Below are 44,170 nucleotides of genomic sequence, written 5' to 3'. Positions count from 1 at the left end.
TGTGTTGAACAGTGCACCCTGCGCTGTGGTAACGTCGTCCATTGGAAGGCCTTCTTTGTGTCCGAAAGTGCTGTGTCGTAACACCTTTCTAACACATCGAGGGCCTTCTTCTCTTTTGGCTCATGAATAATCCAGGCTAGGTTGCCCCCGGGGAGTCTGACGCGACTCCCGATGGCGCTCCGGGCCTTACGCGCGGAGCGCTCTTTTTTTCTGTGGCTTCTTCGGCGCGTAACGCATTTCCCGTTGGCGTCAACTCAGAAGCCAAGCCGGCGCTGCTCCCAGGCGCCCGAACGTAAGGATCGACACGCATGCACAAACTGACGACTGGCTTCAGCGCCCTGATCGCGCTCCTGTCTCTACTCGGCGGCTTTGTCGCCCCCACGGTGGCAGCTGCCGCCGATGACACCCTGCTTTACAGCGGCTCCTTCAAAGGTCGGTCGCGGCACAGCACGAGCGGCGAAGTGAGGGTGGTAGAGCGCGACGGGCGCACCCTCGTGATCTTGCAGCAGGACTTCCGCTTCGACGGTGCACCGGACCCGAAGCTCGGCTTCAGCCGTGATCGGCGCAAGCCCAAGCGCCTGTTCTCGCCCCTGTCCTCCAACCGTGGTGAGCAGGTCTACGAGCTGCCCGCAGGCATCGACACTGCTGATCTGCAGGGCTTGAACCTCTGGTGCGAGCGGTTTGGAGTGCAGTTGGGCTACGCGAAGTTCAACTGACTCGAGTGCTCAAGGCGCCGTCGTCCGATCAGCCTCGGGCGGCGGCTTCGTCACATCTACCCAACGGAATCCATCGCGGTTGGGCATGCGCAGGGTGATGAGTACTTGCCGGGTGAGCGGCGCGTCGCGTTCATGTAGACCGTTTAGGTGCAGAAGATAGGCCGTGAGGTGATAGGTCTGCTCGTCGCTGAGGGATCCCGGGGCCTCCATCGGCATGGCGCGGCGTACGAAGTCGAATACGGTGGTGGCGTAGGGCCAGTAGCTGCCAATCGTCTGATCCGGCCATTCGCTATCGAGGGGCATCTGGGCGTAGGCCAGCTCCGGCGCGGTGCCGCCGGCACCGGCCTCACCGTGGCAGTGGGCGCAGCGTTCCGCGAACAGTGCCTCGCCTAGGCTGACATCGCCGCTCCCCTGCGGTAGGCCCGTGCCGTCGGGGAACACGGTGCGATCGAGCGCGAGAAGGGTGCGTTCATCGAGCGGTTGGCCAAGGCCCGGGCCGAGCGGCGGCCCTTCTTGTGCCTGCACTACTGCGGTTAAGAGCAGCCCCACCATCCACGCGCGGGCTCGCCTAGGTGTACACATGGCTGACGAACCCGTCCTCGTCGACGGCGTAGGAGACCACCGCGTTGTAGTGGAAGTAGCCGTGCTTGCCGCGCTTGGCGATCAGCACGTCCCGTTCCGGTTGGACCTCGCCCGTTTCGTCCGTTGCTCGGCTCTTTAGCACCGCCGCCTGTCCTTGCCAATGCCAAGGTAGGCGGAAGCGAGTGAAACACTTAGGTTGAACGGGGCCGTCTAGGGCGGCCTCGGCCCAGCTCTTTCCGCCGTCGGCCGACACCTCCACCCGCACGATCCTGCCTCGCCCGCTCCAAGCCAAGCCCTTCACTTCGTAGAGCCCTCGCTCGTCGAGTACCATGCCCGTCGACGGGGAGGTGATGAGGGATTTCACCTCCATCTCTAGGGTGAACTGGCGCGCCGTGCCGTCTGCCTGCAGCTCCGTATAGCGGGAGGTCTCGTTGCGGGCCATGGCGGGCTGGTCCGCGAGCTGCAGGCGGTGCAGCCACTTTACCTGGGTGACGCCTTCGTAGCCGGGCAGGAGCAGGCGCATGGGATAGCCGTTCTCCGGTCGGATGCGTTCGCCGTTCTGATACAGCGCGATCATGGCGTCGTCGCTGAGCTTGGCCACGGGCACGCTCATGGCAAGGGCAAAGGCGTCGCGACCCTCAGCGACGGCCCAGGTAGCCGCGGGATCCACGCCTACCTCATCCAGGAGGATCGCGACGGGCACGCCGGTCCATTCGCTGTTCGCCACCATGCCGTGGATGTTGCTGGTAGCGGTTTGCAGGGGCTCGTCGTTCCAACCCGCATTGCTGTTGCCGCCGCATTCCACGAAGCACTGCCGAGAGTGCATCGGGTAGCGCAGGAGGGCGTCTATGCTGAAGGCGAGAGGGCGCTTTACCTTGCCGTGGATCGTCAGGCGGTGGCTGGCTGGGTCGATGTTGGGGACACCGTTATGGTGGCGCTCGAAGTGCAGGCCGTTCGGCACGATCGTGCCTTCCAAACGGTGCAGCGGCGTGTAGGAGATGCCGTTACCCGGCGCCATGGGATTGGTCGATGAGTAGCGAATCGTGCGCTTCTCGTGCACCGAAGGGTGGCCGTAGGTCACGAAGCCGCTGCCGGGCACCTGCATGGGATCGGGCTTCTGCGCCATGGGGGTCCGCGGCAAGCAAAAGGCAGCCCCGAGGGCAACGCTCCCCGTGAGTAGCGTGCGCCGGTCGATCAGACCGTTGCCGGCTCCAGGCGGCAACGTCGTGTCGTTCTCATCCCCCATGACGTAACGCTGGCACAGGGGGTGAGGGTGGATCAAGCGGGCGGATCAGCGAGATCGCGCAGGAGCGTGTGCAGGCGAGCGAGGCAACGCGGAGCTTCTTGCGGATCGATCAGGGTGGGGCGCTCTTCGCGCAGGGTGATCTCACCGCGTACCCACGCACGGCACAGCTGCTCGAGGGCGCTCGCCAGCTCGTCGTCCTGGTAGCGCAAGGCCGCTGGGTAGAGTTCGCGATAGGCCAGACGATCGGGCACCAGGGGGCGCGCGCCGTGGGCCACGGCCTCCAATGTGGACACGCCGAAGAACTCCTGCCGCGCAGTAGAGACGGCCAGGTGGCTGCGTCGCAGGAGGGCTTCGTAGGCCTCGCGGGAGGGCAGGTAGCCCCAGTGCACCACGCGACTCCCAAGGCTCTTGTGGGCTTGCTCGAAGATGGCAGGAGAGGTGCGAAAGCGCTCGCCGGCGACAGCGACGCGAAAGGGCACGCCGCGCGCTTGGAGGCGGGCGAGGGCCGAGAAGAACACCTCCGGAGCCTTGTCGTGTTCCCAGCGGTGGTTCCACAGTAGCACGGGACCTAGGGCGCGCGGCTCGCCGGGCAGATCGTCGGTCACTTCGCCGGATGCTCCTAGGCGCAGGGGATAGCCCGTCACTACGCTGCGGGTTTCCAAGCGCTCGATCCAGTTCTGCGGTACGGCGTCGGGCATGCGCTGGAGGAGCGTGCGGCCGGCATCGAGGAATGACTGCCTATTGTACTCACTGTTGAAGGCGCAACGATCTGCTGCCAGGGCCGAAACCAGCTGGGTGAAACCGTAGTGATGGTCCCGTCCATCGGCCGCCTCGTGCTGCACGGGGTAGGCGAGCTGATTCTCGTGAAAGTAGAGCACGGTTGGGATGGTGCTCAAGGCGGGCACCAGGCCGCGCAGTTCGGCGAGGGGGAGAAAGGCGCTCGCCAGCACCACGTCGTAGGGCTTGCTTAGCGTATCCGCATGCGAGAGCGAGAAGTGCACGGCAGCCCCGCGCATGCGCCATTTCCAATGGCGGCCCGGTAGGGATAGGACAGTCCAGCGCGCCTCGATGCCGGTGGTCACCGCGCGCGTGAATTCCGCGTGGGAGCCGGCGTCGAAGGGTTCGATGTAGAGCACGCGAAGCACAGGTTGGGATCACCGTTTGAGCGCAAGACCGTGCCTATGGTACTCGGTGAGCGGGATCGGGCGACGCGCTCGACTTCACTCGCGCCGTGCCGTCTAATGCGGCCACGCCCACCCCCCGCGATGAGAACCTACCCGCCAGTGACGCGCGAACCCGGCTTCCTCGCCCACGACGTCCCTCTGCAGGCTGGGCGCTTAGTGGCGCGCTACGACCGCTTCATCGCCGATGTCGAGCTCGATGACGGCACGGTCGTCCTCGCTCACTGCGTAAACCCGGGGCGCATGGAGGGCCTGGTGGTGCCGGGGGCGCGGGCTTGGATCTCGCCGGTGCCGTCGGACTCGAAGCGCAAGCTCCGCTGGACCCTGGAGCTGCTCGAGCTCGAGGGTCGCTTGGTCGGCGCCAACACGCAGGTGCCGAACCATATCGCTGAAGGGCTGGTAAGCGATGGCCTGATCCCAGGCCTGCGGCGCTTCCGGAAGCTGCAGCGCGAGGTGCGTTACGGCGAGAACTCGCGCATCGACCTGATGCTGCGCGGCGCGACGGATCACCTAGTGGAAGTGAAGAACTGCCACCTCGTCTATCCGGACGGGTGCGCCTACTTTCCGGATTCGGTAAGTGCGCGAGCTGCGAAGCACCTCGATGAGCTCGCCGCCCAGGTGGCTGAGGGCTACCGCGCCAGCGTGCTCTTCATCGTGCAACGCACGGACGCGCAGCGCTTGCGCCCGAGCGCCTTGCACGATCCGGACTTCGCCGCGGCTGCGACGCGGGCGGCGCAGGCCGGAGTACAGTTCCGCGCCGCCATGATCGATCCGACCCTAGAGGGCTATCGCTTCGTGCGCACGATTCCCGTCGACCTCCGGCCCTATGATCCTGCGACCTTAGCGCCCTATCGCGAGGCGCTGAACGCAGCGTCGGGTTGGAAGCGACGGGGCCCCGTGCCGGCGACTGCCCCGTAGGCCGCCCTCACCGCCACCTCATCGCCGTCGAGGACGCCGTCCTCATCGCGGTCGATCCCCATTCGCACGCCGGCGCCCGGTGGTACGCAGGTGAAAGTGAGTACGTTGCCAGGCGCGCGAGACGCCTCCAGCACCTCGCGCAGGGAAAGCTCTTCGCCCGCCCGGTCCAAGCGGAAGCGAGCCGGTGGCATCACCATAGTCATGCCGCGAGCTTCTCCATCGATGATCCCCTGGCCGATCAGATCGCACTCGCCGAGGGCTGCACGCTCGCGCAGCAGGCCCCAGTCCGCGATCGCCTCGGCGAAGTTGTCCGCGCGCAGGGTGATCTGCTGACCGACGATGGGCGCTAGGTTGGAATCCACGGCGAGGAGGAACTCGGCGGTGGCCTCGCGTTCCAGGCGGGACTCGAATTGAGAGAAGCTGAGCAAGAAGTTGGGTAGCGTGTCGAAGGAGCCGTCAAAGATGTAGCCAAAGCCACGGATCTGCTCACCCACTGATGGCCGTGGCACGGAGAAGATACGACCGACGAAGCCCACCTTTGTGTAGAGATTGCGAAAATGAGCAACCTTCATCGGTTGTCCGGCCCGCAGGCCCCCCGTCAGGCGAGATGAACCGAATAGTCCCTGATCCGGATCCACCGTGTGGCAGTCGTTGCAGGGCACCCCTTGACCGCCGATGCGCGTGCGGAAGATCTCCTCGCCGAGCGCTTGCTCGGGCGTGAGGGAGTTGTCGAGGGCGCGGACCGGATTCGGTGGGTAAGCCAGTGCCAAGGCGAAGTCCGTGAAGGCCTCCATCTGCCCGGGGCTCAGCGGCGCGGTGGCGCCGAGCAGGCCCTCGAAGGCGCCGTTGAAGGCGCGGAAGGCCGCGCGCTCATCGAAGGGGTCGCCGCTGTCCGGATCGTTGCCTCCGGTGCGATCTCCGCGCCAATGCATGGGGCCGTGGTTGACCATGCCGCGCAGGGTCTGGGTGGTCAGAGGGCCCTTCATTGGGTGGAAGGGCAATACCTCGTCGTTGGTAGGCACGGGCGGATTGGGGTTCTCCTCGACCAGGCCGTCGGGGTTGCCGAGGTCCCACGCGAGCTGGTCCAGATCGCCGAAGATGTGGCAGCCGGCGCAGGAAGAGTCTCCGCGGCTGGAGCTCAGCCGCGCGTCGTAGAGAAAACGGCGGCCGTTGCGCACTTCGGTGGGCTCGGGGTTGAACATCGCCGCGGACTGGATTGCGCGTCGGCGCTCGAGGTCGATGGTGACCACGGCGTTGTTGAAGCGCGAGAGCACGTACAGGCGCTGTCGGTTCTCGTCGAGCACCAGTCCAGTCGGGCCGCCGCCGGGGACCTCGATGTGGTCGGCCTCGTCGGGCACGAAGGTGCCGTCTTCTAAGGCTTGAGTGTCGAGTGATGCCACCTTGTCCGAGCCCATGCCGGCGAGCCAGAGCGTGGTGCCGTCGTCGCTGATCGCCATGGCTAGGGGGGTCGCTAGGCTGCGTTCGCGCTCGCTCTCGGTGCCCGGGAATCGATCGTAGTCGATATGCCGATTGAGGTGGCGCGGTTGCACCGTGCGGTCGTCCAGGTCGATCACCGTGAGGCGGTTCTCGATGAAGTGACCGCGCACGGTCTCGCCGCCGGAGAGTACGCCGGGGCCCTCGAAGCGCACCTGATTGCGAGCCTCGAGGTTGGTCACGTACAGGCGCGCCTCGCCGGGTTGACCGCCATGTTGAACAAGGTCGTGCCGACCCCGGAGTAGCGCTCTACTTCAACGGGCACGGCGGCACTAGCGTCGATCGCGAAGACGTCGTAGTCGGGCAAGCTGACGCGCACCAGATCGCTCCAGTCGCGGCCGCCGGCGTCGAGCCATCGCTCGCCCACGCTGCTTACGATCAGTCCGACCTCCGGAGCCGCAAGTCCCTCCACGTTCGTGAGCGGTGCGAGCTGCCCCTCGCCACCGACGCGTTCGTGGCTGATGACGGTCGTGCGGTTGCCCGAGTGCAGCACGCCGGCGTAGACGCGCTCGCCATCCGCACTGACTGCCAGGGGGCGTGGGGTATCGCCGAACAGGGTGACGATGGTGAGGGGCTGATCGCGGTCGTCGTTTGCATCGAACACCCACACGTCGGCCCTGCCCTCGGTCTCGAAGGGGCGATAGGGCAGGGGCGAGTGCTGGCCGCGATGGGCGGTGGTGATGAACGCGCGGCGTCCGTCGGGGCCGGCGAAGACGATGTCGCGCGGCTCATCACCGAGGCGTAGGGTGCGCACCACTCGGGGAGGGTCTTCACCAAGCGACACCACTGACACGCTGTCCGATAGGTGGTTGACCACCCACACCTGGTCCAGATCCTCAAGGAGCGCGACGGCGATGGGCTCCATGCCCACGGGCACCGAGTGCAGGTGACGCAGCCCCGTCGCCTCTACGGCGAAGACTTCTAGACGGTTATCTGGCGTATTGGTGGCAAAGAGGCGCTCCCTGTCGGCCGATAGGGCTAGGGGTCTCACCTGACCGGACTCGAAGGCGGTGAACGCGCCCTGCGCGAGGGCGCCCCCCGCCCACCCCAGGCAAGCGGCGAGGCCTATCCAGGGCGCGGGTGTCGTCCAGGACCTGATCATGAGCGCACTCCTTATCCGATAGGAGGTAAAGAAACCCCTTCGGTGGAGCAGACGGACAGTCGGTCCAAATCGGACAGCTCACCTGGCTTGGACGGCGGACGGGTTTTGAGCCGGCGATAGTGGGGAGCCGACGACTGGGCCACCGCCCATCGGGGAGGGTCATCGCGGAGTCACGTTGCCGTGCACAGCGTGGGTCCTCGGCGAGTTTCGTGGCTCGTCAGGGCATGAGACGGCGTTGCCGCAACGCAGCGGACGCCCGGCGGCAGACCCGCCCCAACCCCCGCTCCCCGGCCACAGGGCCTGCTCCCAAGGTCGGCCTCGAAGACCGCCGAGGTGACCTTGGCGCAGGAGCCTGTCTTCTGCGAGGACAACCTGACTCTCTAGCAGGTGCGCTTTGGCGATCGCCTGCGAACGCGTTGGCAGATCGAGGTGGATACGGACTGCCGGGTGGCGGCTTTCGTCCTACAACCGGCGATCGAGAATGCTCTTCGCCACGCCGTGGCACACTCGGCGGCGGCGCTCGCCTCGAGGCGCGAGCGTTGCAGCCAGGCTACCGCGTACGGCTGACCCTGCCGCTTCGGCGCTGCGCCTCTGTGCCATGAGCCGTTGTGCATTACCCGCTTGAGCGTTCACCATCGTAGGGCTGAACGAGAGGTAGAGCACGAGGGCCTTGATCACGGTTGGCGCTAGCGTTCAATCAGTCTGAAGCTCGCGTCCGCCAGTCGCACGCCGTTGATCTGCACTTGCACTGGGTGGACGCCGGGTCTCAGTACCCGCGTCGTGGTGGGTTTCATGGAGAGGCTCCTGGTGAGCGTCAGGCTGCCGCCGGCCGGGATCTCCCTTTGGGTCCACTTGAACACCTTAGGTCCCCTCTCGCCGTTGGCGAGACGATAGTGGATCACGAAGTCGATCATCAGCGGCTGGGCCCTTCGGCTGCGGCTGGCTAGGCTCAACGTAAGTGTTGCCGCGCCGCCGATGGACACGCGCTTGGGGGCGATCGCAAGCTGCGCGTCGAGGGATTTCGGCTTGGAGAAGCCCAGCAGGGCCAAGGCGCGCGCATCGCCCTGCTTCACCAGTGAACGGGCAGCGTGCCTTATCACCCAGTCGCGCCCTGGCGTCGCATCGTGTCGCCAGGACTCGAGGACCTCAAGCACCCGATCGGGGTGATCCTTGGCGATGTCGTTGAGCGTATTGGCCACGGACCGTCGCACGTAGAGTTCCTCGTCGTCCTTAAGCGCTTCGAGGATGGGGAAGATAGGACTTGGATCTTCGATGAGGGCGTGCAGTCGAGCGCCCCAGGGCAGGCGTGGGCGCACCCCTTCGGAGCACCAGCGTCGCACATGCGGGCTCGCATCTCCTGTCCACCTGTCGAACTGCGCAAACACGCGCTGCGGGTAGCGCTCGACGAAGGGCCGCACTGCGAATTCCGAGGAGAAGCGTTGAGTCAACGCATACATGGCCTGCATCGCGGGCTCGAAATGCTCGACGCCGTAGGTGGCAATGAACTGACCTAAGGGTCACTGTAGCCAACCGTCGGTAACTGCGTCGCAGTTGGGCAGCGGCGGCGGCAGGCTTTGGGTGAGCGTGGCGAGGGCCTCCGGAATTTCTTCCGGGAGGTGGAGCCTAAGTGCCTGCGCAAATTGCCGAACGCGATCCATCATTTCGAGTGCGTCAAGTTGGCGCGCAGCATCGGCAACGAAGCGCTTGGTATCGAAGGTTGGCTGCACAGCCTGCACCTGAGCAGCCAGAGACCTCGCGGCAGCGCGGTCGAACCAGTCCTTGAACGCCTTGGATTGCGACATGGATTTCCTCCGGTGGCAGGGCTCCCAATCCGTTTCCAGCGGACGGCTGCCTTGCCGGATCTTACGGACAAAGGGGGGAGCGCTCGAGACTGGCCGGCTCAGGGCGGCATCGGGTCCATGGCGTGGTGCGTTCCGCTCAATGAGACCCTCCTTCCCCAAAGGCGCGGGACCGTTGTCAAGGAGATAGGGGCTGGCCCTCTCGGCGCTGCCTTTGCGTTTGCGGCCCCATGCCTCGGCCTACGCATGGACCGATCGGGCGGGGGAACTGAGAGCTCCGCAGCACGCAGGCATCAGCTACATGATGTCGGACTACAATTACAGCTGGAACGACCGCGCGGGCGAGCTGATGGGGGTACCAGCGCACGTCATGTTCTACGCACCGGGGTTTACCAACGAGGACATCGGCGGTTCGATGGAGGAGGGCATGCGCATCGATCGCGCCGTACCGTATATCGTGCAGCCGGGCATCCACGGCTACATCACCAGCATGGTGGAACGGTCGGCGGCTGCGTCGGCCGTTGTCGAAGCCTACGCCGGCGAGCTGCCGGCCGTGACCGCCGTGCTGAGCGAGCATTCAAATCAGAGCAGAGAGGATGACCATGGGTACCAGAGAGCTAAGGGGAATATTCGTAACAGCTGCAGGTCTGTTGGGGGCGCTATTGGCCGACGCCGAGGTGGTGACCTCCGGCGATACGCACTTTCGCTTGCACCAGGAGGGCGTATCGCCCTTGCCGCCCGCGCAGCTGTGGCAACGCCTGACCGACCCTGCGAGTTGGTGGCACCCGGACCATACCTACTCGGGTGTCGTCAGCAACCTCTCTCTCGATCTCACCGCCGGCGGCCTTTGGCGCGAGGACTGGGACGGCGGCTCGGTCGCCCACGGTGAGGTGTTGTTGGTGTACGCGGCGCGCGAGTTGCGCTTGAACGCGCCCTTTGGTCCACTCCAAGGAGTGGGCGCGCACGTGGTGTGGTCGATCACTTTGGCGCCAGAGGGTGAGGGCACGCGCGTCACCTTCGATGAGGTGGCAAGTGCAGCGCCAGGTGCCGCCCTAGATGAGCTGGCGGGCGCGGTCGACCTCGTAAAGGACGAGGCGATGCGTCGCCTCGTCGGCGAGTGAGAGAGATTACTTCTCGGCGCCCGGGACCGACGCCGCGGGGCACCGCGATCCTGCGCTCCGCATCGTTAGACCGCGAGCATCGCTAGCAGGCCATTGGCCTTCAGGAACAGCTCGGAGCGGTGGGCGAGGCCATTCTCACCACCGTTGACCTTCTTCGTCACCCGTCGCACATCGCCGCGGTCGGCGATGCTGTTGAGCTTGTTCGTGTCCCAGTAAAACACCGCGGACTGGACGGCGTACTCGCTGGCGACAAGGTCGGGGTACTCCACCACGCGCTCGTCCTCGGCCCACTCGGCGAAGGCCTCGTAGTTGCGCTTTCCCGTGAGTTGGATCAGGCCGCGTCCCCGGTAGCGCCAGCCGTCGCCACTCGTCTCGTTGCCATTGCCCATGCGGCCGCCGTACACGCGGTTGGCGATCTTTTCGGGCTGCCGATGATACTTCTGCGCCTCGCGCATCGTTTTGAAGTACTTCGGGAAGACCGCGCGCAGAGCCTTCGCGGAGTAGTTCAGGTTCTCCTCATCGAAGCGCATCATGCCCGACTCGTGGAGGACCTGGGAGAAGAAGTGCGCCAGACGATTTCGGCTGTCGGCGATGCCGTAGGCGGGAAGCGTGTCGACGAGATCGTCGATGTAGATGGCGGCGTGGTGTTCTGCCACGCCCATTTCTTGCAGCAGTTCTACGGGAGCTAGGGCCATCAGCTGGGTCTCCTTGGTGGGCGTAGGTGATCACTAGCGTAAGCGAGTTGTGAAGCAAAAAGGTCTCACGGATACCACCACGTGCTCGAAAGGGCCCTTGGCGAGGTGTAAAGGCGCCTACCCACGCGACCCGCGAGCACCGTAGAGCAGTGTGCCCGCAGCGCGCCACGACCTCTCGTCTATCCCCCCCCCCCCCGCGGTAGCTTCCCGTTGCAGTAGGGGCATCGAGGACTCCGATCGCGCCCTCGGGGCCGACGGCGCGTACAGCCCGAGAGCAGGGTTCGGTAGGCGGCTATTACGCCAGCTCCCGTGTCGCTTGACTTAGAATAGGGTTAGGTAGGACGAACTCTTTGGAAGATGCCTACCTAGCTCGGTTTGGGTGTGCATCATTGGAGGCGGTCCGCACTTGCGCGGCGTTGCTGGTGGCCGCAGCGGCCGCTAGCGTGAAGCGCTAGGGCGCGATGAGATCGCCTGGCGCCTGCCAGGCCCGCCGTTTGAGCGAGAGTTACTCCGTCACCGGAGGGGTCCCTACGTGGTCTGCGTCGAACAGGTGCGGGAGTCCTCGATGGGCTCGATCGCGTTGGCTCCCGCGAGGTCTGCGGCGTTGACTCGCGGATGGCGCTGGAGAAGGCGTCCTCGACGCTGCGTGAGGGCTAGCCATCGAGGCCCTCGAGGGTCGAGACATGGTCGGAAGTGACTTGAGGAGCCTTCGACTGCGCGCGAGACTAGGCGACGAAGGAATGGCGGCAGCAAAGGCCCAATGCTGCTCGAAGATCAGTGGCGTTAGGAACCAGAACCTTGTCATCCACGACCGAACCTCCAGCGAGCGTTGCGCGAGACATTCGCTACACGCGGGTCTACAGAGTGCGAGAGTCGTTCGCCCGCGATGCCCGCGTCGCGCAGAAGCAGTATCTGCGGCTTACCCGGGCCTTCATTGTCACCACAGCGCTCGCCGCCATCACTGGCGGATTGCTTCTCTACGGACTCGAGGCCGAGGAGGACCCTGGCCGGCCCGTGGTGTCGCTGCTGGCGGCGCAAGGCATCCAGCTCTCGCTTGTCGTGCTTGAGGCCTTGTGCTTAGCGGTCGCCGGCTACTGTGGCTACGTACTCGGTGAACTCGATCCGCGATCGCGCTGGAAGACGCGGCGACTCAAGACTGAGGAGTATCGATTGCTCCTTGCCAGTCGGGTCCTCGAGCTAGGTCACGCCGCAGGACCCGAAGACTTTTGCTCAGCGGGTGATTGGTTCTTGGCCTTCTTCGAGGGGCAGCTCGGATACCTTGAAGATAGTAAGGACCGACACCACCGCACGGTCAGCACGTTGATCATCTTTAGTGGATTGCTGGCCGGTCTCCTGGCACTCGCGACCGCTCTCACGGGATTCGACAACAGTGTCGTGGTCGTCGCCGTCGCCCTCCTTGGCGTGGTGGCGCCAGCGATTGCGTCGGCGTTGCGCAGCTGGGGAGAGGCGACGGCGAGCAAACGGCGTGCGAAGTTCCACGAGGAAAGCTGGCTGCAGCTGATGGAGCTTAGCGATCGAGTACCAGCGTTTGAGGCAGCGCTTGCAGGTCATGATCTTGACGGCGCCCAGCGCTTCGCCAACCAGGTCTTTCGCGTGCTGCGCCGCGATCATGAGGGATTCGCTTCGATGTTCGAGGACGGCAAGTTGGACGAGCTAGACAGTGAACGCGCGGACGAGGAGTGACACTCGCCGCGAGACGGCAACAACGCGATCGCCGATTGACGAACTCATGCAGCATGCGCTAGCGTCGTCGGGAAGAAAGCAACAGTCCTTCTTATTCTGTTGCGCCATCACGACTGAAAGGGGGTTGAGGCATGGACGCCAGGATCAGTCTTCGTAGTGCGGTGTGCTTGGCCAGCCGCTTCAGTGGCAGGCTGGGCCCTTGCGTTGTCCTCGGCGCCACAGTCTGTAGCTCCCCTTCTTTGGCCCTCGATCCGCTCCCCGCTGAAGTGCCCGTTGGGGCGTTGCGCCCCATGTTCGGCGGGGATGGCAGTGAGGGGGTGGTCTACGATGGGGACCGCGATGGCGATTTTCCTTTCGAGGATCCGTACGACGCCATCGGCCTTTCGGTCGCCGGCCTCGGCGACATCAACGGTGATGGGTTCGACGACGCGTTCATCGGCGACCCGGGTTTTGGCGGCTTTTACTTCGCTGGCTCTCCTGGTCGGTCCTACCTGATCTTTGGTCGAAGCGATGGCTTCCCCCCCGTCTCGCCTCTGCCCGAGCCTGGCACAGGTGTTTTGCTGCGCACCCTGGGGCGGGACAACTTCGCTGGCGTATCGCAGCGCGTGGGCGACGTGAACGGGGACGGCCTCGACGACATCCTGGTGGGCGCGTGGCGCAAGGCACGCGATGTCGACAACCAAACGACGGGCCAGGCATACCTCTTGTTCGGCCGTCCCGACTTCGGCACGCAGGTCTTGGTGCTAGACAACATTCAGAACCGTCCTGGCACGGGCACGCTTTTCACGGGGTTGAACAACGGCGACGGCACGGGCAGCGATGTCGTCGGCGCCTGTGACCTCAACGGCGACGGCATCGATGACATGCTCATCGGTGCCTACGGTGCCGACGCGGATGGCGTGAACTCCGCTGGCGTTACCTACGTGGTGTTCGGTCGAACCCGGTTCCCGCCAATAACCCCCCTCGGCATTCTCTCTCCGCAGGTCGGGGGCGATGGCAGCGTGGGATTCGTGGTCAAGGGATCCGAGGAGTTCGATCGGGTAGGCAACGACGTTGCCTGTGGCGATGTGAATGCTGACGGCCGGGCGGACCTGCTGCTGAGCCCGTACGTGCTCTTCGGGCGCAGCGACGGCTTCCCGGCAGTGGTCGATCTGGCCGACTTGCGTCCCGAGAACGGTGGGGATGGTAGTCAGGGGTTCCTCGTCAGCGTCGAGCAACCCCTATTGGTCAATCGAATTCAGGCCGCTGGCGACCTAAACGGCGATGGACACGACGACATGGTAGTGGACCTAGGCCGCAGCAACGTGGACTCATTCGGGCCGCGAGTGGCAGCCGTGCTTTACGGCACCGAGCAACCAACCCCGGCAGTGCTTGAACTGGATAGCCTAAGGCCCGGGGAAGGTGGCGATGGGGAGCGGGGGTTCTTCTTGAGTGCCGAGCCTGCTGATGAAGGGCTGGGTCTTCGGCGAGTGGCGAGTGCAGGAGACTTTGATGGCGATGGCATCGGTGACCTGCTCATAGGTCATCCCAACATCAACGCCGATGGCGTAGATCCGGTGAACGTGGAGACGGACGGTGTTACCTACTTGCTGTTCGGCACCACCGATCCCATCCCCGCTGAGGTGGATCTGACGGATTTGCGCGCCGCCAACGGCGGCGACGGAAGCGCCGGTATCGTCTTCCTCGGCGAGCCCGACGCGTTCACCGCCAACACGGCGGCCCTTGGCGCGGCCGTGTCCTCGGCCGGGGACCTAAACGGCGACGGCTACGACGACCTGGTGATCGGCGCGCCGGACTCACCCCAATTCTTGGGCCCGGAAGGGGGGGGTGCGTACGTGATCTTCGGCCGCCCGCGCCGGTAGTCATCTGCGCGAGCGATGCGGCGCTAGTCCGGCCTTTTCGTATGCGGAGCCAGGCTGCTCAGAAGCAACCAGTCGGGAAATGCTCGGATCTGCGCAGGCGTGCCGTGGACGACGACGCGGCCTGCAGCGATCTCCTCCCGCAGATCCCGAAAACCCCGCCAGGCCTCGACGAAGCGGCGAATGTCCGCCTTCACTAACACGTCGGTGTCATAGCCTGGATGCTTTAAGCACATATCCACCTTCTCGCTCTCGCACACCAACCAGAAGCGACCGTACTCGTGCTGACAGCCAGAGAACTCGAACTCGATAACGGTTCTTCCCGCGGGCATCGCGCTGATGTCCAGGCGCGTCGACATGCTCCAGGCGAGGAAGGCGGGGTCGAGGTCGTCGTCCACCATCTGGCGGGCCCAGCGCTGGCCCCATGCGGCCATGCCCATGATCACCTCGTTGAGCTCGAGGCCCGCCTGCGTGGGCTCGTAGCGCGCGCGGCGGCTGCCGTCGACGGCGATGCGCTCAATGATCCCAGCTCGCTCTAGTTCGCCCAAGCGCGTGGAGAGCAGTGTCGGTGAGATGCGCGGGACGCCCCGGTGGATCTCACTGAAGCTGCGACAGCCATCCAGTACTCGGCTGGCGACGAGCAGGGTCCACCGGCGGCACAGCAGCTCGGCAGCGAGGGCAAGGGGGCAGTACTGCCCGTACTCCGAGGTGTTGGGCGCACAGGCCGTGGCCGCGTCTGGCTCGTCCATCGATGGGCTCTCCCGTCGCCTTTTACTACAGAATCAAGAGTAGCCCCCTGCGTTCGCTAGCAGTAGCGTCTTGCGAGTGAAAGCGATGGAGAGTGCGATGGAACGCGTACGGCGGGCATTGGCCGTGCTGGGGGTGCTCTGGGCAGCGCTGGCGACGGCTGCCGACGGCACGTGGGTCGCCGCGTGGAATGAGCAGGTGTTGGAAGTGGCCGAGGCGGAGGATGGCCTGCTCACGCTCAAAGGCGTGCGCGCGGCGGCGATGACCCATCAGGCGATGGCGCGAACCCTGCGTTGCGCTGACACCTGCGCGGACTCCCTGTCGGCCTATGCAGCCGCCGTCGCGGCGCACGCGGTCGCACTCCACGAGTACCCGGCCGCGCGCAGCAGATGGGACTGTCTCCTCGCCAGGGCGCGGCCGGCCGACGCCAGAGCAGCCGCGCTGGAGCCCGTGGGTGCACGAGCCCGCCAGGTTGCCCAAGGCGTGCTCAGGTCGCGCCAGGACGATGGCTGGTCAGCCCCGGCGGAGTACCGTTGGCGCGACCCGGCCCCGGGAGTGTACGCAGCCTTTCCGGAACACTCTCGCACCCCTGCCGATTTCGTTTTCGGCGCCGGTTGGGCGAGGGCGCGACCCTTCGCTCTAAGTTCACCGCAGGAGTTCCGAGTGCCGCCACCGCCGGCTATCGACAGCCTTGCCTACGCCGAGGCCTACGAAGAGGTGCGTCGACTAGGTGCTCAAGACGCGCGCCATCGAACCGCAGATCAAACGCACCTCGCCCTGTGGTGGAAGGACTTCGTCGAGCGCTCGCACAACCGTTTGGCCCGCGAGCTCATCGCCCAGGAGGAGATGGATCTGCGCGAGGCATCCCAACTCCTCGCGTGGCTCAACGCGAGCATCTTCGACGCTTACGTGGCGAGCTTTGACAGCAAGTTTCATCACAATCACTGGCGACCTTACACCGCGATTCGCTGGCCCGACGATGGCAACCCTGCCACGGTGTCCGACGCCACCTGGACCAACACCCACGATCACACGTACGCTTTCCCCTCCTATCCGTCCGCGCACGGCACGGCGTGTGGGGCCGCCATGACCGTGCTAGCGCACGTGTTCGGTGATGATCGTCGGGTGGTCATGCGCACGCCCTTCGTGGATGGGCAGGGGCCGGGGTCGAGCAAGCGGCAGATGATCCCACCGACGCGCGAGTTCCGGGGTTTCTTGGCCGCCGCCGATCAGTGCGGCCGATCTCGCGTCTTTCTAGGCATCCACTTTACCTACGACGCCACCCAGGGCGTAGCCCTCGGCCATCGCGTGGGGCGCGCGGTGCTCGAACGCCTGGTGCTTGGGCCCTAGGGCGCCTCGCGATGCCGCTCGACGAGCGCGTCCGCTAGGAAGTCATACACGGGCCGCACCCGAGCGTTTGTGCGCAGCTCCTGGTGGGCGACGAGCCAGAGCGGTATCGGCAGCGGGGCCATCTGCGGCACCACGGGCACGACGTGCGGATCGCGATCGCCGATTGTGCTCGGCATCACCCCGATCCCCACTCCGCGCTTCACCATCTCCCAATGCACGATGTGATTTTCCGTGACCACGGGAAAGTTGCGCTGCGTGAGGTGAAAGCCGCGCTCGTTCAGCGCTTGCACGAAGCGCTCGCTGCGATCGAAGCCGATGAAGTGCGCGTGACTGAAGTCCTCGGCGCGCGTGGGTTCGCCTATGGCCTCGAGGTAGTGCGGCGCCGCGTAGAGCATGGCGCGAGCATCGGCGATATGCCTGGCGATCAGATCCGATTGCGTGGGCTTGAAAGCGCGTAGGGCGATGTCCGCCTCGCGCCGCTTTAGGTCGCTGGTCTCGTTGGTGGCGATGATCTCTAGGTGGATGCCGGGCTCGAGCCGACGCAAGCGGGCGATGAGCTCCGGCAGGATGTGCGTGGCCGCCGCCTCGGTGGCGCTAATGCATACGTTACCTTCGAGGGATGTGGCCTGGCCTGTTGCGGCGAGGGACAGCTGGTTCGCCGCCTCCGCCATCGACTGCACGTGCTCGAGCAAGGAGAGCCCGCTCGGGGTCGGTTCCAAGCCGCGCCCGCGGCGCTCGAAGAGCACCACGCCGAGCTCCTCCTCGAGCGCCGCCACCTGCCGGCCCAGCGTCGGTTGCGTGGTGCCCAGAGCGCGAGCGCCGGCGGAGAGGGAGCCTTCGGTCGCCGTCACGAGGAAGGCCCGGGCGCGATTCCAGTCGAAGCCTATCGATCGCCAATCCATGCGTTCTTGCCTATCAGATGTTCCGGTTTGGGCATTTTCTATCTAAAAACGTATAGATAAGCTACTTCTAACGTTGAGCGTTCCGCCGCTCACCCCATCGAGCCATCTACGCGGAAGGAGGTTTCTCATGGCATCGGCAATGGGATTTTGGGATCGCATCGCAGACAGCTACGCCGCCAAAGCGGTGCCCGACGAGGCGGCTTACGCGCACAAGCTCGCGGTGACGGCGCGCTATCTTCGCCCAGAGCACGAGGTGCTGGAGATTGGTTGCGGCACGGGCACCACGGCGTTGCATCACGCCCACCGCGTCGGCCACCTGCGGGCCGTCGATGGCTCGTCGAAGATGATCGAGATCGCTCGGGCCAAGGCGGACAAGGCAGGGGTCGAGAACGTGGACTTCGAGGTGAGCACCATCGAAGCACTCGATGTACCCGCCCAGAGCGTCGACGTGGTCATGGCCCACAGCATCCTCCACCTCTTGGATGACTTGCGCGGCACCTTGAAGCGACTGCACGACATGCTGCGTCCGGGCGGCGTGCTAGTGAGCAGCACCGCGTGCCTCGGCGACAAGATGTGGTGGTTCGGTCTCATCGGTCCTATCGGCCACGCCCTTGGCCTGCTGCCGCTAGTGCGCGTGTTCACGCGCAAGCAGTTCGAGCAAGCGGTCATCGAGGCGGGCTTTGAGTTGGAGGTGCAGTGGGTGGCTAACGAGGGCAAATCGCACTCGGTGTTCATCGTGGCGCGACGCCCCGAGTAAGACACCCCGCAACATGTCCCACGCGCTGGGACGCGGTAAGGTGGCGCTGTTCATACCCTGGGAGAGCCCCCATGCTGCGTCCCCTCTTCGTTTGCCTGAGCGCCACGCTGCTTGCGACTGCGGTCGCCGCGGCGGCGGAGACGGTCGTCGAGCACGATTTCCTCACGATCGGCGAACCTTCCGGCAGCCAGACCGTCACCTACGCAGATGACGGCTCGCTATCGGTCGAGTTTCACTTCAACGATCGCGGCCGCGGCCCTCAGACCAGGAGCATCGTGCGGCTAGATGCCAACGGTTTGCCCGTGTTGCTTCATACGACCGGGGTAAACTACTACAAGGCCCAGGTCGACGAGCAGTTCTCTCAGGTAGAGGGCACGGCGCGCTGGCGCTCCACCGTGGAGCAAGGCGAGCAGAAGGTGGCAGGCCCTGCGGTCTACGTGCCATCGAACAGCTTCCCCGAGTACACGGCTATCCTCGCCCGCGCGCTGCTTGCGCAACCGGAGCGTCGCCTAGCCCTGCTGCCAGCCGGTGAAGCCAACATTCGCGAGGTCGAGTCCATCACCCTCGACGACGTCGAGCGTTCGCAGATCACTCTCTACGCGATCACCGGACTCGGTTCGATGCCCGAGTACCTGTGGTTGAACCAGGCGGGGGAGCTGTACGGGGCCGACTACAACTGGTTCGGGGTCACGCCCAAAGGGCAGGGCGCCAGCATCGCCCAGCTGAAGGAGCGCCAACAGGCGGCCCAAGATCGCTACCTGACAGACGTTGCGCAGCGCCTGCGCGAGCCCCTGGAGGGCTTGGTGGCGATCGTCAACGCCAGGTTGTTCGACGCGCAGAACGCTCGGGTCTTGCCCCAAGCGAGCGTGTTTCTACAGGATGGCGTGATCAGTGCGGTTTACGAGCAGTCGGTGATGGCGCCGGAGGAGGCCACGGTGATCGATGCCGATGGCATGCTGCTCATGCCAGCTTTGTGGGACATGCATGGGCATATCGGCGCCTCGGACTACCTCAACTACCTAGCCGCGGGCGTCACCAACGTGCGCGATATGGCGAATGACCCAGACTACGTCCTGCGCACGCGCCGTGAAGCGGCGCACGGGCGCATCGCCGCACCAGACATCTACCCGATGGGCTTCATCGACCGTCGCGGCGAATTCGCCGCGCCGACGGGCATGCTAGCGGCTACGCTGGAAGAGGCGATCGAATTCGTTGACTACTACGCGAGGCGGGGCTTCCACGGGATCAAGCTCTACAGCTCGATAGACCCCGCATGGGTGGCGCCCATCGCCGAACGCGCGCACAGCCTAGACCTCACGGTGCTCGGGCACATTCCCTCGGGCATGACTGCGGCCGACGCAATCCGGGCGGGCTTCGACGAGGTTACCCACGTCAATATGATCCTGCTCAATTTTCTCAATGGCGCCCAGATCGACACGCGCACGCCCCAGCGCTTCATCGTGCCGACCCGCGAGGCGGGCGAGCTCGATCCCTGGTCGGCCGAGGTATCCGACTTTATCCAGCTCATGCGCACGCACGGGGTTGCGCACGATCCGACCTACTCCCTGTTCATGCAGATGTTCACCAACACGCCGGGGGAGGTCTCGAGCCTAGCGACTCCCTTCATCGATCACCTGCCTCCCACCTTGGCTCGGAGCATGGTGAGTGAACCCGGTTTCAACGAGGGTATCGAGGTCGAAGGGCGCGCGACGGCGCAGATGACCCGTGCTCTGATCCGACGCCTGCACGATGCCGGCATCCGCCTGTTGCCGGGCACGGATTGGGGGCCGGCGGGCTTCGCCGTGATCCGCGACATGATGTACCTGGCTGAAGCGGGCATTCCGCCGGCCGATGTGCTGCGTGCGGCCACCCTCGGCGCCGCCGAGCACATGGGCGTGGATCAACAGCTGGGCTCTGTGAGCAAAGGCAAGCGCGCACACCTGGTGCTCGTGCCCGGCGATCCCCTGAGCGATCTGTCGGCGCTCTACGGGGCCCGCTACGTGATCAAGGACCAAGCGATCTACCGTCCGGCCGATCTGCTGCGTGAGGCCGGCTTCTTGCCCTTCGGCGATGCTCGTTGATCACTGGCCTTGGGCGGCGGTAGCCGCTTCGCTGATCGGGCAATCACCGGCGTCGAAGTGCAACCGGGTAGTGAATCCCTCGCCGTGTAGGAAGGCCTGCTGAAGGCGGTAGGCTTCGAACTCGCGCGCCTGGCGCTGGTTGCAGTCGTCAGCATTCAGGCCCGCGTGATCCTGCAGGAAGTGCACCAGCTCGTGCAGCACGAGCGATCGTGTCACCGGATCGTGCTCTGCGGCTCGCAGGCGCTCGTCCAGGTAGATGACGTTGCCGTGATCGAGGTACAGACCGTGCACGTTGGTGCAGCGCGCGGCGCTGCCGCTGGGGCAGGTCCTCGCCTCCAACCATGCGGCCGATCGGTACTCGAGGGTCGGCATCTGCTGCGGCAACGGATAGCCGCTCAGTTGTGAGGCCAGCGCTAGCAGCAGTTCGAGCATCGTCGCAGTCCCTGGTGAGTAATCCGGTCAGGTCCTTCGACTCTGGCGTTCGCTGGGCGCGCCGGGAAGCAGACTGGTTCACACTGCTCGAAGTGCATGTAGGCGACATGAGCGCGAGCGCGGCGATGCTATCCTTCACCACCAGCCCACCCACCTGCGAAGGACATGCCGTGAATGTGCTGCTGCTCTCCCCTGGATACCCCGCCGACATGCCCGAGTTTGCCCGTGGCCTGGCCGAGAGCGGAGCGCGCGTTTTCGGCGTAGGCGATTCCCCTGTCCAGGGCTTGCCTGATCTCGTACGGCACGCTCTCAGCCACTACGTACAGGTGCGCTCGCTCTGGCGCACGGATGCCCTGATTCAGGAACTGGTGACCCAGCTGCGGGGCGTCGAGATAGACCGCATCGAGTGTCTTTGGGAGCCGGGCATCGAGTTGGCCGCGACCCTGCGCGAGCGCTTCGGCGTGCCCGGCATGGGCCTCGCCCAAGCCAAGCTGTTCCGCGACAAGGAAGCGATGAAGCACGCCCTCGACGAGGCGGGCATTCGCACACCACGCCACCAAAAGGTAGACAGCATCGCCGGCGCTTGGGAGGCGGCGGAGCGCATCGGCTACCCTCTCATCGTCAAGCCCATCGCCGGCGCCGGTTCCGCCGACACCTATAGAGTCGATTCGGCGGATGACCTGCGCCACGTGTTGCCCAAGCTCACCCATGTGCCGCAGATAAGCGTGGAGGAGTTCGTCGACGGCGAGGAGTACACCTACGATACGATCACCATCAGCGGCGAGATCGCCTACCACAACATCGCCTGGTACCGTCCGCGGCCGCTCATCGCGCGCAGCAACGAGTGGATCAGTCCCCAGGTAATCGCCCTGCGCGAGGTGGAGGATCCATCCCTCGCCGAGGGGGCTCGGATGGGCCGGGAGGTGATCGCCGCGCTTGGGGTTGATACGGCCTTCACGCACATGGAGTGGTACCGCAAGGCGGATGGCGAGGTGGTGTTCGGCGAGATCGGCGCCCGACCGCCCGGGGCCCATCAGGTCGACCAGATGAAGTGGGCCTGCGACTTCGACGTGTTTCGCGCCTGGGGCTCAGCAGTGGCTCGCGGGGAGCTGGGCGAGGCCTTCGAGCGTCGCTACAACGTGGCCACGATCTACAAGCGCGCGCGAGGCGTGGGCCGCATTCGAAAGATCGAGGGCACGGACGCCTTGCAGCGTCGCTTCGGGGAGCACGTGGTTTGGAACACGTTGCTCCCGGTGGGGTCGCAGCGACGGGACTGGCGCAAGACCCTAGTCTCCGACGGTTTCATCATGCTCCGCCATGAGCAACTCGACGCCACGCTGGAGATGGCTGACGCGGTGGGGGCAGATCTTCATCTAAACGCTCAGTAGGGGCGATCCATCCCTCAGGCGAGTTCGACCCGCACGAGCTTAACTATCTCGCTCAGTGCATCCTCCACGCGTGCCGTCTCCGGGTGGCGCACGATCACGTAGCCGTCTCCTTCGTAGGAGCTGGAGGGTACCTGCCCTTCGCGCGGCAGGCGCGTTTCCATCACCAGGTCCCCGAAGCGACGTTGGGCCTCGTCGAGGCCGTGGATGCGCCGGACGCGGCCGACGCCTTGGCCGCGAAAGTACGCGGCCCCGGCGGCGTAGCGGCGCTCGGGCGGTTCGAACTCGCCGAGGATCATCAGGCGGGCCCACACTCGGTAGAAGTTCACGTCGTGAGCGTAGGAGAGCAGGGAGGTGAACTGAGCCCCGGGCGGTCGCGCGCCTACCTCGGATACCGCGATACGTCCGTCCGACAGGTGAAACCACTCCATGTGGCTGAGCCCAGTCTCCAGCCCCAAGGCGCGAACGCCCTGAGTGGCGGCGGCGCGGATCGGATCGAACTGCGTGTCGCTGATGTCTCGGGGCAGCACCACGATCCACTGGATCCACGGGTTCTTCATGACGTGCAGGGGCGAGGGGAAGTAGCGCGAGATCGAATGCCAGCGCAGCTCGCCGTCTACGCACACGCTGTCGAAGGAGTACTCCGTGCCGGCGACGAACTCCTCGTAGAGCGAGGCTTGGGCGGGCACCGGTGGGTACATGGAGAGGAAGCTGTTCAGCTGGCCGTCGTTATCGAGGCGATAGGTACCCTTGCCGCCAGCACCGGCTGGCGGTTTGACGATGATCGGGTAGCCGACCTTGTCGGCGAAGGCCTTGGCCGTCGCCGTGTCGCCGACTAGCGCATGGCGAGCACAGGGCACGCCATGGGCGCGCAGCACGTTTTTCATTTGTGCCTTGTCGCGGAAGTTCTGTGCAGCTTCCACGCTGAGCCCCGCGATGCCGAGCACTTCGCGCGCGGCCGCTAGCGGCACCTGGAGCTGCTCCAAAGAGGCGATGTAGGCCCGCGCGGGGCCGTGGCGCTGCTGCAGGTTGCGGGCCGCATCTACGAGCTGCTGAGGATCCAGCCCATCGCGCACCTGAGCGTGGCCCGCGAGCAGGTGGCGAATCTCCGCGGGCACTTTCTCTAGCCGATCCTGGCTGACCAGCGTGAGGTTCACCCCGGGAGTCTGGGCCGCGGCGCTGATGAACTTCAGCGTCGCGTCCATGAAGAACGGCGCTGCAAAGATGGCGTGTGTGCTCATGGGCCTAGTTTACCCGCGAGCGCGCGTGCCCGCCTGCGGGGGTAGTGATCGCGCTAGACTGGGTGCCGGTACCACGGTCGATCATCGGGATGGAAGCGATGGCGCAAGACGCGTTGACCGACGCAGCGCAGGGGAAGGTGGTGGTGCTGACCGGAGCCGGCGTCTCGGCGGAGTCTGGGCTCGCCACCTTCCGCGACGCGCACGGCATCTGGGCTCGCTACCGCATCGAAGACGTCGCCACGCCGGAAGCCTTCGCCCGCGACCCCGTGCGTGTGCTCGAGTTCTACAACCTACGCCGCGCCCAAGCCGCCGCCGAGGAGGTGGTGCCGAACGATGCCCATCGGGCCCTTGCTCGCCTCGAGCGCGAGTGGATGGGGGAGTTCCTCCTGGTTACGCAGAACGTCGATGACCTGCACGAGCAGGCCGGCTCCGGCGAGGCGTTGGTGCACATGCACGGCGAGCTGCATCGCAGCCGCTGCCAGCAGTGCGGCACGGTGGTAGGGGGGCTTGGGGCGCTTAGCGTAGAGATGGCGTGCGAGGCGTGCGGCGCGGTGGGCGGGATGCGTCCAAACGTGGTCTGGTTTGGCGAGATGCCGGTGGCTATGGACCGCATCCACGACGCCTTGGAGGCCTGCGCTCTGTTCGTCTCGATCGGCACCTCAGGCAACGTCTACCCGGCGGCGGGTTTCGTGCGCGCGGCCCGTGCTGCGGGCGCCTACACTCTCGAGCTCAATCTCGAGCCGTCGCAGGGCGCGTCCTCCTTCCACCAAACACGCCAGGGGCCTGCGTCAACGCTGGTGCCGTCCTTCGTCGACGCGCTGCTCGCCGGTGAGCTATCCCTATAGCCAACCCATCTCGATCGCCTTCAGCACAGCGCGCGTACGATCGCGCACGCCGAGCTTCGCCAGTACGGCGGATACTTGGTTCTTGATCGTACCCTCGGATTTCGAGAGTGCAGTCGAGATCTCCTTGTTCGAGTAGCCGCCCGCCATCAAGCGCAGGACCTGCAGCTCGCGAGGCGACAGGGGTTCCGGCGCATCGCTAGCCTCGAAGGGCGCCGCCTGGCGGGTCAGGCCGTCGATGACGGTCTCGGTGATCGCAGGCCTTAGCATGGTCTTGCCCTGGCAGACCGAATCAATCGCTTCGATCAACACATCGAGGGAGACATCTTTCAGCAGGTAGCCCTGGGCTCCTGCCTCGATCCCATCGAGTACCAGGCGGTGATCATCGAAGGTGGTGAGGATGATCACCGGCGTCTCGTTGCCGCTCGCCCGCAAGCGACGAATCGCCTCGATGCCATCGACCCGGGGCATCCGGATGTCGATGAGAAAGACATCTGGCGAGAGTGTCTCGGCGAGCTGGGCGACATCCTCGCCGTCGTTGCCCTCACCCACCACGTCCACGCGGTCCGACAGCGCGAGCAGGGACTGAATGCCGGCACGGACCAAGGCTTGATCTTCCACTAACACGACACGGCGCATTAGGCGCCTGCCTTCGGCGCCGCGCTCAGGGGCAGGCGCAACTCTAGGTGCATGGCCTGCTCGCGAGTAACGAACTCGAGGCTGCCGGCCAGGGCCTGGGCGCGCTCGCGCATCCCGTTCAGTCCGTTACCTGGCCGCAGCTCACCCTTCACGCGTCCGTCGTCGTGGATCTGCAGGTTGACGTGATCTGGCTCGCGGCGCAGGCGGATCCAGCTGTGCTGAGCTTGAGCATGGCGCAAGGTGTTGGTGGTCGCTTCCTGCACCGTGCGCAGGAGCGTGCTGGCAGTCGCCACATCGTCGACCGGGAAGGGACTGGGCACGTCCAGGTGCACGGTCAGGCCGGGCGTGTGTTCGGTGACGGTCTGCAGCGCTTGAGACAGGTCGAGGCCGGCATCGGCACGAAGCTCGCCGACGGTCTCGCGCACGTCGCTCAGCAGCAGGCGGGCGAGCGTGTGGCAGTGTTCCAGGCGCTCACGAAGCTCGCCATCGGCGGTGCGCGAGGCGACCTGCAGGTTGATGCTGAGGGCGGTGAGATGGTGGCCCAGCATGTCGTGTAGGTCTCGCGCGATGCGGGCACGCTCCGCCGCCCGCGAACTCTCGGCCAGCAGCTGGCGCGTGCCGCGCAGCTCCCGGTTGGCCGTGGAGGCCGCGTCGCGGGCGATCCGCGCGGCGAGCGTTTCCCGCGCGGAGACGAGGGCGAACAGATGAAAGGTGCCGAAGAGGAGGGCGTCTCGTAGCGCGTCCGACTCCTGCCAGACCAAGCGGCCAATCAGGTACCAGGTGAGTGCGATCGCCGCCAACGCCGCCCAGGTGAATCGGGCGTTCGGTACCACCGATGGCAGCATGGCGATCCAGATGATGGTGTAGATTTGCAGCCAGTCGAAGGGCAGCAGCACGCCCACGGAGAAGGCGAGGAGCAGCTGGATCGTGCACAACAGGTAAGTGACCGTGTCCGTCTGCTTGCGCAAGGTGATCCCAAGCATCGCCACCAGATAGGCGAGCTGCAGGGCGATGGCGGGCGCTGCGAGCGCCGCGATGGTACTGCCGGTATTGCGTGGATCGTTGATGGTGCCGACGGTCAGGGTGAAGACCACGGCCCAGGTGATGAGTGCGGCCGCGAGACGGCCGAGCTGTTGGGGCAACGAAGGGCTCATCGACCTATTGTGGCCGATGTGTCACCCGTCTGCCGATAGGCCAAAAGTCATGTGAGCGCCTGGGCGGCAGCTCGGGACGGAGTCGGAGGAGAAGTAGTATCGGCGTGTTCGATCCCCTAGCGAGACGCGGCGGGCAGGCGCTCGACGCGCTGCGGTTGCAGTTGGCCAATCCCGACAAGCTCCTCGCCCTGTCCTGCATGGGGCTCTGTGCGGGCGTGCTGGCGGGGGGCGTGATCGTGGGGTTTCGCTGGGGGGTGGAGCACACGCAGGAGATCTTCTTGCCCGGTGAGGGCCCGGAGAACTTCGAAGGCCTGCCGCCCTCGGTCAGGCTGTTGCTGCCGATTCTCGGCGGCGTGTTGATGGCAGGGATGTTCCGCTACTTTGGCAAGGGCAGCACCATGCTAGGCATCGCGCGGGTGATGGAGCGCATGGCCTACCACCAGGGTCACTTCAGTTTGCGGGAGTTTTTCCTGCAGTTCTTCGGTTCGGCCATCGCCATCATGAGCGGGCACTCGGTGGGTCGCGAGGGTCCGCACGTGTTTTTGGGGTCGGCCAGCGCTAGCCTGTTTGGGCAGCAGCTGAGGTTACCGAATAATTCCATTCGCACGCTCGTCGCCTGCGGCACCGCCGCCGGTATCGGCGCCTCCTTCAACACGCCGTTGGCGGGGGTCATCTTCGCTCTCGAGGTAGTGATGATGGAGTACACGGTGGCGAGCTTCATTCCAGTGATTCTGGCCTCCGTGAGCGCCACGGCGATCTCCCATCTAGTCTTCGGCGAGGGCACGGCCTTCGAGGTGCCTGAGACACACCTCGCCAACCTGGATCTGATGGGGTGGGTGGTCGTGCTAGGCCTATTTGCCGGTGCCGTGTCCGCGTCGCTCAACCATGCGCTCGGTTGGGTAGCGGCGCGTATCAAGGTGGTGCCTATCTACTGGCGCATGATGCTGGCGGGCGTCGGCCTAGGGGTGATCGGCGTCTGGTTACCGGAGGTCATGGGGATCGGCTACGACACGGTGCAGCTTGCGCTTGCCGGGGACTTGGCTGTTTCGTTTCTGGCCCTGCTTCTGGTCATGAAGATCGTGGCGTCGGCGATCTCCTTGGGCCTCGGTGTGCCCGGCGGTGCCGTAGGCCCCGCAGTCTTCGTCGGTGCCATGTGCGGGGCTTTGCTCGCGAGTGCCGTCAACTTGATGGCGCCGGCGACGGAGGTGCCAGTGGGCACCTTCGCGTTGCTCGGCATGGGTGCCGCTATCTCCGCCAGCCTGCAGGCACCGCTGGCCGGCCTCACGGCCATGTTCGAGCTCACCGACAGTCCCGATGTGATTCTGCCAGGCATGCTCGCGGTTGTGCTTTCCGGTATCACGGTGCGAGAGTTGTTCCGCAAGGAGTCCTTGTTTGTGACGCAGCTGCGCAGCGCGGGCTTGGACTACAGTGCTGCGCCCGTGCTCCAGGCTTTGCGCAGACGCGGCGTCGCCAGCGTCATGAACCGGCAGTTCGCGCGCACCGATCATGAGCTGACCCGCCAGCAGTGTATGGCCCTGCTGCGTGAAGCGCCGGACTGGTTGCTGATCGATCAGGCCGCCGACCCAAGGGTCTTGATGCCAGCGGCCGATCTCGCCCGCTTTCTCGAGGCCAATCCCCCCGCGCAGACCACGGAGGATGAAAGTGAGCGAAGCGCGGCGAGCGATGCTCTGATCAACCTCATGCAGATCCCCGCGGAGCGACGCCAGAGCGCCCCCGTGCTCCTGCAGGCGACGCTCCACGAGGCACTCGAACGCCTCCGGCAGGCGGACATCGAAGCGTTGTACGTGGAAGCGGTCACCGCCCCAGGCATTCGTCGTGTGTACGGCGTACTAACGCGCACTATGGTCGAGCGCATCTACCTTGACTGAGAACGGTTCGCAGCCGCATTGCTCGTGATGCGCATCCGATGCGCATCACGAGCCTACTGCGTGATACCCTCACGCGAGTGAGGTCAGCTCAGCTAAGAAATAAATTGACCCGCCGCGGCGGACAGCAGCAACCGTCGTTCCAGGGCAGGGAGTCATGATCGATATCAAAGATCTCCTCTTCGGCGTGATCGGGCGCATAGACGATGCGGTTTACGTAAAAGACCCTAGTGGTGCGTACCTATACGTCAACCGCCGTGCCGCGCGCCTGTTCGGCAAGCGTACGGAAGAGATCCTTGGTGCCCGCGACGCGGATCTGTTTCCGAGCCAGTACGCGAAGCAACTCCTGGCCCTCGATCAACGGGTGACCAACACGGGCAAGACCGTGTGCGCCGAGACGCGCTATCGAACGCCCACCGGCGAGCGTCGGTTTACGACACGTCTGTCGCCGGCCCTCGATACGGTGGGTGAGCTGCAGGGCATCGTGGGGGTGGCGCGGGACGTGACGGATCTGCGTGACACCCACGACTCGCTCACCGGGCTGGTCAATCTGCATGGCCTCACCCGAAAGATCGACCGCCTGCTGCGTCAACGTGGTGCACGACTCGATGCGCCCGACCACGTGCTTTGCGTCGTCGACTTGCACCACGTGGAGATGGTCAACGAGTTGTGTGGCCATCAAGCGGGCGATGAGCTTCTGGGGCGCGTAGCGAGGTTGCTCGAGCGTCAGGCTCAACGAGGCGATGTGTGTGCGCGCCTGAACAGCGACGAGTTCGCGTTGCTCCTGCCAGGTCGCGAGACTGGCGCTGGCGAGGAGGTCGCCAACCTCCTGCTTGAGGAGATAGCGGGGTATCGCGCCCGCTGTGCCGAGAAGTCGGTCAGTCTCGCCGCGAGTATCGGGTTGGCGGTGATCGACCCGGATACCTCGAGCGCGGCGCGCGCGATCAGTATGGCCAAGCACGCGGCCTCATCGGCTAAGGGGCGTGGGCGCAATCGCTTCGCGTGGTACGACGAGTCTGATCACACCGTGCGCACAAGACGCTTCGAGCTTGAGGCCCTCACCCAGTTCAATCAGGCCATGGAGCACGACAGCTTCGAGCTTTTTGCGCAGAAGATCTGTCCCCTCGGGGTGGACGGCGGCTTGCCGTCCTACGAGGTGTTGGTGCGCCTGCGCACGAGCACGGGCGAGCTCATGCGCCCCACCAGCTTCCTGCCGGTGGTGGAGAAGAGCCTGCGCGCCGCCGAGCTGGATCGCTGGGTCATCGAACACGCGTTCGCCTGGATGGCGCAGCATCGCGACGCCCTGGATCGCGTCGACCACTTCGCCCTCAACATCTCCGGTCAGTCGCTTGGCAATGAGCGTCTGGTGCGCGCCATCAACCAGGCCTTCGAGACCTACCGTGTGCCGCACGGCAAGGTGTGCTTCGAGATCACCGAGACGGCGGCCATCGAAGAGCTCACCCACGCAGTGCACTTCATCAACTTGCTGCGCGAGTGCGGTTGCCGGGTCGCTCTCGATGACTTCGGGGCCGGGCTCTCGTCCTTCCGCTACCTGCGCGACATGCCGGTGGACTACGTGAAGATCGACGGCAGCTTCGTTCGCAACATCTGCACCAACCGTTCCGACTACATCGTCGCCCGCGGCATGCACGCACTCACCCGTGACATGGGCATTCGCAGCGTGGCCGAGTTCATCGAGAGCGCGCAGATCGAGCGTGCCCTGCGCGAGATTGGCGTCGATTTTGGTCAAGGGCTCTTCATCCACTCGCCGGAGCCGCTCTGCGCCATCCGCGCCCTGCACTAGGCCAAAAGTCACCTTTTCGCGCGTGACCTTCGGCACTGGGGTGGGCGCCGCACACTGCGTAGCCTGTATGTCGGGCTTCATCACGATTCACGCAGGAGCGGAAGATGCTCGATGAGATTCACTTCGGACTAATCGCCGTGCACATCGGCGCCGGTACCGTGGCGTTGATCGCCTTCTGGTTCGCCATGCTGGCACGCAAGGGCAACGCCCGGCATCGCGCGGGCGGCCGTTGGTTCGCGTGGGCGATGCGCATCGTGACAGTCACCGCAGTGATCGCTGCGCTGTTGGTGCTGGCCGACCCGCTCGCCATCGAGGACCCGGCGGGGGCCTTGGCAACGCAGGGCGCTGAGGCGATGGCCGAGGTGGCGTGGCGCGCGCGTCGTGGTGCCTTGTTCCTGCTGACGATTGGACTGCTGGTGCTGGCCAGCGTGCGCCACGGGATGCTGGCGCTGCGCACGCGCAGCGAACCCGACGCGCTGCGATCACCGCAGCAGCTGATCCTGCTGACGGCGCTCTGCTTGGCAGGCTTGGCGACGGCCTACGTGGGGTGGCGCGCTGGCAGCATTCTGTTGATGGTGTTCGGCGGACTCGCGCTGGTCAGCGGCCCACGCATGCTGCACCGCGCCCTGAGCGGTCCCTTGCCCGCGCAGGAGCGCATCATCGCTCACCTCGAGGGAATGCTAGGTGCATCCATCGGTGCGTACACGGCCTTCTTCGTCTTCGGCGGGAACCGTTTCTTGTCCGAGTGGTTAGACGGCTATTGGGCGTTGATCCCATGGATCGCCCCCGCCGTGCTCGGCAGCATCGCCTCCGGTTGGTACGCCAGGCGCTACCGACGGCGTGCCAGCGGCGCACGCGCGGCCAGCGCTACCGCCGCGGTGGCGTAGGCCGCGTGACTGGTCCTGTCGCGGGGCAGGCAGTAGGCTGTGGGCCATCGACAGCACGCGACCGCCGCCGCGACAGGATCCGCTCTCATGATGCCCGCCTTGCTCCCCACCTACGCCCGTGCCCCCATCGCCTTCAGCCACGGCGAGGGCTGCTGGCTCGTCGACACCCACGGCGAGCGCTACCTCGATTTCGCTGCTGGCATCGCCGTCAACGTGCTCGGCCATGCACACCCGGCGCTGGTACGGGCACTGACCGAGCAGGCGCAACGGCTCTGGCACGTCAGCAACCTCTACGAGATACCGGCCCAGCGTGAACTGGCGGAACGACTCGTCGACCTCACCTTCGCGGACACGGTGTTCTTCGCCAACTCTGGCACGGAGTGCTGCGAGCTCGCGGTGAAGATGGTGCGCCGCCACTGGTTCGAGCAAGGCGATGCGCAGCGTCGAGAGATTATCGCTTTCGAGGGCGCCTTTCACGGCCGTTCGGCGGCGGCGATCGCGGCTGCGGGTTCGACCAAGCTCACCCACGGGTTCGCGCCGCTGTTGCCCGGCTTTCGCCAGCTGCCCTTCGCCGATCACGAGGCCTTGCGTGCGGCAATTGGCCCGCAGACGGCGGCGGTGATGGTCGAACCCGTGCAGGGGGAGGGCGGTATCCGTCCCCTGTCCGAGGAGTGCTTGCACGGGTTGCGCGAGGCCTGCGATGCGCACGGCGTGCTGCTGGTCCTCGATGAGGTGCAGTGCGGCGTTGGGCGCACGGGAAGCCTGTTCGCTCACGAGCGCGCGCGGATCGTGCCGGACATCATGATGGTGGCGAAGGGAATCGGCGGCGGCTTTCCCCTGGGTGCGTTGTTGGCGCGTGAGCGGGCATCGAAGTGCATGACTCTCGGCGCGCACGGCTCGACTTATGGCGGCAATCCCCTCGGGTGCGCAGTGGGCAAGGCCGTGCTCGACATCGTCTCCACGCCCGCATTCTTGGCGCACGTGCGGGAGGCGGGGGAGCGCGCTCGAGGGTTACTCCAAGAGTTGGTTGCCGCGTACCCCGAGGTCTTCGCGGAGGTGCGTGGGGTAGGCCTGATGTTGGGCCTGCGCTGCGCTGAGGGCATCAGCAACGCGCAAGTCGTCGCGGCAGCGGCCAAGGCCGGCGTCCTCACGGTGCCCGCCGGAGAGAACGTCATCCGCATCGTTCCCCCCCTCACGATCAGCGACGCTGAGCTGGCCATCGGTGCCGAGCGCCTAGGGACCGTCGCTCAGCGCTACCAGCTTGAGCCCGTCGGCTGAGCGAGAGCGCCTGCGCGGACCGCGAGGCGCAGGCGTGAAGCTACGAAGGCCACCCCTCGAGGCGCGCCGTGGCGGTTTAGAGCCTCGAGCCCCTGTCGGCACTCCACCTCCGGACCGCGATAGCTCAGCAGCACGACGCTGAAGGGCCTGCCCCGCGTGGGCACCGTGCGGCCGGCGAGCAGATAGCGACAGTTCGACTCACGCTCGACGCGTTCGATGAGCTGCCGCGCAAGCTGGCCCAAGCCCGGACCCACCGGCGCGAGCGGCTGCGCAACCGGTGGCGCCGTCGGCGCCGTGCCGGCACACGCGCAGAGCAACGCGCCGTACGTCGCCACCACCGCGCACCGGTGAAGTCGTCGGATCGATCCGAAGCAAATCACGCACCTTTCTCCCAAAAGCTGGCGCAGGGCGCCCGGCGAGGGTTCGCTCCGGCGCGTGGCTAGCTATGATCGGAGCGTGACAGGTTCACGCGGATCGCACCACGGAGCACACGGCACGGCTCGGTGCGGTTGTCGCGTGAGCGAACGCATTCGCAGCAGGAGGCGACCTCGATGGCCCACGGGCGCAGGCAACCAGAATCACCGCAGCAGCAATCCGCTTCGCCAATACGCGCACGGCCCCAAGGTGGGCCCGCCGCGGCAGCGCTCGCGCTGCTGCTAGCCTGGGCACCCACTGCCCCCGCACAGGGTACCTACGAGGATCTACTCGCCCTGCATGCGGAGTGGCGCGCCTTCGAATCGCCTCCGCTACTCGACGGCGCGCCGGACTACACTGCCGCCACCTTTGCACGGCGCCAGCCTGAGTTCCTCGCCCTGCGCGAGCGCCTACGCGCCGTCGACCCCAGCGACTGGCCCGTCCCCCTGCAGGTGGATTGGCACGTCGTGCGCGCAGAGATGAACGGTTACGACTTCAACCACCGCGTGCTCAAACCTTGGGTGCGTGACCCGGCCTTCTACCAATCGATCTGGATGGGACGCAGCGATGTTCCTGGCCACGAGGGCCCGACCCACCACGCGGTGGTGGAGTACTGGACTTACGAGCAGCCGCTGGACGGCGACGCCCAGGCGCGCTTAGCGCGCGAGCTAGCGGTGATTCCTCCGCTGATGGCGCAAGCTCGCGGTAACCTCACGGGCAACGCCCGCGACCTGTGGATCACCGGAATCCGCAATATCCGCCAGCAACGCGACTACCTGCGCACGATCAGCGAGCAGGTTGGCGATTCGGCGACGCCGGCCCTGCGCGATGCGCTCGATGCGGCCAAGCGCGCGAGCAGCGAGCTCGTCGGCTGGCTCGAGGCGCAGGCCCCCAGCAAGACCGGGCCATCGGGCATCGGTCGCGATAACTACACCTGGTATCTGCAGAACGTTCACCTGGTGCCGCTCACCTGGGAAGATGAAGTGCGCCTGCTAAAGCGCGAGCTCGACCGCGCCTGGTCGTCCCTGCGTCTGGAGGAGCACCGCAACCGCAAGCTGCCGCCGCTCGTCGCCGCGAGCTCGCCGCAGGAGTACGACGCCCTCGCCGACCGCTCAGCCCAGTATTTCCTGAAGTGGCTGCGCGATGAGGAGATCATCACCTACGAGGATTATTTCGAGCCGGCCCTTTACGAGCATCTTGGCGCCTTCGTGCCCGAAGCGACGCGCAACTTTTTCTGGATCACCGCGCACTACGACCCCACGCCGCTCTACACCCACTTCTACCACTGGTTTGAGCTGGCCCGCATGGACCGCACGCCTCACCCCAGTCCGATCCGTCAGGGGGCCTTGCTCTACAATATCTTCGACAGCCACAGCGAGGGCCTCGCGACCGGCGTGGAGGAGATGTTCATGCATGCGGGACTCTACGACCACAACCCGCGCGTGCGCGAGATCGTGTGGATCATGTTGGCCCAACGCGCCGCGCGCGGCCTGGGCTCGCTCTACGCACACGCCAACGAGATGACTATGGAGGAGGCCGGCGGCGTGCACGTGGAGTGGACGCCGCGGGGGTGGATGAAGACCGAGAAGGAGCTGCTGATCTTCGAGCAGCACCTGTACCTTCGCCAGCCCGGCTATGGCACCAGCTACATCACGGGCAAGTACCTGCTGGAGCGCACCTTCGCGGATTACTCCAAGCAGCTTGCCGAGACCGGTGAGCCTTTCCGGCTGAAGGACTTCTTCGATCGAGTGAATAAGATCGATAGTGTTCCGATGGCCCTCGGCCGTTGGGAGCTTACCGGACTCGACGACGAGCTGCCCTTGATCGACGATCTGCCCGGCGGCTAGCGTCCTGTCCCGCAAGTTGGTCGAAGAAGTCGCACGGGGCTTTTTGTTCCTGAGCGCGGCGCGAGGACGAGCGTGGCAGGTCCCACGGGAGGAGGAGCAACGTGTTCAGGGGCGAAAAGGTGCCACGAATTCATCAACGAACTTCTAGCTCAGGACACTAGGGGAAGACGCAAAACGAGCGGATCGATTGGCAGGCCCACCGCCTACATCCGCGAGAGGCGCAGGATCATCAGCGCTGTCCGCTGCGTCTGCACCGCGAGCGTCGGCAGGTCGATGTACTCGGCTAGCGTGTGGTCATTGCCCCCGCCAGGGCCTAGGCCATCGATCGCCCGATCGATGATACCCGCGGTGAAGGAGACGTCGGCGGCGCCGGCCTTGCGCGGGTCGACGGCGGCGACTTCACCATGGCCCAGCTCGCTGCTGATCTGACTGAATATTTTCAATAGTTCATGATTGCCTGCAGTGGGTGCGAGGGGCGGGTAGCCGTCGTCGAAGGTAATGGTGGCGCTGGTGCCAGGCAGGGAGTCGGCTACCACCTCGCGCATCACCGATCTTGCGTGCTCCAGCTGCTGCCGGGAGATCGCGCGCAGATCGCCGGTGACTACCGTCGAGCCAGCTACCACGTTGGTTTTGCCAAAGGCCGTGCCCGAGGCTTGGAAGGCGTCGTAGGTAACGTCCGTGCCGCCGAGGATGACGCCGGGGTTGAAAGTGAGGAGGTTCTCGCTGGCGAGGCGTTCGTAGAAGCCGTGCAGAATGCGCGCCGCCTCGTACACGGCGCCCGCCCCGACTTCTGGCTGAAACAGCTGGGAGGAGTGGGCCGGCTTGCCGGTCACCTCAAGGCGCCAGCCAGAGGCGCCACGGCGGGCGATGACGGCCGTGGCGGGATTGGAGTCGCCGTTCTCGAAAGCGAGCACGAAGTGCGCGTTGTGGGCGGCGGTGCGCAGGGCGGCGCGGGCCTGGTCCAAGGGCCGACCGGATCGCTCCTCATCGCCGATCAGTGCCACCGTAACGGCCACCTCGTCCAGTACGCCGACGGTCTTCAGAGCGCGCAGGGCCTCGACGATCACCACGTTGCCGCCCTTCATGTCCACCACCCCGGGGCCCTTGGCGCGGTTGCCGTCGCGCTCGAAACGTTGGAAGGGACTGAACGGTTCGAACACCGTGTCCAGGTGACCGATGAGGAGTAGGCGCGGACCGGTGCCGTTCGAGCGCGCGATCAGGTGGCCAGCGCGTTCGAAGGCCGAGCCGTCTACCCAGGCCGTGCTTAAGCCCAGATCATCGAACTGGGCGCGGAACAGGTCACCCACTTCGCGGACACCCTCGAGGTTCATCGTGCCGCTGTTGATGTTCACCGCGCGCTCGAGCAGGGCGATGGCGTCCTCGGCCCGAGCCTCGATGATCTCGAGGATCTTTGCCTCCTCGGCAGAGAGTTCTGCCGCGAAGAGCGGCGTGCTCGCGAGCATGGCGTATAGGCACGAGAGTAGGGCGCGAAGGGAGGGCATGAAGGGCTCCAAACTCGGGAACGGTGGGACGCACTCTACGCGGTGAGTGACGCGCGCCAAAAGGGGGAGCGGACGCGGTGGTAGACTCTGCGCCCATGGGCAAGTCCAAGCGTGCCAAGGCGCGACCCGAAATTCCCCGCTTCGAACACCCATTGTTCGAGACCCACTGCCACCTCGACTACCTTGACCAGGAGGCGCTCGCGGCAACCCTGGGTCGCGCCCGTGAGGTGGGGATCGACAAGATCGTGACGATCGCCGTTTCCCCGGACAACCTGCAAACGGTCCTCGATCTGGCACAGACGAACGATGCCCTGTGGTGCACCCAGGGCGTGCATCCACACGAGGCGGAACACTATCGCGAGGAGACCGGCGAGACCATACGCGCGCGCGCGCGCCTGCCGGCAGTGGTGGCCGTGGGAGAGATCGGTCTCGACTACTACTACGACCACGCTGATCGGGCGGTGCAACGAAAGGTATTCGAGGCGCAGTTGGCCATCGCCGTGGAGCAGGACCTGCCGATCGTCGTGCATACGCGTGATGCGGACGAAGACACGCGCGCCATCCTCGCGAACTTCTCAGGTCAGCTGCGGCGCAAGGGCGTGATCCACAGCTTCACCTCGGGCTTGCCACTAGCGGAGTACTGTCTGGGCGAAGGGTTCAGCTTGGGCTTTAACGGCATCGCCACCTTCAAGACGGCTGACAACGTGCGGGAGGTTGTGGCGGCCACGCCCATCGAGCAGCTGGTGATCGAGACCGATTCGCCGTACCTCACGCCCGTGCCCTATCGGGGCACGAAAAACGCGCCATACTTCCTGCCCTTCGTCGCGGAGTATCTGGCCGGATTTCGAGGCCTTGAAGTAGAGGACTTCCTGCCGACGGTCTACGCCAATAGTGAGCGCCTGTTCTGGGGCGGAGGATCTGAGCGGACCGTCGTGCGCGAGAGCTGAGCGGGCGGTCAGCGCGGCGGCGCCGACCGGCCGAACACGATGTAGACCTCTCCGGCATCCAGCAGCCCAAAGGCGTTTGCGATCTGCGCGCCGATCACCACATCGTCGACCCCATCCCCGTTCCAGTCACCGCCACCGCTCAGCGCGGTGCCGGCGGAATCGCCTTGGCTAACGCCTCTGATCAGTACGCCTTGGCTGCCGTCGCCGCCCCCGAGCTGCGTCAGGAACTCTTCCGCGTCAAAATCATCGCGGCCGAAGAGTAGGTACAGCTTACCTACGCAACACTGCCCCGGTGCGTCGGCAATGGTGGCGGCGAGAATGACGTCGCCGAGGCCATCCCCGTTCATATCGCCAACCCCTGCGACGCTGGCGCCGACTGATCCGCCGTCCGCTTTGCCGCCAAAGACCACACCGGTCGAGCCATCGCCTCCCTCGGCCTCGAACAGCGTAGCGAGTTCGATCTGCGCAGGCAGATTAGATTTTCCGAAGATGAGGTAGGAGCGTCCGGAGAAGACCACGTCGTCGACGGTCTCCGACGATGCACCGAGCAGCAGGTCTGGGATGTGGTCACCGTTGACGTCGTCCACCAGCGCCGCGCCCGAGCCTAGGCGCCCCCCGGAGGAAACGGGCCGGTCGCCGGGCTCTACGCCCCGAAAGACGACGCCACGGCTGCCATCACCGCCGTTAGCCTCGCGCAAGTCGGCAACGTCGATCAGGGCGGGAAAGCCCTCCGTCCGGCCGTACAGCAGATAGGCCTCACCGGGGCCGAAGAAGAACTCGGGCGTCAACGCGGCCTGGCCAGCGCCGACGATCAAGTCGTCGACGCCGTCGCCGTTGATGTCGCGGCCGCCGTCGATTGAATCGCCGAGGCCATCCTCGTCAGCGGCGCCGGCGATCTCGAAGCCGCGCACGCCATCGATCAACAGGGGCAACACCACTTGTGCGGGCAGTTCGCGGGGGTTGCCGTAGATCACGTAGACGGCTCCCGCGCGTGTGCGTCCCGTCGAGGGCATCGCGTTGGGGGCGCCAATGGCAAGGTCGCTGAGCCCATCGCCGTTGATGTCGCCGACATCGGCGAGAGATCCACCCAACTCGGCTACCGCCTGGTCGTTGGTGATGATCACGCCAGCGCTGCCGTCGCCTCCGTTGGCAGGTTCTAAGGAGCGCAGGTCGAACTGCGGCGGGAAGTTCTCTGCCCTGCCAAACAGGATGTAGCACTCGCCCGCGCGGCTCTCCAGGCCAAGGTTGGCGTTGCGCGCGCACATGGCCAGGTCGTTTAAGCCGTCACCGTCGAAGTCTTCGAGAATCTCCACGGAGCCGCCGAGCCAGTCGCGGCGGGTGAGGCCTCGGATGACAAAACCGTCGCTGCCGTCGCCACCTGATTGGGAAAAGAGGGCGGTGAGGTCGACCTCTGCCTCGGCGATATCGCTGCGCCCGTAAACCACGAAGACCAGCCCGGGCCCCATACCCGATCCGCGCTGGGTGCCGCCGATGAGCAGGTCGTCGATACCATCGCCGTTGAGATCGCCGCCGAGCGCTACGGAGGTGCCTAGGTTGAGGCCATCCTCATAGCCGCGTAGTACCACGCCTTCGGTGCCGTCTCCACCGGCCACGGAGAACAGTTTGCCTAGGGCCAGGCCGGCCTCGAAGGCGGCGGATGCATGCGGTTCTTCGGCGGCTAGGGGTGCGAGGCAGGTCGTGGCCACCAGCGTTGTGATGGCTGCGGCCGTGAGCGGGGTAGTTGGCCGTGCTGGCGTCCTCGCCATCGGGTGCTTGATCATCATGATCCTCGTGTGGGTAGTGCTGCCTGCTGGACCCACGCTAACCCTTCTGGCGCCCAGGCGCATCAATCGCTAACGCACTAGTCATTGGCTACCGGTACTACCCGGTTTAGGTGTGGCGCTCAGCATAGAGAAAGCCATCGTCAGGCTAGTCTTTGCGTAGCATGCGCTTGACTTAACCCTCCATTCCCTGAAATCGTGGATGCATCGCACCATCGCCGAGGGCGAGCCTACGACTGACGATAGTGATTCCGGCTCGGACGCTGGCGCCAGGCCGCCGCCTGCCACGGAAACAGCATCGACGCGTTCGCCCTACCAAAAGTGCTGGCAGTGCAGGCGGCGGTGAGTCCTAGTCCCTTCTCTCGCTATCTGCCTTGCTCTGGTTAGCCTACTGGCGAGGATGGAGGTGTATTGCGAGCTACAGCATCTGACAGGTATATGGCAGCTGGGGCCCGGACGGGTCGCGCCGGTTGGTCTCGCTAGTAGGTGACGGGGCCGGTCAGTGCGTACGTTGCTCGAGGCACCGGTCGGCGGTGTCTACGCGATCGACCCCGTTACTCGGAGGATGTGGCAGCAGCATTGGTGCGCGCCATCGAAAGCACCACGTCGAGCGCGTCCGGGGGCAGCGCCTGAAGCTCCCGGGCGCTCGTCAGCAGATCCACATCGGCGTATCCGGCGGCCGCCGCTTCGGTCAGCAGGGAGAGCGCATACTCATGATCCCCTAAGGCGGCACGGGTGCGGGCGTGATCGACGGCGGCGCCCGCCGTGACGGCATGCTGGTCCCCGTGCACCTCACGTGCGAGCGCTAGTGCGCCTTCGGCGACGGGATCGGCTTCAGCGTAGCGTCCAAGCCCCGCCAACGCCTTCGCAAGGCCCCCCTTGACGGCGATGGCCTGGGGATGGTCCTCACCCAGGGACTCACGCAGCGCGGGCACTATCTCCATGTACTGCGCCTCGGCCAGACCAGGACGGCCCTGCGCAAGGTATACGTCGCCGAGGCCTGTGCGCGCTTCTATGGTGAACAGGTGAGCTTCTCCCAATGCATCGCTAAGCCCCTGCGAGGAAAGCAAGTAGGCCTCTTCAGCCTGGTCGTGGCGGCCGAGCTCTAGGTGCGCACGTCCGAGGTTCATCAGGACGGTCAGCGTGCGCGGGTGATGCTCCCCGAAGACTTGCCTGCGACCCTGGTAAGTCGCGATCAGTAGAGGCTCAGCGCTTGCGATACGTCCTTGATCGAGACGTACTGCCGCCAGGTTGTTCATGGAATCGAAGGTGAAGGGGTGTAAATCGCCGAGTTTCGCCTTCGTCAATTCCACTAGCTCCTCGAAGTACGGCTCCGATTCGGCGTAGCGGCCTTGCATGGCGTAGAGCACGGCGAGGCCATTGACGGCATCAAGCGTACGTAGATCGTCTTCGCCTCGCGTACGCCTCAGCCCTGCCAGGGCCTCGAGGGCCAGGGGCTCGGATTCGTCGAAGCGGCCAAGACGGCGGTAGACACGGGCCAGGCGATCGACGGTGATCAGCGTCTTGGAGGCGTCGTCGCCGAGCTGCGTGCGGTAGTTGCGAAGGGTGTCTTCGAGTAGCGTCGCAGCATCTTCGAAGCGGCCCTGCTGCTCGTAGACGACCGCCAGGCTAACGGCAGTCCAAAGAGCCTCCTGGCTATCGGTGCCTAGCAGCTGGAGTTGGCCCTCGTAGGTTTGCTCAATGATCGTCTCAGCCTCGTTATACCTGCCGGTATCGATGAACAGCAGGCCCAGCTGACCGAGCGTCTCTAGCGTGTCGAGATGGTTTTCACCGTAGAGCGCGCGTCGCGCCGCCAAGGCCTTCTCCACCAGGGCCTGCGCTTGGGAGAACAGGGCCAGGCCTCGATACGCATCGCCCATGGTTGCGAGGAGCTCCGCCTTGACTGCCGGTTGCGCGTCGAGGGAGTTCTCGATGTTGGCTGCGCCCTGGTCGAGCAGTTCGCGGGCGGTGACCGTCTCGCCCTTGGTCTGGTTTGGATCGGCCAGACTGAACAACTCCGTGAGGAAGTCGGCGACGAGTCCTTTGGCCTGCGCTTCGCGATTGGCGCGGTCTCGCTCCGCTGCGATGCGCCCGGCCTGCAAGGTCATGGTGGCGGCGAATGCGACCAGGGTGAGCAGGGCGATGGAGGCTATCGCCGCGGCGCCACGGTTGCGGCGGATGAAGCGGCGCGCGTAGTAGGGCCACTCCGGCGTGCGGGCATCGATCGGTTGGTGGCGCAGATGCCGGTCGATGTCCCTAGCCATGTCGCGCGGCGAGGCGTAGCGCTGCTCTCGATCGTAGGCGATGGCCTTGAGGACGATCGCATCGAGGTCCCCGACCACGGCGCGCTGCAGGCCCGCCGGTGTTAACGCTCGCGCATCAGCTAGGGGGCGCAGTTGCTCTACAGACTGCTTGCCCAACCAATCGGCAGGTCCGAGCGAGCGTTCGCTGCGCAAGCGTTCGATGAGCGCGTTCAGGGAGGGATCAGCAGGGAAGGGAAGCTCGCCGGAGATCAGCTCGCACAGGAGCAGTCCGAGCGAGTAGACGTCGCTGCGCGTGTCTAAGTCCACCTTGCCAGTGGCACCGACAGCCTCAGGGCTCATATAGATGGGAGACCCGGCGACGGATGCCTGAGAGACGCGGGTGCCCTCGGCACCGCTGAAGGCGCGGGCGATGCCAAAATCGATGACCCTTACCGTGGGCTGCCCATCGATCTCGGTGACCAGCACGTTGGCGGGCTTGAGATCTCGGTGCAAGACGCCCTTCTCGTGCGCATGGGCGACGCCAGCGCACACCTGTTGGAACAGGCGCAGGCGCTGCTCGACGGTGGCTCTCGCATCATCACACCAGCGCAGAATGGTATGCGCTTCGCGCACTAGCTCCATCGCCACGTAGGGCGTGCCATCCGAGGTGATGCCGCTGTCGTAGAGCGTGGCGATGTTCGGATGTTCCATCCGCGCCAGCGCTTGCGCCTCGAGAGCGAAGCGTGTGCGGTCTCGGGGGGAGTCGAAGGCATGGGTGACCTTCAGGGCCACCCGGCGCTCCACCGGGTCGGTCTGTTCCGCCAGGTACACCGTACCCATACCGCCCGTGCCGAGGTGGCCTAAGACTCGATAGCGATCAAAAGACATAGGTAGGGGAACATCGGCGCGCCGGGGAGCTGGCTCCGTGGGCTCCTCAATCGCTGGCTCGGCCATAAAGGCAGTGCCCTCTAGGCGCGCGTCGGCAGCGAGCAGGCCATCGAGGCGTTCGAGCAGCTTCGGTGGGTGTTCTTGCGCAAGCTGACGGCGCCGCACCGCGCGCATCTGCGGCGTGAGCTCTAGCAGTTCGTCGATCAGCGACTCGACGATCGCGTAGTCTTCTTCCCGTTCCGCCACGGCACTCTCCTCCCTAACGCGCATGCGTCGGGGTCATCCTGCCCCGACGGGCGGCACTCGTCCATGCCGGCGAGGCGCGACGCGGTGGGGTCAGCGCGGGCGAGCAAGTAGCTCCCAACTGAGGGAGCCGCCGGCCGCTCGCGTGCGACCTCTAGGAGGTGCAGCCCTCTGCGCGATGGAGCGAAGGCCGCGGATTTCGCGGTGTCGGAAGCTGCCGCGCGAGGAATACCTCCATTCGTGCGAGGAACTTGGCGAAGTCTTCGCTGCTGGAGAGATTGTGATCTGCCCCCGGCAAGTACAGGCTTTCCACGCACGGCGTCCCAGTCTTCCTGACGGCCGCAAGGTACATGTCAGCCTGCTGTTTTGGCACGTTTCGATCCGCCTCGCCTTGTACCAGGAGCGTCGGCACCTTGATCCGCTCTGCCTGGTGTGTGGGCGACACCCGATCCAGGTTGTCGAGGTCTACGCCCGCCACGCGTTCCTCCCAGCGCTGCGCGTACCTCGATGCGATGAACAGTTTTCGGTCGTAGCGCAGCATCGTGTCGAGATCGGTGACACCATTGAGGCTCACGGCGCAGCGGTAGCGGTCTGGCTGACGAATTGACGCCCAGAGGGCGGCGTAGCCACCGTAGCTCGCGCCGGCGATGCAGATCCGCTCTGGCGCTGCCACGCCGGTCTCCACGAGCCAGGCGGCGCCATCGTCGATGTCATCGATCATCTTGCGTCCCCACTCGCCGTAGCCGGCTTCTACGAAATCGTGACCGAAACCGGTGGAGCCGCGGAAATTCGGTTGCAACACCGCGTAGCCGCGATCCGCGAGGAACTGCACCCACGGGTTGTAGCTCCAGCTGTCTCTGGCGAAGGGGCCGCCGTGCGGTAGAACGATGCTCGGTAGGGGCACGTCTTTGGGCGCGTAGCGAGGCAGCGTGAGATAACCGCGAATGAGCGTGCCGTCGCGCGCCGTGTACTGAATCGGTTCGACGGGGGAGAGCTGAGAGGGGTCTATCCTCTCGTACGGTTTCAGCAGCTGTTCGACCCGGTTCCGTGCCCGGTCGAAGAGGTAGTACGAACCCGGGTCGGAGCTGGCCTGCGAGTAGAAGAGGGTGCGGTTGCGATCGTCGCTGAAGGAGGTGATGAGGTTGATTCGTCCGGGTAGGGCCTTGTCGATGCGCGACTGCACCGCTTCGATCGATTGGTCGATCCAGTGTTGCTCCAGCTTGTCGACTTCGTACTGAACGCCGACCACCCGGTTGGACGGGTCGGTGACAAGCGAGGTCACGTCGGCCACCGAGTGTTCAAAGATGGGCTCGAGGATGACATCTTCGGCAACGTCGTAGTGGTAGGCGGCGAAGCGACCCGTGAGGCTGTTCGTGTGGATGATGCCCTCGCGTGTGCCGGGCACGATCTTGATGCTCCTCACCACTTCACCGTCGATGGCCGCGTACCGCTTCGATTGGATCAGCTTGAGCTTGCCGCTCTTTGGGTCCGCGAGGTGCAGGCGCCACCGGCGCTTCGCATAGCTGATGCCACCGACCAAGGTGCCGTCGCTGTCCGCCAGCCATTGGTCGATGCCCCTGCGGGGCTTTTGAATGATCTCTTCCTCGCCGGAACTCAGGTCGATGCGCACCACGAACGGATCCCGCTTTGGCAAGCGGTACTGATAGGCGAGGACGTAAGCTCCCCTCGGATCCACATGGACCAGTCGATCCGAGTCAAAGTACGAGGAATCGTTGATGTCCATGGCTCGGCCCCGGGCCACATCGAGAACCATCAGCGCGTTGCGCAGGATCTGGTCCGTATCGGTGACGCCGCCGAGCATCATGGTGACGGCGAAGACGAACTCCTCGCTCGTCAGGGGGCGCGTTGTGCTGACGAGCAAGCGTTGGCTGCCTGCCCAGTCCGCGCCGTAGATATGGCGGCTGCCGAAGCTGAAGTACTCGATGTCGTTGCCGGCCGCCGCATCGACGTCGATCACGCCGATTAGCTGCTCGCGCCCGTTCTGAACGAGCACGGCAACGCGCCTCCCATCCGGTGAGAGCACGGGGTTGTTGAGGAACGGGCGCTCGGCAAAATCGGCGAGTCGTGCCGGTTGCGGCGTAGCAGCCTGGCTGACTGTACCCAGCATGGTCAGCAGGAGGAGCAGGGGGCGGATGTAGTCGATGGCGGCCGGTCCTTGGTAGGTTCTTCGTAGCCTCCGCGCTAGTCTGCCCCCGGCCCCAAAGAGTGGCAACACCCGCTTCGCCCGTGCCCCCGCTAAGTGTGCAGGTGCCAAGCCGTGGCAAGGAAAGACGACATCGGTGCAGTCAAGCAGACCCACCTCGCCGCGGACCCGGCGCGCGTGCGCCACGCTTGCATGGGTCCTAGCCTGGATTATTCATGAGCCAAAAGAGAAGAAGGCCCTCGATGTGTTAGAAAGGTGTTACGACACAGCACTTTCGGACACAAAGAAGGCCTTCCAATGGACGACGTTACCACAGCGCAGGGTGCACTGTTCAACACA

General features: G+C 65.3%; 35 protein-coding genes. 16 read left to right on the top strand and 19 right to left on the bottom strand.

The features are described 5' to 3' along the window. The first annotated feature begins 308 nt into the window (after positions 1-308). Positions 309-716 carry a DM13 domain-containing protein gene (locus AAGA68_23650; GenBank protein ID MEM9388071.1) on the top strand — a complete coding sequence of 136 codons (408 nt, stop codon included), beginning with the start codon at positions 309-311 and terminating at the stop codon, positions 714-716. 9 nt (positions 717-725) lie between these two features. Here the strand turns inward: AAGA68_23650 and AAGA68_23645 are convergent, their stop codons facing one another. From AAGA68_23645 to AAGA68_23635, 3 genes are read right to left on the bottom strand one after another with little or no spacing between them, the layout of a single operon-like run. Further along, on the bottom strand, positions 726-1,298 hold the full coding sequence (locus tag AAGA68_23645) for a cytochrome c (protein MEM9388070.1): 573 nt from the start codon (positions 1,296-1,298) through the stop codon (positions 726-728). Continuing rightward, positions 1,285-2,544, bottom strand: a complete 1,260-nt coding sequence (soxC, locus tag AAGA68_23640) for a sulfite dehydrogenase (protein MEM9388069.1) — start codon at positions 2,542-2,544, stop codon at positions 1,285-1,287. Before soxC ends, AAGA68_23645 begins: the two co-directional genes overlap by 14 nt. A gap of 32 nt (positions 2,545-2,576) precedes the next feature. Next, positions 2,577-3,689 (bottom strand): DUF3524 domain-containing protein, encoded by a 1,113-nt coding sequence (locus tag AAGA68_23635; GenBank protein ID MEM9388068.1) that lies wholly within the window; start codon positions 3,687-3,689, stop codon positions 2,577-2,579. A gap of 138 nt (positions 3,690-3,827) precedes the next feature. Between AAGA68_23635 and sfsA the strand changes: the two genes are divergently transcribed. Next, complete coding sequence (gene sfsA / locus AAGA68_23630) at positions 3,828-4,643, top strand: DNA/RNA nuclease SfsA (protein ID MEM9388067.1); 816 nt, start codon at positions 3,828-3,830, stop codon at positions 4,641-4,643. Here the strand turns inward: sfsA and AAGA68_23625 are convergent. From AAGA68_23625 to AAGA68_23610, 4 genes are all read right to left on the bottom strand, one after another. Next, positions 4,574-6,319 carry a hypothetical protein gene (locus tag AAGA68_23625; GenBank protein MEM9388066.1) on the bottom strand — a complete coding sequence of 582 codons (1,746 nt, stop codon included), beginning with the start codon at positions 6,317-6,319 and terminating at the stop codon, positions 4,574-4,576. The genes sfsA and AAGA68_23625 overlap by 70 nt on opposite strands. Beyond that, the gene (locus tag AAGA68_23620) at positions 6,316-7,239 is read right to left on the bottom strand and encodes a hypothetical protein (protein MEM9388065.1); all 924 of its coding nucleotides are present in this window, start codon (positions 7,237-7,239) and stop codon (positions 6,316-6,318) included. Before AAGA68_23620 ends, AAGA68_23625 begins: the two co-directional genes overlap by 4 nt. A 686-nt stretch (positions 7,240-7,925) precedes the next feature. Beyond that, positions 7,926-8,705 carry a DNA alkylation repair protein gene (locus tag AAGA68_23615; protein MEM9388064.1) on the bottom strand — a complete coding sequence of 260 codons (780 nt, stop codon included), beginning with the start codon at positions 8,703-8,705 and terminating at the stop codon, positions 7,926-7,928. A gap of 51 nt (positions 8,706-8,756) precedes the next feature. Beyond that, entirely contained in the window at positions 8,757-9,041 is a 285-nt protein-coding gene (locus tag AAGA68_23610; protein MEM9388063.1) for a hypothetical protein, read from the bottom strand. A 599-nt stretch (positions 9,042-9,640) separates the two neighbouring features. Here AAGA68_23610 and AAGA68_23605 point away from each other — a divergent pair. Continuing rightward, on the top strand, positions 9,641-10,159 hold the full coding sequence (locus AAGA68_23605) for an SRPBCC domain-containing protein (protein ID MEM9388062.1): 519 nt from the start codon (positions 9,641-9,643) through the stop codon (positions 10,157-10,159). A 65-nt stretch (positions 10,160-10,224) separates the two neighbouring features. On the opposite strand, the gene AAGA68_23600 is transcribed toward AAGA68_23605, so the two are convergent. Beyond that, positions 10,225-10,854 (bottom strand): glycoside hydrolase family 19 protein, encoded by a 630-nt coding sequence (locus AAGA68_23600; GenBank protein MEM9388061.1) that lies wholly within the window; start codon positions 10,852-10,854, stop codon positions 10,225-10,227. Between the two features lie 798 nt (positions 10,855-11,652). Here AAGA68_23600 and AAGA68_23595 point away from each other — a divergent pair. Both AAGA68_23595 and AAGA68_23590 read left to right on the top strand, forming a co-directional pair. Next, complete coding sequence (locus tag AAGA68_23595; GenBank protein ID MEM9388060.1) at positions 11,653-12,558, top strand: hypothetical protein; 906 nt, start codon at positions 11,653-11,655, stop codon at positions 12,556-12,558. A gap of 290 nt (positions 12,559-12,848) precedes the next feature. Then, complete coding sequence (locus AAGA68_23590) at positions 12,849-14,420, top strand: integrin alpha (protein MEM9388059.1); 1,572 nt, start codon at positions 12,849-12,851, stop codon at positions 14,418-14,420. A 23-nt stretch (positions 14,421-14,443) separates the two neighbouring features. On the opposite strand, the gene AAGA68_23585 is transcribed toward AAGA68_23590, so the two are convergent. Further along, a complete protein-coding gene (locus tag AAGA68_23585) occupies positions 14,444-15,166 on the bottom strand; it encodes a helix-turn-helix domain-containing protein (protein ID MEM9388058.1) in 723 nt (240 codons plus the stop codon). 97 nt (positions 15,167-15,263) lie between these two features. Here AAGA68_23585 and AAGA68_23580 point away from each other — a divergent pair, with 97 nt between their 5' ends. Then, positions 15,264-16,514 (top strand): vanadium-dependent haloperoxidase, encoded by a 1,251-nt coding sequence (locus tag AAGA68_23580; GenBank protein MEM9388057.1) that lies wholly within the window; start codon positions 15,264-15,266, stop codon positions 16,512-16,514. Here the strand turns inward: AAGA68_23580 and AAGA68_23575 are convergent. Further along, positions 16,511-17,416, bottom strand: coding sequence for a LysR family transcriptional regulator (locus AAGA68_23575; protein MEM9388056.1), 906 nt, complete (start codon positions 17,414-17,416; stop codon positions 16,511-16,513). The two genes, AAGA68_23580 and AAGA68_23575, sit on opposite strands and share 4 nt — an antisense overlap. 127 nt (positions 17,417-17,543) lie before the next feature. Here AAGA68_23575 and AAGA68_23570 point away from each other — a divergent pair, with 127 nt between their 5' ends. Then, positions 17,544-18,173, top strand: coding sequence for a class I SAM-dependent methyltransferase (locus tag AAGA68_23570; GenBank protein MEM9388055.1), 630 nt, complete (start codon positions 17,544-17,546; stop codon positions 18,171-18,173). A gap of 71 nt (positions 18,174-18,244) precedes the next feature. After that, positions 18,245-20,254 carry an amidohydrolase family protein gene (locus AAGA68_23565; GenBank protein MEM9388054.1) on the top strand — a complete coding sequence of 670 codons (2,010 nt, stop codon included), beginning with the start codon at positions 18,245-18,247 and terminating at the stop codon, positions 20,252-20,254. Here the strand turns inward: AAGA68_23565 and AAGA68_23560 are convergent, their stop codons facing one another. Further along, entirely contained in the window at positions 20,255-20,686 is a 432-nt protein-coding gene (locus tag AAGA68_23560; protein MEM9388053.1) for a DUF6647 family protein, read from the bottom strand. 14 nt (positions 20,687-20,700) lie between these two features. Between AAGA68_23560 and AAGA68_23555 the strand changes: the two genes are divergently transcribed. Continuing rightward, positions 20,701-22,074: an ATP-grasp domain-containing protein gene (locus AAGA68_23555; GenBank protein MEM9388052.1), complete on the top strand. Its 1,374-nt coding sequence runs from the start codon at positions 20,701-20,703 to the stop codon at positions 22,072-22,074. Between the two features lie 14 nt (positions 22,075-22,088). On the opposite strand, the gene AAGA68_23550 is transcribed toward AAGA68_23555, so the two are convergent. Beyond that, entirely contained in the window at positions 22,089-23,312 is a 1,224-nt protein-coding gene (locus AAGA68_23550) for an ATP-grasp domain-containing protein (protein MEM9388051.1), read from the bottom strand. A 98-nt stretch (positions 23,313-23,410) separates the two neighbouring features. Here AAGA68_23550 and AAGA68_23545 point away from each other — a divergent pair, with 98 nt between their 5' ends. Beyond that, positions 23,411-24,157 (top strand): NAD-dependent deacylase, encoded by a 747-nt coding sequence (locus AAGA68_23545; protein MEM9388050.1) that lies wholly within the window; start codon positions 23,411-23,413, stop codon positions 24,155-24,157. On the opposite strand, the gene AAGA68_23540 is transcribed toward AAGA68_23545, so the two are convergent. Continuing rightward, a complete protein-coding gene (locus AAGA68_23540) occupies positions 24,152-24,793 on the bottom strand; it encodes a response regulator transcription factor (protein MEM9388049.1) in 642 nt (213 codons plus the stop codon). The two genes, AAGA68_23545 and AAGA68_23540, sit on opposite strands and share 6 nt — an antisense overlap. Continuing rightward, on the bottom strand, positions 24,793-25,935 hold the full coding sequence (locus AAGA68_23535) for a histidine kinase (protein ID MEM9388048.1): 1,143 nt from the start codon (positions 25,933-25,935) through the stop codon (positions 24,793-24,795). Before AAGA68_23535 ends, AAGA68_23540 begins: the two co-directional genes overlap by 1 nt. Before the next feature lie 116 nt (positions 25,936-26,051). Between AAGA68_23535 and AAGA68_23530 the strand changes: the two genes are divergently transcribed. The 4 genes from AAGA68_23530 (at position 26,052) to AAGA68_23515 (ending at position 31,802) form a co-directional block, all read left to right on the top strand. After that, entirely contained in the window at positions 26,052-27,836 is a 1,785-nt protein-coding gene (locus AAGA68_23530) for a chloride channel protein (protein ID MEM9388047.1), read from the top strand. A 154-nt stretch (positions 27,837-27,990) separates the two neighbouring features. Further along, the gene (locus AAGA68_23525) at positions 27,991-29,637 is read left to right on the top strand and encodes an EAL domain-containing protein (GenBank protein MEM9388046.1); all 1,647 of its coding nucleotides are present in this window, start codon (positions 27,991-27,993) and stop codon (positions 29,635-29,637) included. Positions 29,638-29,741: 104 nt separating this feature from the next. Beyond that, the gene (locus tag AAGA68_23520) at positions 29,742-30,524 is read left to right on the top strand and encodes a hypothetical protein (protein ID MEM9388045.1); all 783 of its coding nucleotides are present in this window, start codon (positions 29,742-29,744) and stop codon (positions 30,522-30,524) included. An 87-nt stretch (positions 30,525-30,611) separates the two neighbouring features. Continuing rightward, positions 30,612-31,802, top strand: a complete 1,191-nt coding sequence (locus AAGA68_23515; protein ID MEM9388044.1) for an aspartate aminotransferase family protein — start codon at positions 30,612-30,614, stop codon at positions 31,800-31,802. Here AAGA68_23515 and AAGA68_23510 read toward each other — a convergent pair. Further along, positions 31,778-32,137: a hypothetical protein gene (locus tag AAGA68_23510; protein MEM9388043.1), complete on the bottom strand. Its 360-nt coding sequence runs from the start codon at positions 32,135-32,137 to the stop codon at positions 31,778-31,780. The two genes, AAGA68_23515 and AAGA68_23510, sit on opposite strands and share 25 nt — an antisense overlap. Before the next feature lie 216 nt (positions 32,138-32,353). On the opposite strand from AAGA68_23510, the gene AAGA68_23505 reads away from it, so the two are divergent. Next, positions 32,354-34,063: a hypothetical protein gene (locus AAGA68_23505; GenBank protein MEM9388042.1), complete on the top strand. Its 1,710-nt coding sequence runs from the start codon at positions 32,354-32,356 to the stop codon at positions 34,061-34,063. Between the two features lie 203 nt (positions 34,064-34,266). Here the strand turns inward: AAGA68_23505 and AAGA68_23500 are convergent, their stop codons facing one another. Then, positions 34,267-35,565 (bottom strand): M20/M25/M40 family metallo-hydrolase, encoded by a 1,299-nt coding sequence (locus AAGA68_23500; GenBank protein ID MEM9388041.1) that lies wholly within the window; start codon positions 35,563-35,565, stop codon positions 34,267-34,269. A 77-nt stretch (positions 35,566-35,642) separates the two neighbouring features. Between AAGA68_23500 and AAGA68_23495 the strand changes: the two genes are divergently transcribed. Further along, complete coding sequence (locus tag AAGA68_23495; protein MEM9388040.1) at positions 35,643-36,512, top strand: TatD family hydrolase; 870 nt, start codon at positions 35,643-35,645, stop codon at positions 36,510-36,512. 8 nt (positions 36,513-36,520) lie between these two features. On the opposite strand, the gene AAGA68_23490 is transcribed toward AAGA68_23495, so the two are convergent. The 3 genes from AAGA68_23490 to AAGA68_23480 form a co-directional block, all read right to left on the bottom strand. Next, on the bottom strand, positions 36,521-38,296 hold the full coding sequence (locus AAGA68_23490) for an integrin alpha (GenBank protein MEM9388039.1): 1,776 nt from the start codon (positions 38,294-38,296) through the stop codon (positions 36,521-36,523). 551 nt (positions 38,297-38,847) lie between these two features. Beyond that, on the bottom strand, positions 38,848-41,694 hold the full coding sequence (locus tag AAGA68_23485) for a serine/threonine-protein kinase (GenBank protein ID MEM9388038.1): 2,847 nt from the start codon (positions 41,692-41,694) through the stop codon (positions 38,848-38,850). Between the two features lie 127 nt (positions 41,695-41,821). Then, positions 41,822-43,903, bottom strand: a complete 2,082-nt coding sequence (locus AAGA68_23480; GenBank protein MEM9388037.1) for an alpha/beta fold hydrolase — start codon at positions 43,901-43,903, stop codon at positions 41,822-41,824. Between the last annotated feature and the right edge of the window lie 267 nt (positions 43,904-44,170).

The sequence above is a fragment of the Pseudomonadota bacterium genome (assembly GCA_039193195.1).
GTDB lineage: Bacteria > Pseudomonadota > Gammaproteobacteria > Steroidobacterales > JBCBZW01 > JBCBZW01.
This window is presented reverse-complemented; position numbering and strand designations above follow the sequence as displayed.

Excerpts from the sequence above, each read along its gene's own strand:
- AAGA68_23590 (MEM9388059.1), top strand. The coding sequence starts at position 12,849 with ATGTTCGGCGGGGATGGCAGTGAGGGGGTGGTCTACGATGGGGACCGC.
- AAGA68_23560 (MEM9388053.1), bottom strand. The coding sequence starts at position 20,686 with ATGCTCGAACTGCTGCTAGCGCTGGCCTCACAACTGAGCGGCTATCCG.
- AAGA68_23540 (MEM9388049.1), bottom strand. The coding sequence starts at position 24,793 with ATGCGCCGTGTCGTGTTAGTGGAAGATCAAGCCTTGGTCCGTGCCGGC.
- AAGA68_23585 (MEM9388058.1), bottom strand. The coding sequence starts at position 15,166 with ATGGACGAGCCAGACGCGGCCACGGCCTGTGCGCCCAACACCTCGGAG.
- AAGA68_23580 (MEM9388057.1), top strand. The coding sequence starts at position 15,264 with ATGGAACGCGTACGGCGGGCATTGGCCGTGCTGGGGGTGCTCTGGGCA.
- AAGA68_23575 (MEM9388056.1), bottom strand. The coding sequence starts at position 17,416 with ATGGATTGGCGATCGATAGGCTTCGACTGGAATCGCGCCCGGGCCTTC.
- AAGA68_23545 (MEM9388050.1), top strand. The coding sequence starts at position 23,411 with ATGGCGCAAGACGCGTTGACCGACGCAGCGCAGGGGAAGGTGGTGGTG.
- AAGA68_23610 (MEM9388063.1), bottom strand. The coding sequence starts at position 9,041 with ATGTCGCAATCCAAGGCGTTCAAGGACTGGTTCGACCGCGCTGCCGCG.
- AAGA68_23520 (MEM9388045.1), top strand. The coding sequence starts at position 29,742 with ATGCTCGATGAGATTCACTTCGGACTAATCGCCGTGCACATCGGCGCC.
- AAGA68_23505 (MEM9388042.1), top strand. The coding sequence starts at position 32,354 with ATGGCCCACGGGCGCAGGCAACCAGAATCACCGCAGCAGCAATCCGCT.
- AAGA68_23615 (MEM9388064.1), bottom strand. The coding sequence starts at position 8,705 with ATGCAGGCCATGTATGCGTTGACTCAACGCTTCTCCTCGGAATTCGCA.
- AAGA68_23525 (MEM9388046.1), top strand. The coding sequence starts at position 27,991 with ATGATCGATATCAAAGATCTCCTCTTCGGCGTGATCGGGCGCATAGAC.
- AAGA68_23550 (MEM9388051.1), bottom strand. The coding sequence starts at position 23,312 with ATGAGCACACACGCCATCTTTGCAGCGCCGTTCTTCATGGACGCGACG.
- soxC (MEM9388069.1), bottom strand. The coding sequence starts at position 2,544 with ATGGGGGATGAGAACGACACGACGTTGCCGCCTGGAGCCGGCAACGGT.
- AAGA68_23645 (MEM9388070.1), bottom strand. The coding sequence starts at position 1,298 with ATGTGTACACCTAGGCGAGCCCGCGCGTGGATGGTGGGGCTGCTCTTA.
- AAGA68_23565 (MEM9388054.1), top strand. The coding sequence starts at position 18,245 with ATGCTGCGTCCCCTCTTCGTTTGCCTGAGCGCCACGCTGCTTGCGACT.
- AAGA68_23485 (MEM9388038.1), bottom strand. The coding sequence starts at position 41,694 with ATGCGCGTTAGGGAGGAGAGTGCCGTGGCGGAACGGGAAGAAGACTAC.
- AAGA68_23570 (MEM9388055.1), top strand. The coding sequence starts at position 17,544 with ATGGCATCGGCAATGGGATTTTGGGATCGCATCGCAGACAGCTACGCC.
- AAGA68_23490 (MEM9388039.1), bottom strand. The coding sequence starts at position 38,296 with ATGATGATCAAGCACCCGATGGCGAGGACGCCAGCACGGCCAACTACC.
- AAGA68_23650 (MEM9388071.1), top strand. The coding sequence starts at position 309 with ATGCACAAACTGACGACTGGCTTCAGCGCCCTGATCGCGCTCCTGTCT.
- AAGA68_23605 (MEM9388062.1), top strand. The coding sequence starts at position 9,641 with ATGGGTACCAGAGAGCTAAGGGGAATATTCGTAACAGCTGCAGGTCTG.
- AAGA68_23515 (MEM9388044.1), top strand. The coding sequence starts at position 30,612 with ATGATGCCCGCCTTGCTCCCCACCTACGCCCGTGCCCCCATCGCCTTC.
- AAGA68_23620 (MEM9388065.1), bottom strand. The coding sequence starts at position 7,239 with ATGATCAGGTCCTGGACGACACCCGCGCCCTGGATAGGCCTCGCCGCT.
- AAGA68_23500 (MEM9388041.1), bottom strand. The coding sequence starts at position 35,565 with ATGCCCTCCCTTCGCGCCCTACTCTCGTGCCTATACGCCATGCTCGCG.
- AAGA68_23600 (MEM9388061.1), bottom strand. The coding sequence starts at position 10,854 with ATGGCCCTAGCTCCCGTAGAACTGCTGCAAGAAATGGGCGTGGCAGAA.